This window comes from Cytobacillus sp. GQ23 (genome assembly GCF_059758675.1).
The window spans coordinates 163,614-219,053 of the sequence record NZ_JCAXER010000004.1; the positions used below are offsets into that span (position 1 = coordinate 163,614).

Here is a 55,440-nt window from a genome sequence, read left to right on the forward strand (position 1 = left end):
TCGTGGCCCAAAAGCATGTTCAGACCCATTTAGTCTTCGAGGATGCTCATAATGAAATCTTCCGTGTCAAAGCCGTGTTGTCTACCCCGGACCACGGCATTGACCATTCTCATTGGGTCACTAGCAAAAGACTCGAGGCTCAGTCATCCTTAGCTCACAACCAATTCCGGATGCGTGGTGTATCCAATCAGAATTGGAAGAGTGACTGGGTGTATTCAGAAATTAGAGACCAGGAAAATGACCTGGTGATCTATAACATGCTTCACGATGTGCTGGACTTATTATTAAGTGTTCATGATGATCAGATCGATTATCTAATGGATTACATTGTTAGTGATACCTTTGCACAAATCCTCAAAGAGAAACTCCCAAGCTTTTCGACCAGCCTTGAACCTGAAGAGTTCCAGGCAGCGACCATTGAAGAATTGCTGAGTCTTTTCTTGAATAGACAAGAAGCAAATCCAAATGAAAAAGTGGTCACACAACTGGGAGAGAATTTCTTAGCACTGGCGGATGAACTTAAAAAGGAATTCAGAGAAACCGTCATGGCTTCACCTAAAGAGTTCACAGACATGTACCGGACATACAAGTTATTGGATCGCTACAGCGAGTCACAGAAAGATGCTTTGAATCTGATTATGGAGATCTTCCTGGAAGACCGTTACGAAAAGTTGGCGCAAAAAACAAATATTGAAGTATTGCTGCAGAATGAAGAAGAAATGGGCATTTATCTAAACAGCAGCTATGAATTCGACATTAAAAGCGAGCTCATCAGTGCTCTATGCTCTGCATCGTTGAATGACAGCTTTGTTACAAAGCTTGAGGATGCAGTACAATTAATATCAGAACCAGTTGTTGTTGAGAGCTTAATCTATCAGCAAGATGAGACAGTTGCCAAGTTCCTTCGACTGGCCTTAATGGAAGTGTATGCACCTTTGGTTGCTGCCGATTCAAGGCTTCTGGAACTGGAACATGAACTGTTTGATCAACATGAATCCGCTCCAACCGGAAGCATTGTGGAGTTTACAACCATCGATTACGAGGAAGAAAAACGAAACATGCTGCTGTTTGATGTAGTGGAAACCTTGTTCAAGGGAGATCTTGAACTGAAAAGCGAGTATGAAACTTACCTTCTGGATAGAGTACTCAAACTGGCGATTGATGAAAAGAAATCCCTCTTGATTGACTATCATCTGGAGGAATATATGGGTCTCTTGTTAGATCGAGGAGAGTCATTCCGACTTTCTTATGTGAATCAGTTTAAGAACCCTACTGATACGATATCAATGGGCCTTCTGGAGCTGGCACATGCCGGTCACAGTAAAGAGAGCCCATCCCTTAGAGAATCTTACAGAACGGCCTTCAGTGATGCTTACGTGTTAGCAAGCAAGAAGGTTGGCCAAGCTGCGCATGATTCTGTCCGCATCAGCGCCCTTGAATTACTCTTCCATCAGTATGAGTCATTCAAGAAGAGCGTAAACGAGCGGATGCAAGCGTCTCTGACAGACAGTGCCATAGCTCGCTCTAAGGATAAACAGACTGGCGCTTTTGAAGAATTGGCATCTGTAATGGAAGACCTGGCCAAGTGCGAGAATGTTCTTTCTGACCACCATTTCAAAGAAGAAGCCACCATGGTTCCACATGATATGTACTTCAACTTGTTCAAGCACTTCCTAAGGGATCCTAATAAATATCCAATCTTGGAAAGCTTGAGGCAGGAACTTTCGCATGACCTGGCTGATAAGTACTTCATGGATGGGACAGATCGGGTTCAATATGCTCTTGGAAATATGGGAGAAGGTTGGCCAATAGGAGTCTTCAGACTTGGAGTCAACACATTAAAAGGCGAGGTGTCTAGCTCATGAATCAAGATGCTTTAAACAAGTTATTCGCCATGCTGCCTGAAGGAAAACGCAAGCAGGAATTAATGGCTAAATATGCAAAGCTACAGACAAAATCAGAGAAAAGAGGTGGAGATGGTTTGAACGATACTTTTGAATTTAAACCAACCGGCCATATCAAAATTGAGGCAATCGACGAAACTGGCGATGTTGTAGGTGTCCTTGCTGATCAACCAAACCTGGTTGTCGATGGGGCAGAAGAAATTCTTCTTCGTGCATTCTCCGGAGATCCTAATCGCATTCTGTACAAGAACCGCATTCCAAAGACTGCTACAGGTGTAACTGAAAAGATTTACATCCCTGAAAGCAAGCTACACAACGAAGCGTTAATCAAAGACGGACAGTTGCTGCACGCTCCTAACGTTCTTTGGACAGAAGTAAATGACGCAGACTTTGAAGTAACTTACGGATATGCTCCTGTGACTTTATTTGTAAAAGAAGAACAGTCTCTTGAACCAGGAAAGAAGGCTTTCTCTATTTCAAAGACTGCAGCTGCTGATCGAGTGCCATTAACATCTGAGATTTACTCTACTTTCACAAACATGTTCATTGGCATTGGTGAAGGGAAGAATTACAAAGTGGACTTAACAGATCCACGCTTAAAAGTATCTGAAGGTGTGGAGCGCTCTTCTAGTCGCATTGAGACAGAAACAGAAGGGGATAGCCTTGAGTTTTCTGTTAAAATGAGCAACTTCGTTTTAGAAGTTGAAAAATCAAAGACAGGTGCACAAATCGATGTCCTGATCAATGGTGTTCTAAAAGAAACAATCGATGCATTGGATAGTGAATTGGATACGCCTGAAATTGTGTCCTTTGAGTATGATGAACTCAGCACAGACACAGAAACGACTGTAAAGATTGTTCATTCTGGGGGAGACGAAGGTGTAGCAGCACCTAAAATGTCTATCACAGGTCTTCACTTTGATGCGTTGCATAAGGGCATGAATGGATTGATCAAAGAGTTCAAGAACTATGAAACAGATTTCTTAACTCCTGCGGCATTTAATACAACACCGATGGCGCCATTTACGATTCAACTTCCGAACTTCCCTGTGAAAGAAGGAAGCGTCAAGATCAACTATGAAGGCATTGATTTTACAGAGGCAGCAGAAGAATTAACGGATACTTCTTTTGAAGTAGATTACTTCCGTGGGCTTGTAACATTCAATCGTGCTTTGACCGGTCTGATGGTAACTTACTCTTCTACAGGTGAGATTTACGATTCGGAGCTTGTTTCTTCCATGACAGCTGGCAGTGGATCAGCTTCCATTGTAACACCGACGCCAGTCGTGAATGCTTCTGCGTCCGGAATTGTTGATGGAGTGAACAAGGTCTTTACACTCTCACATAGTGATGTGGACGCTGACACACTTGTTGTAAAGGTAGATGGATCTGCCGTAGAAGTGGAATCATTTGCTGAGGGTGCTCGATCCTTCACTCTTCCTACTGCTCCAACTACTGGACAAGTGGTTTCAGCCGATTACACACGAAATGTAGTTTCTAACGTGAATCGTTCATTCAATAGCTATAAATTGATGTTTGCTGCCCAAGCAGGAGAAATTGAACTGTTCGACCAGGACGGAAACAAGCTGAAGAAGGTATCAGGTCTTGAAGGCTTGGTAGATGGAACATTCTTTGTTGATCCGCAAGATGCAAAGTTGGTTAAGATGTCCCAGAAGAAGGCAGACGGATCATTCATCACTCGAGTGGAAGTTCGTTACAAGTCTGAAGAAAGACCAGGTGTTCCGACTCAATACACTCGTGCGGTTATTGAAAAGCCAAAGACAGTGAATGAATATCCATGGTTTGAACTTGACAAAGGGTCTGTAAAGTTTGTAGCTGAATTCCCAGAAATGAAGCCTGCTCACAATATTACGATCCGTGAAATGGGACTCTTTGATGGACCACGTTCAGACGATAAGATTTCCGGATTCCGCAACTATCCTGTAAAAGCCTTCTCTCTTGTTCGTGTAGGAGAAACACGCAAGGAAGTTAATACAGGCATTCGAATCACTTGGACGATTACACTTCTGAATGCAGATGGCCAATCATTCCAAGGTGGAAGATAAATAAAACGAAGAGGTGAAGATACATGTTGAAAGACATTTCAGCAATGAACCCGAAAGGGCATGTCAAACTAGAGCTTTACAACGATGGAGGGGTTTTCTTCAAGAAGGAGAAAAAGAACCTCGTTGTTCAATCGGCAAATGAAATTGTTGCAAACATGATAGCTGACCCTGCAAAAGTTCTTCGTGTGAACCAGGTAGATAAGGGAGATTCCTCCCTTTCTGCTAATTCACAATTGCTATATGCTTTCCCGCTAAGTGTGCAAGGGGAGCAAAAAGGCAAGCTCGAAGCAGACTGGGGTTTAACAAATGCACAGAAAGAATTTACATTAGAAGAGTTAAAGGGCATTACCAGCCTGGATGAAGTCCTGGTTGATGGAAGTGCGCTAACCATTGATACTGATGTGTTCTTGCTGGATGCTGAGACAGGAAAGATTGCGTTTAATGAAGCACCGACGGCAGCAGTGGAAATTAAGTTCCATAAAATCAAGAACAAGTACATGAAAGTCATTGCCGGTACGGAGAAAGTGGAAGTAAATGGCACGGAGTGGACTCGTTCAGCTGTAGCAAGCAATGATAGCCAAACGTACCAGGTGAACTACCGTACAGGTGAAGTGCTATTCGAGCAGCCGGTTCAAAAAGTAACAGTCGCATATGACTACCATATGCATTATGCATTAGGATTCATGGCACTTGGCGGTAAGCCTTCTGCAGCTCATCCGAACTATCAGCCAGTGGAATTTGGCAACTCCGATAAGCTGTCAACATTCATGAGAAATGAACTGCCTGGATCTCGCATGCCAATTATCTATCCTTCTTCCATTACCAATGGAGCAACAGAAATCGAGCCAGCTATCCCTACGCAGCCAGTCGCAACTGTGCAAAAGACAGCAACCATTGCAATCACGGACAATGGAGATGGCTCTACAAAGAAATTGACGTATGATCTTTCAAATCTTCATGATAGCGGATCTGGTGCAACAGGCCGCACGCTGTATGAACTGGTTTCGGTTAAGAACACGACAACAGGTGCTGAAGTCAAAGAAAGAACCACGACTCCTACAAATACGCTAACTTCTGTAACCATTAAGTTTACCGATAGTGATGTAGAGATTGGGCACACCGTGGACGTGACATATCGCCTGAAGCTTGATAACCGTCATTTAACTTATGTACTTGGACAAGCTCCTGTAGTGAAATTGGTAGCCGTTCGTCACATAGATGCAGTTGACTCTACTAAAGTAAAGGCATATAGCATTGTTGATAATGGTCTGAGACCGAACCAAGGTGACGTATGGATCTCAAATCCTAACACAGGACATATTACTTTTAGCTCTAACCCGACTGGTGGTCCAGAAGTTCACACACCTGGCCAAGTTCAGGTTGAATACATGGTTAACTCTGGTACAGTGGTTAAGTTTGTAGCGGATTTCCCGAAAGGTGTTCCAGCTCCTGTTCTTGAAGACACAAGCAAAGTCGTAACGGCGGTCAGTGGCCAATCATCCATCTCATTGGATTATGCCATTGCTAAAGATGAGACAGGTGCATTCCTGACTCCAGAAGTGAAAATCAACGGAAGTGCTCTTGAAGCAGGGGGCTACCAGATCTCCATTGATGGACGAAGCATCATACCAAACAGCTTGAGTGCCAATCAAGTAGTCGCAGTCAATTACAAATATGAAAAGACTACTCATGACATTTATCAAGTGGCCATGTTCGATGACAAAAAAGGCGGCAAAATGTTCAACATCTCTGGCATCGGCCCTGTTACAAAAGATAAGAACACTGGCATGCGTGTTACTTGGTCTGTCACTTTCTAATAAGGAGGCCAAACTATGGCGACTGACTTTATGAAGCGGATTGCCTTCTTGGACGGACAAGTCCTGCATGACTTTCACTTGAACATCATGCAGAAAAACATTGCTGAAGCCATTAAATTGAAGACGACACGAGAGAGATATGATTTCTATCTCCTTGTGTCGCCTTACAATATGTACTACCACGAATCGTTTGTAGGAAATGAAGACAGAGATCCAGAAAGCACAGCTGCTTTAAATACTCTTCAGTTTTCCATCAGTCAAGGTTCATGGGTCAGCAATTTGATTGAGATCCCTTCTCCAACCGAAGAGATCAACCTGGTGTCAAACTTTGAAGACTATCCGGCTCAAGGAGCACATGTGAATTTTTATTACAGAACGGCAAAGGGAAATGAGTGGATCCCCATTACCCCTGACCAGCCGGTGCTATTGCCGGTACAAAAGAAATATTTCCAAATTAAAGTGGAATGCCTTTACACGGGAACTATCAGGCCTTCTGTGTATGATTACGCATTGATGTGGAAGTAGGAGGGATAATCAATGGCATTTGTTCGACAACATCCTGATTATCCAAAGTTCCGGATGAAGAAAGGTGTTATGCCTGACTTCTCCGGGGCTAATTATTCAGATCAGGAAACGCCCGCTGGCGTAATGGATGGAGCCAACAAGCTATTCAAACTAGCTGAGAAGCCCATCAAAAATAGTGAAGAAGTTTTTAAAGATGGCATGAAGATGGCCAGGGCCTCCACACTTGCTATGCAAGATGGAGATTACTTCATGGATTACCAGACAGGTGAGATCATCTTCTCAGCTCTTCAGGTACCGCAGCCAAAATCCGTCATCCGAGTAAGCTACAAGTTCATGAAGGCGGTGTAGCATGAACGTTATTTATAAAACACTGCCACGGCACACGGAGGAAAACATCCCTTTGGATCAGACTCTTGAAGTCTACTTCATGGTTGATATCAACAAGAATACTTTCACTCCTGATAGTGTCATTTTGTTTAACGTTACCGAACAGATAGTGGAGCCCGTGTCGTTTGATTACAACAGACGAGTGCTTAAAGTAAAGCCTGTTGGTAAATTAGGTCCGGACAATCACTATCAGCTGCAATTAGTTGGGGGTGCCAAAGGTTTAAAGGATATCACAGGCAGAAGCATGGCCCAGACATTCGAGCTGGAGTTCTCGACAAAAGATGTGGAGTCCCTAAAACCTCCAACCATTATAGCTCCTACAGACGTGTCGGTCATCAGAGAGTCTGCTACGTTTCAACTCGAACCGCAAAGCAATGCAGACTATTATGAGATTCAAATCTCTAAGAGCAATACCTTTCATCATTTGCTTTGGCCTACAAACGGGGAAAAAGTCTACGGGACACCAAGTGTCTCTGTGACACCGGACATCCCTTACCAGACAGGCCTCTATTATATGAGGGCAAGATCTGTGAGCTCAAAAGGGGAAGTGAGTGCCTGGTCAGATGCCATTCGTTTCTTCTATGAAGGAGCACCCATTATACGAGTGCCTGAAGAAGAACCAATGCCAGATGAAGTGGAGCCAGAGGAACCGGAAGAAGAGCCTGTAGCCGCTCAAAGCAAAAGGGTGATTTTGCAAACCAAGAGTCATGCAAAAGAAGATCAGTTGACCAGTCTTCAACAGGTGTTCTCAGCCAAGGCAGGAGAGACACTGACCAGTTTGCGAGTCAAAGCTTCTTCGCCAAAGGACAAATCCGTAAACAACAATGTAGCGACCTTCAACAGTGTGCTGGCAAACGGCAACCAGAAGAGGATTGTTATCGAGTTTACAGAAGATATCGATCCGGCAACGGTCAGTAAGCTTTCTGCTTACATTCTATCAGAACGAAACTAAGGGAAAGGATAGGGAGTCATGGCTGAGATTATTACTGCAAAGACGACAGGGGATGTCACACAAGTACAGATCATTAATCAGACAGTGTTCATAAGCAACGAGATCCCAATCCTCTCAGTAGAAGGGGATGGACGGACGTTTACAACCAACTATGAATACGTGAAGAATACCCTGCGTGTATGCCTGAATGGCATGAGGCAAAGACAAGGTATTGATAGCGATTATGAAGAATTGGGGAATAATCGGTTTCGTTTTACCCACTCACTCGATGAAGAGGATGAAGTGATCGTTGATTACATTACGATCCTGCAAGGATAGGGGCAGCCTCCTTGAATTGCACCAAACCATTATCCTATAGGAGTGATTTTTCATGGCAATTTCACGTTTAAATGGCAAACAGATACGTCCTGGCGTCTTAACCAATCAGCATGTCGCTGATGATGCCGGTATCCACGAAAGCAAACTGGATGTCAACTGGGGCTCTCACTATGCTGAGGCACTTGAAACGAAAAAAGTCGTAGACTTCGTTCAAGTAGAAAATAAAGAAGTAGCTGGTCTGACAGAACTGAACCTATCCCAAACGGGTATTTTGGAATCAGATGCACCCGTATCTCAATCCATCGGCACAGAAGAAGGTGTCATCACAGATGCTCCTTACAATAAAGTACCAATGCGTGATGCAGTGACAGGTGATTCATTTGTTGGACCTGAAGGACAAGAAGTTTATGGCCGCATGGTTCATGACGGAGTAGACTTTAAAGTGCTATTCGTTTACGCAGAGGAAGAGACAGAAGTTCCGTTCACAATGCCGGAAGAAGCATTTGTTGACTTCCAGTACATGGAACGTTTCAACCTTCGCACCATCTCTGAGCTATTTGCAGCAAACGAAAAGTTTGTAGCAGGATCTGCTGATATCACTGCCTTCCAAAACATTCACCAGCTGGCTCGTGACATCTATGGTTCAGGATATGTCCTTGGCCGTGATGGAAAAGGCAAACTGGAAGTGTCATTAGCGAAGCAAATCTCTGATGAAGTGCAGGCTCGTTCAGAAGCAGTCGCTAAGATCAAAGAAGATCTTGTATCTCAAGAAGCGGGTAAAGGTGCAAGCTTAGTCGGCATTGAGGATCTGGCTAATATCTTTACAGCTGTTACAGTTGAAGGTGCCTTAAAAGAGTTGCATAACAAGATTGAGTCAGCAGCTAATGGTGGTTCTACTACTCAAGAAGAAGTAGATGCGGCCCGTGTTTCTGAAGTGACTGGCGAACACGCTACTCTTGATGCACGCCTGGAAGCTGACATTGCTGAACTTATCTCTCGTCTGACTACGGAAGCACAGCGTGCAGAAGCAGCAGAACAAGCGAACGCTCAGGCAATTGCGGATGAAGCAGCTCGTGCCGCACTTGCTGAACAGGGGCTTCAAGATGCATTGGATGCAGAAGTGACTCGTGCCTCTCAGGCAGAAGCAACGTTAACGCAAGGCCTTGCAGATGAAGTCGCTCGTGCGGAGGCAGCAGAACTGGCACTGGATGAGCGTGCTAAAGAACTGGAAACGGAAGTAGAAGCTGCCCGTGGAACGGAAGCATCGATTGATGTCCGTTTAGACCGTGCCTTAAACGAAGACGGTACGTTAAAAGCAGGCAAATTAATTCATGAACACTTCCGTGCACGCTTCCAAGCAGCTGGCGGAGAAGCTGAACTATTGCTTTCTCAGTTTACTTCTAAGAAGACATTGCCTACATCCTTCCAGGTAGGTGACGATTCTCTTGAGGTTTACATCAATGGTCAACTTCAAGAAGAGGGATTAAACTACCAAGAAGGCACAAATGGCGACAAGATCACGTTTGATTTAGGGGATGGCACCGTTCTTGAACCTACTGATATCGTTCAAATCAAGTTCCATATTAACAATGCTGAATAAGTGAAAAATGCCCTCCTTCCTTTGCGGGAGGGGGGTCTTTTTGAAAGAAGGTGACAGGATGAACTATATTGGAGAATTTCAAAAGGATTCCACGATTTTGCTCGAATTACTAACTAAAGACGATAAAAACAGTCCAATCCCTACGGATTTCCCTCCCACAGCATTGATCGAGCATTATGACCGAAATGGATTACATGAGGTAGATAATGTTAAACTTGAAACAATGGATGGTGGATCCCGTCATATCAAGGTTTATCCCATTCCTATCGACTTTCAATACGGTGATTATATCATTACGTACAAAGTAGTGATTGATGGAAAAGAGTATACGACACAAGAGAAATTTTATCTTTCTCGAACCGAACAGATAGTTCAAGAAACGAACCAGGTTTCGTATGAGCTTCTTGATCTTATGAAATCTTATACTCCTGCATTGCCTGAAGAGGAAGAAGAAGAGGAAGAGCCTGCCACCAGTGCTGACGGGTATATAATGCCACCTGATTTTTCTATTGCGCTTGCCCGTGACCCAGAAGTCGTGAACAACCGGATTATCTTCACCCTGGCTGACAACATGAAATTCAACCAGACCTATCGAGTTGTCCTGGATAAAGAGATTCGCTCTGTAACCGGGAAACGATTGGGAAGCATGAAGACGATCACGTTCACTTCCGAATACAAGCCTCTTTTATCGACTCCATCAGAAGTTCAGTCGGTTTTAAGAAGTACCTTCAAGTACTTTACGCCGCATGATATTTATGGAGCCATAAGAGATGCCAGCGAAAAGGCCATGGTCCTTTTAGGCAATGTGGCTGATCCAAATAACGCCAGATACCGAGACATCCGGGACAATGACACCAGCTTGTTCCCTGCCCAAAAATTTGTCATGTATGAAACTTCCAGAATGCTGATGAATAATTTAATGGTTCGCATTTTGAATGGAGCGGATGCAGAGGAGATTGAAGCAGGCTCAGGCATGATCAATGAAACCGGCGGCTCTATCACGTTAGGAGACTTCTCCATCACGGATAAAACCAGCTCTTCTACTGGCATTGGCGGATCTGGAAACGGAAACAACGAAGAAGAATCGCCACTCAAGAAACTGCAGGCCATGCTGCAAGCGAATGAAAAGGATCTGAAATTCTGGATGGATTCCATGATGGGCCGAAACCGCAGAGGTTTCGCTTCACCAGTTTCCTCTTCATTTAGAACAGCTGCCGGCACTCCGGAAGGACGTGGATTTGATTAATGATTAACGTCCGAAAGAGGTTAGCTCAGTTTTTTGATCAGTATTCACATGAGATTGTGTATGTCCGGAGAGATGTTCGCTTTCGATGTGAATGTTATAGCGAAAGAAGCGGAGAGCCTTCTGTTGATTGTGCCAAGTGTTTCGGCACAGGCAATGTCGTGCAGATAGAAAAAGTCAGAACCAGAAGGAACATCTCTTCTGTTCCTGAGACGCTTATTGGAGTTAACCAGCTCAGTGCAGCCGGTCGAATATCTCCGAAAGCCTATGTCTATTACCTAGAACATGACATCAAGCCTCAAACCAATGACCTGATCCTTGAAGTAATCTGGGACATTAATGGGGTTCCCCGGTACATCAAAGAAAAACATTTGATCAGTGCGGTGGAACCGAAGTTCGGATACAAGGGTCGAACGGAGTTTTACCAAGTGTATGCCCGCTACGACCAGAAGGGAGCGCATGATGATTCAGCCCTCACCGAGCATTGAGTATCTGCAGCATCCTCACCTTTATGTGGAACGGACAGTCGCCAACGGAAAACGTCTGGTGATGGTGGCCGAAGCCGATAAAGGAGAGCTATATGAGCCCGTATTGATATACAGCAAGGACATGGCCTATGAATTCTTTGGTGGAGGACCCTTAGTGTCTGCCTATGAAGATGCCACAACCTTTCAAGAAGGATTGGAGATCTATCTCATGAGAATAGAGCCATTCCAGTATGAGGTTGCATTTGGTGTTTTAGAAGTATTTGATTTCGATCTTTTGTATTTAGACAATGTGCACTTCGACAAGAACCCTGACATGTTCCAAATGATACTGGACTTCTCCTTGATCAAGCAGGAAAAGGGAAGCTTGGTTCACACGATTACTACCTTATCTCCATCTTTAGGCAAACAAGGCATCCTCTCACTGAAAGGATCCATTGCCAGCCTGACGATTGAAAATGGAGATGAAAGCATCGAGACAGGCAAATACCTGTCAATCGTGCCAGATCAGTTCTTATACAAGAAGGCTGGAGCAGTATATGCCGGCATGCTTTCTGCTATTGGTCCGGAAGTGAGTCCCATAAACAAAACTGTTTCAGACGTGTCTCTAAAAATGGAGTTCGTAAAAGAAGAAATCGAATGGCTTCGGGAAATAGGCATTGTCTGTTTTAAGAATACATTTAAAAAAGGTGTTACATGTACATCTTCCAGCTGTGCGGTCAGTACGCCAGGGAGTGTCCATAAACATATATCGAATTTCAGGATCGCTCAGTCCTTGATCAATCAAGTGTCTCTTGAGCTGCAGCCGTTTGTTGGAAGTACAAATCTATCGTTCCAGGCCATGAATATCGAGGATGTCATAGTAGCCATCTGCGAAGACTTTGTGGGAACCAGAATTAGAAGCTATGATTACACACTTTCGATTAGCGAGCGCCAGGGGTACATTGAGGTCGAGATTGAAATCGTCCCGATCTTCTCAGTCCATAGCATGACCACACACTCTCGAGTGAGGGTGTTCAAGTAAGGTAAGGGGGTGAGCGAATGAACAATGTGCCAACGAATATGACGAATCCTTTTGCCTTCATCAAGAAAGCACAAGAGATGCCTGCTTCACTGAAGCAAGAATATCAAGATTCCAATAACAGTTTGGGCCAAAGTCAAGCCAATGATGGACGAGCACCACTCACGGATGCTTACATTGACAATCGCTTACGTTCAGATAAACCCATTACTTTCTTAGGTTTTGTGGATGACTTCCGAAAGCTCTGGGAAGCAGCCGGGAAAATAGCAAAGATCGTCCGGAATTCCCCTCTGAAAGAAGATGTGGATTTTCCGACCATTACGTATCGGGTCGTACGCAGACAGCTCTCTGAAGGGTTCAAGGACCTGAAGCCTCGCCCCCGGGGCACCATTCGCCATCCGCATATGGAAGGTGAATACATTGAGCTGTATGGCCAGATGTTCGATGTGTGGGTAGAGTTTTGCGTCTACTCCTTGAGTGCAGAAGAAGCAGATGAACTCGTCATGGAGATTGAAGAATTCTTGCAGACCTATGCAGGCTTTTTCAAGAAGAATGGGGTTCAGGAAATCTTGTTCCATGCACAGGGGGAAGATGAGGTGCTAACCGAAGGACGTGTTGGCGCTGCCAAACGAAAGCTGCTTTATACGGTGCGCTTCGAGAAGCTCATCGTGAGATTTCTTAATGAAATCCAACAAATTGCTGTTCAAGCAAACCTTCATTCCTTTGAAGGAGAAAATTAATTAAGGGAGGATTCCTAAATGGCACAATTCGAACAGTATGAAAACCTACCGGGTGTTAAGGTTGATTACCAAGATGGCAATCTCCACACCGGTGCTCAATCCGAGCAAGCAAGTACCCAATCGATTCTAATCATCGGTACTGCACTTGATGGCCCTGTCGGTGAACCGATTTCTGTAAATGCAATTGGTGGACCGAAAGCAGCCGAGAAAATGTTCGGTGGTTTATTAGAGCGTAGGAAAGTCGTAGAAAACGGAGAAGTGAAGACAGTTAAAGTTCCTCACCAAGGTTCTTTAATCCGTGCGATGTGGGAAGCCCTTCGCTCAGGCAACGACGACATTCGCTTGCTTCGTGTAGCCGGCAAGACAGCTAAAACTGAACTTCCTGCGAAAGATCCTAACAGTGAAGTGATGGAGCCGCTTGCGGATGTCTTCGGTAACCAGCTGATCCCTGGTAACGTAGAATTCTCCAAGTCTCTTGGTCTTTCTGCTAACCAGCGCTTAGTAAAGATTGAAAAAGTTGAAGAGTTTGCAGGCACTGATTTAGCATCTGCTCCTGTAAAGACATTCCCTGATAGCACTGGCTACTTGAACGTGGACACTACGGTTGGCTCAGAAACAGTATACTTTGGCAAAGATAAATTCCGTCCAAAGAATACAGTTAAAGTTACGTACAAAGCTTCTACACGTAATTATACAGAAGTTACACGTAATGACGATGGCAGCACAAACGAATCCACTGCAGGGCTGCTTACACAAGATCCTTCCATGACAAACTACTTCTCTTCTGAAGTGGGCAACTGGTCTGATGATCCGATGCATCAAGCAAACGTATATGTGATTGATGGAACGGGCAATGTGAACACGATTCCTTCTGTAAATGCTTCTGGCGAGCGCTTATGGCGTATCGGTAAAGCAGATGCAGCTGTGGTTAATGAGCTAACAGACGTGATTACAGCTAGTGAGTTCAAGCAAGGCGGCATTCGATTCACTTCTGCTTATCAAGCTGAAGTGGGCAAAGGAATTTACCCGGCTCTTTCTGGTGTGACTGTAAAGGCTGATTACTTCTACTACAACGATCTTGAAGTGGTTGGAACAGCTACTCAATTGGTTCCCGGAACAGAAAAGGTGACGTTTCTAAAGTTCATGCCAATCTCTGATTCACTTGAAGTGCATTACGAGTTAAATGGTGTGAAACATTCTCTAGTAGAAGGTACTGACTACACAGTAGTATTCCCTTCAACTCCTTCTGAGAGAGTAGAAGTACGAGTGAAAGCAGGCGTTGGCCCTGTTGGAGCGAAACTATTTGCTCATTACAAGACAGGTGAAAACAGCACACAAGGCGCTTATCTTGAAGTGTCAGCCATTGCTCCAGGACGCATCTATGGCGGCAAAGAAGAAACAGGCGAAACGATTGACGACCTATACGGTGTCAAAGTAGCAGTTGAGTATGAAGTGAATGAAAACGGAACGATTGATATGGAAAACCGTGTAATCCGCTTCATTAAACCAACTGAAAAGCGTGCAACTTCTGCTGATGTGGAACTTCGCTTCCGTACAAAAGAGTTGCGTGGCATCCGTACTCTGCGTGAATTTGCAAACTATGTAAACAGCCTTTCCACTTTAAACAACATCGTGCGTTTAGATGTTCCTTTACATGCGGGTGAAGTGCCGGTTGCTGGATTGCTTGTAACAGATTACACAATCAGCCAGATCAATGGACGTTATGACTACCGCCCAATCAACCTTGGTGAGAAGTATAACGAAAACACGATGTCATTCGGATTATTCATTGATGACAGCAAGCCTGAAGGAAACCCAGAACGTTACCCTTGGTTGGGTACTGATGGATTCTTTAACTCTGCGGATCTTAAAGACATGGCTGCTCTATATGAGACGCTTGGCGGACAGTACAAACTAGTTGAAGGCACACTGGATGAATTCGAATTAGTAGACCAAGGCATTTACTCTAAGCTTGAAAACTATGCAGTAGATATCATTCTATTAGCAGACGTTCATGCTAACACAGCTATCGGCGGCGTTGCAGAAGACGGTTCCATTGTTATCGACGACAGAAAGAACTTTGCGACACAGCTTGCACAACACTGTGCGATGGTTTCTGCAAAGACATCTGAAACAATCGGTGCTATCGGAATTGCTCCAGCTCCACTCGCCGGACTTCGTGAGGTTCAAGAGTACATTGATCTATTAACGAAGGGCGTTGCAGTGAGCGAGGAGAAGGCAGCATTCTATAATGCTCGTGGAATCAACCACAACTTCCAGAACCTGCACTACATGTACAACCTTGCCACTCATGAGCAGATCTTCAACGACGAAGGAGAGCCAATTGACATCGGCCGCTACGTGAGCGTTGTCTTTGGTCCAGAAGTTGGCCTGGCACACGAGAAGCTTGGCAATTATGTAGCAAACGGTGCAAGCATCTATGCTTCCTTGATTTCTCAGTTGAGAGCAGAAGTCTCTACAACGAACAAAGAAGTCTCTGCCATTGGTCTTCGCTATAACCTTTCTGAGGCGCAGCATAACCAGTTGGCTGGAGGAAGATTCGTAACATTCGAGTCTAAGATTGTAGAAGGCGGCAGCCGTGTCATCGTAGTAAAAGACGGTGTGACAGCAGCAGGTCCAAACACAGACTACCAGCGTCTGACAACTGTTCGTATCACACATGCAACGGTTCAATTGATCCGCAGCAAGGCTGACAAGTTCATTGGACTTCCAAACGGCATCGCACAGCGTAACTCTTTGGCAACAGAGATCCAAGCTGGATTAGATAGATTAAAAGAATTAGGGGTTCTCGAAAACTTCAAGTTCTCCATCTTCTCTTCTGCGAAAGACCGTGTACTTGGAAATGCGTTCATCTCGCTTGAACTAGTACCAGCTTACGAGCTTCGCAAGATCTACACAAGTGTAGCTCTAAGAGCAAGCCTGTAAGGATCTCATGAGGGGGACAGGCTCCCCCTTGTGTTTATATAAACCAACTTCAAAGGGAGTGAATATTCACTATGTTCAATAACGAGGAATATACTCGCACGTTTACCAGCTTCTCTGGAGCGGATATCGTGGCTTCATTCAACGGACGTGTAATTGGTGAGCTTCAAGCAATCTCTTACTCTGTTGCTCGTGAAGTAGCGCCTGTTTACACAATGGGTTCTCCTGATGCTCGTTCTTTCTCTCGTGGAAAGCGTGGCATTTCTGGAAGCCTAGTATTTGTCCAGTTTGACCGGGATGCGCTAATGGAAGAAATGCGTAAAGAGTACCAAGGTGCTCCAAAAATGCAGAAATTCCAACAGTGGAGAACGAACGTAGGAGAGCAGTTCGGCAATGCCGGCCTGGAAGATCAGATCTTAAGCGGATTGAAATCTACTTCTGCAAACGGTGCTAACACATACGGCATCAACACATGGAATGAGCAGATGACAAAGCTTGGTTATGGCCAGGCAGGAAACGGACAGTTCGATGCATTCAATGCAGTAGATATGTTTGTTCCTGAATATGCTGACCAGTTAATGCCATTCAACATCACGATTTCCATGGCAAATGAATATGGCCAGCGTGCAGGCATGGAGTTATACGGCATCCAGCTTCTGAATGAAGCATCTGGATTCTCTGTAGATGATGTCATCACGGCGAAGGCTTATACATTCGTTGCTCGTAAGATCAAAGGAATCGAAGCGAAGAACGCTCAGGTTCAGACTGGCGGAGCTTCTGCTAATGTATCAGGCGGCCAGACTTTCGGTGGTTTGACTCTTTAATCAAATAAGAAACAGTGAATAGGGACAGCACATGCGGCTGTCCTTTTTTTAAGATAGGGGGATATTCTGTTGCTACAAAACTATCAAAAAACATATAACTCCTATGCAGGAACAGATATGGTGTGCAGCATCAACGTGCCAGGCAGGGGGCCAGTGGTGTTCGGTGAACTCTCTCAGCTTTCGTATTCTGTATTCAGAGAAAATGTGCCCGTTCGAGCACTCGGGCGAGTGAGCGGGAAAGGCTACACACGAGGCATGAGAACCATTACCGGCATTATGGGATTCACCGTGTTTGATGAGTCCATTGTGTATCGATGCATGCAGGAGATCAAAGAACAAGGCTACCGGATGCTGATGGATGAAATGCCGATCTTTGACGTAACAGTTTCAATGGCAAATGAGTTTGGTGCGCAATCACGCATGATGCTGTATGGAGTGAGTACATACACAGAGGGAATGATCATGAGTGTAGATGACATCATGACACAGAATGTGTATGAGTTTTATGCGTTGGATATTGATCCGATGCATCGAGTCAATGAAGAAAAGCCATTAGGTTACACCACAGGGAGGGGCGTAATTCTATGACAACCAATAAAGGATACTTTCCAAAGGGCTCTGCTCCTTACGGGAAACGGCTTGCTCCCCGTAAAGATAGCTATGCCCGGCCCGCAGACAACCGGGTGGAATATCAGATCTTCAGCTCGGACTATTTTTCCGGTGCAGATGTAAAAATCTATTTTGGGGACATTTGGGTGGATGAAATTACGAATCTTGCTTTTCAGCTGCAGGAGAACGTCATGCCGATATATGGCTACAATTCATATACCTATGATACCGTTGCCAGGGGGAGACGCCAGGTAAATGGCATGTTTACCCTGAACTTCACCACTGTCGGCTATTTAAATGAAATTCTGGCAAATGCCAATGCCATCTTCTATGCCCTTGAGCAGGGAGAGAAGAAAGGGTTAGTGAAGCCTTCTTATTATGAGAATATGAAACTGGGAGACATCCTTGCAAAGCTCGGCAAGCGATCCTTTGATCAGATAGCAGACGAGTATGAGCAGGCCATTTGGGGAACGAAGCCAGACACCAATGAAGCGTACCTCGGCTATGCAGATCGCCCATACTTTAGACAGGATGAGTTAGGGTTTGATATACGCATTCAATATGGGGCTGTCTCCGAAGCGACCGGTTATGTGAACGGACGATTCTATCAATCTGCCAAGGAGGAACCTCCTAACATGACCGTTGATGTCCTAAATGGGGTGCAGTTAACAGGGATGTCTAAATCCATGGGTACCGACCAGGCAGGGGCGCCTATTCTTGAACAGTACTCTTTCATCGCCAGAGACTTCAATGGTGTGGGTATGGCTCAGATGGCCCGGATGAAAAAAGGGGAGCAAGGAAGTTCAGGGGACATCGAGACCGTTTACCGACGGATGCAATATGGCGTGATCAAGTAATTAGTCCTTTCACTGTCAAGAAAAAAGGATTATAATAAAGATATTGTAATGCATTACGCAGGGAGGAAAGAAAATGAGCACAAAACAAGCGAAGATGGCTTCCAGTCACGATCCAATCCTTGAAGCCTTCGAAGAAACCAAAGGGGAACAGCTGGATCTATTAGATCTTGCAGAGGAAAAACAGGTGGAGCCAAAGAGAAGTTCAAGAAAAACACAAGCGAAGAAAAAAGAAGTTCAAGAAGAAGTTCAAAAGAGATCCGCCATTTTTACAGGAGTAGATGGTGTTGAGTATACAGAAGACGAGTGGCATTCACCAGTGGTTCCGAATGGTCCGACTCGTATGGAAGTAGAAGAATGGAAAGAGCGTCACGGCAATGTTTACTTCACCCCATATGACAATGAAGTGTATATTTGGAGAGCACTGCGCCGACCAGAATACAGAGAAATCATTCGTGACACTACTCTCAACGCCCTTGATCGGGAAGAGCTGTTCACAGAAAAATGTGTGCTGTATCCACGAAACTTTAACTTAGAGATCATTAAAAAGAGCCGTGCGGGCGTGGCCAGCTTATTATCTGAAATGATTATGGAGAAGTCTGGATTCGTCGCACAGTCTGCTCCAATCAAACTGTAAGCAGGACATTCGTTCTGCTTCATTTTTTATGGAGGAGTCAAAATGATCGATATCAATCAGATAATAGAATGGAAGCAGGCGTACGGTGATATCTATCAGATGGAGATCCTCGAACAGCATTTCATCTTCCGTCCGCTTGGGCGAGAGGAATACAAGGAAATCATCCTGATGGATCTGGATTTGGGAGAGTTTCAGGAGACGATTTGCTTTTCAGCTATGATTTATCCGAATGATTATGATTACACCAAAGGCATTGCCGGTGTGGCCGAAATCTTATCGGATGGCATCCTGGATGCATCCGGACTTCACTTAGGACAGGCAAAAGAGCTGTTGGATTCCTATAGGGAAGAAATGTACAACTATGACTATCAGGTAGATGTTATGATCCATGAAGCATTTCCGGAGTATACCCTTGAGCAGATTGCCACCTGGCCTATTAGAAAAACGATGTTCTACCTGTCAAGAGCAGAGTGGATCCTACAGAACTTAAAAGGAGTTCCGATCCAATTGATTGATGAAACCATTCAGCAGGATCATCAGCAAATAGAGCAGCAGCAGTTCGTCCCTCAAGATCAGATGCCGCCAGAATTTGCTGAACAGATTCCGACTCCTCCTCAAATGGCAGGCAACGAACAACTGGCAGGGGATTTTATGGGAGGAGCTCCTTCTGCTAAAAAGCAGCCACCTGAAGGCGGAATTCAGTCAGAGGAAGAGCTTCTTGCGATGCTTGCCGGAACAGGAAAGGCTGTATCCAAACCTTCAACGGATATGAGCGACATCAAACCGGAACTGAATTGGTTCAGTTATATGGATGAACTCAAAGGAGAATTTGACTAAGGAGGTAGACACTCATGGAAGAAGTGAGATTGGAAGACTATGAAGGCAGGGAAAGACGGACCACTCGATTCTTCCATGACGAGCAGGAACGATCTGAAATGCCGCTTCTTGCAAAGGTTGGAATCGGCATCGCCGTAACAGCAGGCGTCCTGTCAGCTGCCCATCGAACCGGTGCCATGCGTAAGATCGCACAGTTTCTGGATAACGAAGCCAAAGCAAGTGTCCAGGCTGCCCGAGAAGTATGGGACACACAAGGGAATCTTTTCAGAGGAACTGATAAGCTGACTCCCAAAAGAATGAAGGCCATGAAGGATAGCTTCATGAAGAAGCGAGGGGAGATCAAACAGAACCTAGCCTATGCGCCAAAGGATATCCTGAATTCCCGTAAATTCCGTATGGCGGAGGAACTGAACAAAAGAAGGCACTTTCTAGGAGAGATGAAAAGCCAGACGGAGTATACAAGTGGGATTCCTTATACAACGGTAGAAGGTTTTCGACATACAGCCATCTTCGATGACATCCGGAAGAACTCCGGCATGTCCAGAAGTGCAGTGGACGAATTAGAGAAAGCCGTCAACCGTGGTTACGAAGGGCGACGCCTTGGCATCTTGGATTACGGAACAGATGAACAGCTGAAGCTGATGCTGAAGAAACATGGCAAAGGCATTGATACAAGTAAGGCATTAGATGTCTTGACGAAAGCCCGGGAAAAATACAGAGGCAAGGATTTCGTCCCTAATCATCCAGAAGTCATGAAAGTGGTCGAAGGGATGACGAAGAAGTTTGAAGATGCGACTGCTCTTCATATGCAGAATGCCACGAGAAAAAACAACAAGTTCAAATCCTTTGTGATCGGCCATGAGCAGGCCACCGTCCAGGACATCTTGGATATGCATAAAGCTGGAAAAATACAAATCAACAAAGACCTGGAAGCAGAGATCAATGACGTGATGAAGCGGAACAAGAGCTTTGCAGAAGCGGTGTTTGATGAAGACCTGTATCTGGTCAAGCGTAACGGTGAGATTAATGGTCTTATGGATTACAAAGTGTTTAAAGACATGAAACGTTCACAGGCAGACTGGTGGGCCAATACCATACCAGGTGGTCTTATGCGTCTTCGGGATATCCTTGAAGTAAAGCGGGCCAGGGAAGAAGCCAGTATTCGGATCTTCCAAAGGGGAACCACCTTGTCAGCCCTGAACGCTCACCGGGGATTTGAAGCAACAGAAGCATTGAATGAAGAAGTCGTGTTCATGTACGGCAAATTCGTGAAACTGCATGACCCGGATGCTCTGAATGACAGCAAGACAGCCCTGAAAATCCTGAATGAAAATCGGGATATGTATTTGACCACTTCTCAGTTTGGTACGCTTCCAAAGATGCATCGCCATATATCTGGCCTAATGACGGATAACGATAAGAAGAGGAACCTCTTCTCAGAGCTTGCTGATGTCGGGAACCAGGACAAGGATTCTGTGTTTAATCAGTTCTTCAGTATCTTCACGAAGTTCGGCAGCAAGGAATGGGAACGGAATCGGGTCAAGAATGCCATACGAAATGGCTTTGAGTCTCCGGAAGACATGTTTGAAATGAACACCTATTTCAAACTCAACACGCAAGGCTTTTCTCCACGGGTGCTTAATAATATGAAGGATCTGCTTCCACGATCCGTTAATGATTTCCCGCTGCAGGAGTTTATCCGAAAAGACGGATTCAGCTTTTCACGGGATGAGGATATGCTGGAGCTGTTCAAAAAGATCGGAGAAACAGAGAGCAAAAGAAAAGGGGCCACACAGCACTCCACACTGGTATCTCTCTTCAAGCAGTTTGAGCGGGATCCAAACCGGGTGTTGGATCGACGGACACCAATCGGGGAAAGTAACCCGATCATTGGCCATCACACCCGCATTCAGACAGGGATGGATGAAATTAAGCAGCAGACCAGTCTGTACCTCGTCAATGAGATGCTCCTGAAAAGACCAGGGGCCTTCCAGAACATGAGCTATCAGCAGCTGGCAAATAGTTTCAGGCACGAACTGAAAGGCATGCATGCGGACGGGAAGATCTGGAGAGAGGATTTAGAGCAGGCAGAAAGCTTGCTGAATTACAGTATCTTTAATTCCATGGCCTTCAATATGAGGAATAACACGGATGCGGCTGTCACCAACACAGGAAATCTATTCAGACTCGATAAGGACTTTCAGGAAGCTATGCGAACCATGGCTCGAAAGACCAATCCGATGTGGGAACGACACTCGAGCATCAAGCCAGTTAACCAGGTGAATGATGACTACATTGCGATCAATGAAGCTAACCTGGGCGGTGTCTTTAACAAAATCTTCGGCATGGATTCCAAGATGACCGACCGTGTGGATGGGCTGAAGGATCTTGGAAAGCAACTGAGTCCACGCACCGGAAGAGACAATTTAGAAGATGTCACGACTGCCACCCTGTTTGGGAATTACTTCCCGATGTACCGCCTGCAGGACGCATTGGGGAATGCCGGTTTAGGGTTCTCAGATGCTTCCATGGGCAATGCCTATCAGATGTTTAATGCCCTTATGTTTAAACGATTCCTGCCTCTTGTTGGAGGAGTGGAAGCTGTTAAGTATGCAGACTACAAAATGGATCAATGGACAGGAGAAGGGCTGGACGAAAGATGGGAGAATTACAAGGCTAACGCCCGTCTGGGTGATGCGCTGTCTCGAACACAGTATGACATTTATCAAGCCAGAAGAGAGCGGATGCTGCACCCGGGAATCGAGCACTGGGCTGATATGCCAGGCGTTCATATTCCTGGTCTTGGCCCAATCAGCGCAGGAGATATTCTGAATAACACGTTAGGTCCCGTTCTGATGGGTGGAAAAGTGACCCTCCGGGAAGATGACCTGATGACCTATGATGAGACATTGGATGACCTGTACTACGGGGAAGAAGAAGTCCGGAAATCACGCTGGTGGCTGATGGGTTCGAAGTCCGCATATCGTGGAGGACGAATCACAGAGTTTGCGCCAAACAGTTTCCGGAAGGCTCACAGTGACTGGGAATATTCAGGCACAGGCGCTACGGGCGAAGAGTACTGGGGCAATCACTTGCTGCCAACCTTGGAGAACCCGCTTGGGGGACTATCCTTTGCGCTCGGATTAAAAGACCCTTACTGGTATGAGCGCAAACATTATTATGACCGGCCATACATGCTAACAGGAGAACTCTTCAACCCTAACACTATGGCATTTGGTGATATCGGAAATGCTACGATTGGCCGTCTGATTAAGCCGGTAGAAGAGATGCATCCGGAATACTGGGGAGATCCCATTCTGATTTATGAAGACGAAACCAGTCAGCTGGGGCAGCGACCAGATGGACCAGTTCGAACAGAGGTATCTCCTGCGGGAAGAGTAACACACGAAGTGTATGCATCCCCCGAAGAGTATGGAGCGACATACACAGGCGGCACCATGCAGCTGAGTGATGAAGCGCAGGCTGATTTTGAATATCAGAAAGAAGCCTTTAAAAACGATAATTCCCTGGCTTACTATATCAGTCATGAGCATGATGCCGAAGGCAACTTGACGGGAGCCATGTTTGTGCAGGATGCTCAAACGAATGAATCCATCTATGTGCCAGCCAATGTTGCGAAGGAAGATATTCCAAAAGAAAAACTCTTTCAGATGGCCAGGACGGATGCTCCTCAAGGGACCTATGTGAAGGCTGTTGCCTCCGCTTCTGAAGCACCGAGCTATCAGGCTCAAGTCAGCACACAGCCAAGAGCCATGTTTGATGAGGACTTTGCGTACCGGCAGGATATCCAATACCGAAAGATGATGAATATCCAGGATCCCCGAACCGGTGAATGGAGACTTCAGGAAGGAATGGAAAACTGGACAGAACCTCTGGGTGTGTATAAATGGATCATGGGCGATGAAGTATTAGGTCACGATCCGTATACAGGTAGTACCGTTATCCAGCGGGCTGATGCAGCGACAAATTTATCTAATCGATTCTGGGATGCTGAACTGGGCTCCCTTGGCGGACAGATCTCCGAGATTGGCCGTCGTTTCCTCCGAAGGGATGACGGGAAGCTGGACCAGTACAATCCGATCCGGAACACGATGCCTGAATGGCTGCCGGGAGATGATTACTTCATCAACTTTCAAATTGGAGATCCTTACAGCAAACTGCCAAATGGAGAATACCGTTTGCCAGGTGCTGCCTATGAATCTCTGAATGAACTTCATCCGGATGAGACTGGGAGATACGGGGCTTTTGATAAGTTCAAGATCCTAGCGGATGTGGCACCGTTCTCTGATGAATATAACTTCTGGAGCCAGTATCTCTTGGACACGTTACCTGAGGGAAGTGATATGAGGAAAGAAGCCACACAGATTCGAAAGCAAGTGTCAGCCCGAAGGACCAAATATGAGTTCACACCTTATCGGTTCAAAGGCAACGACATTGTAACGGAAGAAGTGACCGTCAAGAAGTTCCTGGATGATTACACCTTCCTGACAGAAGAACTCGGAGACACACCTGTCCGATTGGCAGGGATGCAGTACCGGAAGAAGGCAGAAGGTGTCCTGCAGCAATACTTCCAGGTAGGCGATAAAGTCAAGATTGGCGTAGCGGAAGAAGAAGACAAACGCATCTCACAAGACACGTATGGAACCATGAGGGCTGTCATTTTTAACGAACTCGGCAACATCAACAAGATGATTATCGAGAAGGGAGAAATGGTAGAAGCTCAAAATGATTTCTCTGCAGCCGGTGTACATGCCCGGTTCACTCCGCAGGAAATCAGAAAAGGCGCTAAGTGGGAAGGATGGGCTCATATGAGTTCTCCTCTGAATACGAAGTTCCTGCAAGTGCGAACAGCCTTGGAAGAATACGAGAGAGATCACGTATACGGAAAGGATTGGGCAACCTGGGAGAATTTTATGATGAGTGACTATGTGATACCCACACTGCAAGGATTAGGGCGCTTTGATAATCCTCTCTGGTCTGGAGTTGCCGGTGGAACCACAGGACTCGTGTTAGGCCGATTCTTCTTGCAGGGAGGAAAGACCACCAAGATTGCTGCTTATGCGGGTGCTCTGTTTGGGCTTGGATCCAACATGTTCTTTAAACGGTATGAACAAAAGCATGGAGAAGCCTGGATTCCAGAAGCACGACGAACGGAGAATGAGCTGAATGAATACTTCGACATCCTGAAGTATCTGAAATACGAAGGCCTCTATCAGGCGGCCCGGGAAGAGATTGCCCATCAGACAGGCTATGACGTGGAAGATTTTGCTCAATTGATTGAGGAAAACAAAGCACTAACGAAAGAAAGAAAAGGCGAACTTGAGGCAGAAAAGAAGCAGCTGTTCATCGATCAGCCAGAAGGATGGGAAGAGCGAAGATCTGCCATCAATGCAGAGCTCGAGAAGATCTCCCAGGATAAAGGGGAGCTGTACCTGCCAGAATCCTTCCTGCAGGCCTTGAGCTATAAGGAAGAACGAGACACCACCCTGTATGCCATCGATCCATATGGGGACCGGATGGAACTCATGAAGGCATTCCCTTACAAGGATAAATGGTTCGTGCAGGATTTCATCAATGCAACCGATGAAGAAAAGGAGAAAATCCTTAAGCTTGTGCCGGAGAACCAAAGGAGAATCTACAAGGCCCTATGGGGAATGGGTCTGGAAGATCAAAAGCCGCTTGAGTATTATATGCAGAAATATGACATTCCAGATTGGAATTGGGAGGGCTGGCGTCCTGAGTACAGCCTGGAAGATATCAAAGTCAAAGCCGTTCAGGAAGCAGGCCTCGACATGAGCAGCTTTAACTTCTGGGATGATGACATTGCTGCTTCCCAATATGTTCCGGATCTGCAGGAGGGAGACGGAGGAGGCAATGAATTCTATCAGGAAAGGCCGCCTTCGAATTTCAAAGGGTTTAATGCTTTGAAACAGAACCTCATAAACATCCTGCAGGGGCAGGGGCTTAGGAATGTGAATGTAGTCGTAACACCGAATGTTGGATCTGAAAGTCAGGTGAACTTCACCTATACTGAAGACCGGCAGGATGAAATAGAAGAACACCTCCGTCAATACGGAAGCAGATATGTGTAAGGAGTGAGAGGATGAGCCACAACCTAAACAACGCACCCGAAGATATTCGGGTGAATGTTGTTTTACCGAAACCAAAGGACTTTAAAGTGCTGGCGATGTCAAATCCCTTATTCGTGGATAATGACACAGACAAGAAATACGAAGAACGAATCAGTCCTCACCTGAAGCGAATCAACAAACAGGAAATGGTCCTCTCCCGTGATAAAGGATCACTTCTGTCCGAATATGAAAAACTGATGGCCGCTCGAGAGGTAGTGACGCATAATGGGCAACGGGTCCTGAATCTTTTTCATAACACCAGCAATCGACGTGCGCAGGAATCACTTGACCTGTTCCAGGAATTCTCCAAAACCAAGTCACACTATGTCTTTGACATTGAGACGTTTGGAGATTCCCAGGACAGAAAGAACCCATACGGCATCTCTGAAATATCTCTTAATAAATATAATGCAGCAGGCGGACTCGTAAGCGAAGGCTATAACGGAGTCATCAGACAGGATGAAGATGTCATAAAGGCCCTGGAAGCCAGAATCAATGAGCTCGCAGCCGATAAGTACAAATACAACGGACTGCAGGAGTGGGAAAAACGTTCTCTTGTGGACTTGATGCGCTTTGCTACTTACAAGGAAGACAGCGACAAGAATGCTTTCTCGATGGATGGAGAAATGAAGCACCATTCCATCATTGATTCCGTCTTTGATGATAAGGACCGGGTAGACCACGGGAAGGTCATCCGGGAGATGGATATGTATCTGAAGTACATGCGCTCTGGACTGGAGACAATTGCATCTAAAGGGGATAGCCCTAAAGAAGCGATGGAGAAAGTCGCCAAGATCATGGCGGACAATCAGGATGATTTCTTTCTCTCTTACAACGGAAATTCCTTTGACATGCCAGTCCTGAAGGCCTATGCGGAAAAGCTTGGTGTGAAATGGCCAGAAAAAGTGAAACATCTGGACTGGCTGAGTCTGATAAAATCCACTCATTTGGATTCCGATGTGTTAAAACGAATGGTGAATCCGGAATACGCAGGAACCCAGTACGGCAAAGACAAACAGGCGGCTTGGGTGAGAGATGTGCTTGGCATCGAGGACCAGGGCTTCCACAACGCCAAGATTGATGTCGATAACCTGGCGAAGGTCGTGGCTGCCACTCGAGATCCTCTGGCAACATCCATTGAAAATGCGAAGGTGCCACTGCGGGAAGGGTTTAATTATCATCCAACCCATATGACTTGGAATGCTGACAGTGAGCTTCGAACAGGCCAGACTCTTTTCACAACAGGAGGCATCCAGGCCTATGCGGATGGAGAAGAATCTTTTAGCATGCGTCTGAATGAAGACGGGAAATGGGTGCCAGTGTCTAATGGGTTTAACAAAACGGTTATCAATTCCAAAACCTTTTATCAGTTTGCCGGGCATGAAGTGCTTGAAGACGGGAAGCAAGTGTTTCGTTTTTATGATCCTGAGACCAAGGAAATCTCCAACATCATCCGAAAAGGGGAACACGCCTTTCAGGAGTTGACTGACTTTGTGCAAAGCCGCTTCTATAACTGGGAAAATGTTGATCCGCAGCTGAAAAGGGAGATCAGCCATGCAGCTGAAACCGACCGAGCCCGAAGACGTTATGACCGTTTCTTCGGATTGGATGGCGGCGGCAAAGGGTTGACCGTTTTTGACGGGAAACTCTCTGAAAAAGGAACGATGGGATTCTCGGGATTGAAACGGATGCTTGAGAATCTGGACGTTATGGAGATGCATCTAAACAGCCATGGAGCTGAATACCGAAAGAGAGTGGAAGAGCTTCGTGCAAGCGGCATGTCAGCGGCCCAGGCTAAAGCAGAAGCCCGGTTGATTCGTTCACACGAGCTGATTGGCCAGATGAATTTCAATAGTCTATGGGACGACAAACAAAAGAAATATGTATTCAACACAGCTGAGAAAGATCAATTCTTTAAGATGTTCAATCGTTTGTTTGATGAACGTGATCATTGGAAGAAAGCTGTGGCCAGCATTGATGAAGCGTTCAAAGAGGATATTGATCAGGCGCTCGCCAAAGGGGATGACAGTGAAGTCAGGAATGCCCTAAAGCTGGTCAACCAAAAGAGAGATCAGGCGCTTATGCGTTATTACCAGCAAGTGACAGACTTTGCCGGAACTCCTACACAGCCAGTGGATTTAAAAGAGTTTGAGAGCCACCGGATTCCTTATTTTGATCCAGAAGCCAAAGACACGAGAACCCTTAACTTTGAGTCTCCATCCTCTGCTCAGAGAAGTCTCTATGGGTATGCCAAGCGAGGTGTGGGAGACGGTCCAAACCGAAATGAAGTAATGAGAGAAAAATTGGGCCACCTGCTTGGAAACCTCCGCTCACAGTCCATTGTAAACGATGAGCAATATAAGCAATACATGAGTGTTCTGGCTAACACAGACAGCGTATATAATGCTTCTGGAGAAATTGCTTTAGATATGAGAAACAAAAGCGGCGGTAAGTACGAAACTTCACGGACTGCACCGGCCATGCACTTTAATGATAAGATTCAATCCGTCACACCGGCCATCAACGAGAGCTTTATTGAGAAGGCTATAGAAGACACAAAGAATGCTCAGTTTCTATTTCAGATGGAGGCGGTCAAGGGAAGCAGGCTTGAAATCAGTGAGGGATTAAGGAAGAAACTAGATGTTCTGGATCAGCAGCGTTTCTCGAGGCTGAATCCTCAAAACTTTGCGGCCTTAGAAGAACTCCTTACCAGCATGAAGAAAAATGGGTACAACAAACAATTCACCTTGGCTATGGATCAGGGATCCAGCGGGGTCATGAAGGTGTTTGCTTACAATCCGAAAGACAGCATCAGTGTCAACAACCAGCTGCAAAGAGGCGTCACCCCTACTCAGGCATTGGAGATCAATATGCCTCTTATCAATGAAGCAGGCACACATGCAGTAGGAGGCATGGTGTTAAATGCTCACAGCGTAGCGGTTTATGATGAAGGAAAGGTCAAGATGATTTCCAGTGCCCAGCAGATCGCCAGAGGCTATGCAGCCAACATGAAAAAAATCATGAAAGCGGTCAACGATGGAGATTACGATCAGGCGAATGCACTGGCCAGAAGGACTCTCCGCAATGAAGTCGAGAGAATGTCCGGCATCCAGAGGAATATGGAAGGCGGAGAAAACGACACCTACAAATGGGCCAATAACGCATCAGATGATCGTAAGCAGGCTCATGTCAAAATGGCCAATGCCATGATTGAAGATATGTTCTACAGCGAAAAAGGATACGATGGCATCAAACTCACAATGGATGATTTCTATGACTGGGATGAAGTCGGCTATACCGATGCCTCAACCGGCAAGCCTAAACTTCGAAGAGGTGTGACACTTGAAGATGTAAAGGGAGATACCAGCTACAAGATTCTCATGAAAATGCCGAAATGGGCTGAAGACAAGCTTGGTGAAAAGTTCTACACATCTGGCCTGAAAGCTGAACAGGTGGCAAAAGGAACCATGTCCATGGAAGATGCCAGGCAGATCAGACCGTATGGTTCATTCTACAATCACGGCCGTGACAACCTGGTGCAATATGAAAATGCCTTCTTATTGAATCCGGATGTCCAGGAAGGAATCAACAGGACTGAAGGTGTCAGCCGCTCTTCCTTGATCGCAACACCAAGGCAGATTGAAGAAGAAGCCATCCGTGCCAATCAGACGAGCTTTAATATGAAGACGGCGTACATGACGCAAGATGAGCTTCGGGCGAATGTGAATGGAATGATGGAGACAGAGGATGGCAAGAAACTTCTTGGTGAGCTCGGTTTCTTGGATGAAGAAGGGAAGCTTTACCATGAGAAGCTGCCACGCTTGTATGAACAGCAGGGCATCATCGCTCAAGATGTAGCGGACATGCTTGAAGTCGATAATGAAAAGCGTTTCGCTAAGGGCCTGCAGTTTAAAGTAGCAGATGGCCTGCAGCTGGGTCAGACAATACAGCCAGGCACGACGCTTGGATGGAAGACACATGACAACGGAACCAAAGAAGAGATTGTCTATCAAGGCAATAAAGAGGCCCGAATCATTCAGGGAGTAACCGGCACAGATGACCTAGTGGTTCAGTGGAAATCCGATCCATTCAAGATCATGCTAGATGGAGAGAAGATGACCGATTCACCAGTGGACAGACGGTTCATCGAAGCCTTGACTGGACGAAGTGACATTGCCGCTATCATCAATCCGGATGTAGCGAAGCACCAGGACTTTGGGATGCTGATGTCAGGGGAAGCCCGCTACATGGCAGAAGAAGTTGGAAAATTGACCGGGGCATTGCAGAAGCAGGCCATTGACATCATTGAGTCAGGCGGCATTGGATTAAAGTGGGATGCAAAGAGGAATGGGTTCATCGACAACAGCTTTGGCATGAAGATTGAACGGGATGCCTTTAAAAACATATTTGATGCTTTGAAAGAGAAAGGCATTGAGATGAATCCCGTCACTGATAAAGGAGTGCGTTTCGGAGTATTGGAAGCCCATCTCTCCAAAGTTTCCAATTACAGCCGAGTGGTGGATCACACCGGAAAAGCGGTTCTGGGATTCAAGAGTGATGGATCTAAGATCTATGGAAAAGAAGGCGGGGTCCAATGGGGACATCGTGAAATGGGCGTTCTGAAAAGCTATGGCCGAACAGAAGGTGTCAGCATGGATAAGACCTATGAACATGTGTATCAGACCATGCTTGATAAGTCCAAACGTCTTGATGAAGCCATTGGTGTGAAAGAGTCCCTTCGCTATATAGCAGAAGACGTCGGTGTCAATGTAATGGGGCTTGACGCAACGGACTTTAAGAATCTTCCGGAAATGCACCGCAACCTTCTTATGGAAAATGGAGAAGTGATTGGCGGCTCTTATAAGGGAACCATCTTTGACCAGGATGCGGTTCACCAAATGGTTCAGGGCATGGAAGAACGTCACGGGGCAAATGCAAAAGGCATCATGAATCAGCATGGTTTCTGGCTGAACCTTCCTTCCGTGGAGCGAACGGATAAAAAAGAAGGCAAGATTACCGTACAATCTGGACGTAACACGAGGAAGGAAATCGACCGGATCTTTATCCCGTTCACCAAGATGGATGACACGAACGGAGATGTCCACCTGCGGGATTTGCAGCGACACATCGGAAACATCTATGAAAAAGCCGCAGCTGTGACGAATGCAACGAACATCGATGAAGCAAGAGCCGCTCATTCGGATCTGCAGCGGGCAGCGAACCAGTATGTGAAGCAGTCCTTTAAGGAATTGACATCCTCTAAGGGGATGATGCTGGGAGAAGTATTTAAGACCAGTATGGACACGTCTGCCTCCGGCTTATTTAAACTGATGGATTTTGATACTTCTCAGAAATTCATGGATCGATATGGAGCTGGACAATATACGGTCATCTCTGAAGATATGGCCCAAAAGATGGGTGTCTTCGACAAGTTGAAGAATGGGGAGGAACTGTACACAGCCAATGTGCGTTATCCTACCTTCCATGACGGGGCCATGCAGTTCACGAAACTGAAGATGGCCGACTGGGTGAAAGAAGGAGAGATTCACACCACGTCTTTCTCTTCCATGCTTCAGAATGCCGACTCTGATGGTGACTATTCACACATTGTTGTCGTGGATGATAAAGGTGTTCAGGAAGAATGGAAGCAGGCCCATGATGCTACCGAGAGAAAGTTCCAGGACAGATGGGACGCTCACAGGGCGAAAGAGGATCCTACCTTGCCTGGGTATGAAAACAAGAAAGGCGTAAGCATTCATGAGACTGTTCCAAAGACATCTAAATTTATCCCAAGCAACACCGGAAACAGTGATGAAGAGATGGCAGCCAAGATTGGTAAGATGACCATCGGTCGAGCGTCCAACTTGAACCTCTTCATCCGGCAAGTGGCAGACAAGCACTTCGATGGAACGGTCCGTGACCAGATGCTGGAGTTCGGCCGTGGCCTCGAGCAGAAGTTGATTGATGCGAAGCACGGAGCAAAGCCTGCTGGTCTTGAAATGATTGATGCCATCTATGCAGGGGACTGGAACCGTGCGAAGGATATTGATAACAATTACTTTGACAGCAAGTTCCAGAAAGAGTTCCACATGAATACGGTGGCTCAAGAAATGCCGAATGCGATTAAAGCCATGAGAGAAGGGCTTCGCACACAAGGCTTTAAGTTCGGAACGAGCACGGGAATCAATACAAACTTTGGCATTGATAACCTCATGGCTGTTCTTCACGGCACTGCTGACCCATCTGAGTTTGGAGGCGACAACAAGGCTCTTGCCATGATGCAACGTTACCTTCGAGACTCAGGGATGGACATCCCTGAAGGCGGCACACCGGAGGTGACAACTCCTTATGAACGTCATACGACTCCTTCCATGATAGAAAGAGCAGATACCAGAGGATGGATGAACAAAGCAAAATCATTTGCCAGTGACTCCATCGGCGGCGGAGTCTCCGACTTAAAAGGCAAAGTGGGTGAACTCTGGGACAGTCTGAAAGGCATGAGTGGAAAAAAGAAGGCGATTGCGCTTGGAAGTCTTGCCGTAGGTGGCATCGCAGGGTACAATATTCTTAGTACAGATAAACCTGAAATGCATTACATGAATGAACCTGAACTTCCTTCAGGTCAAGAACAGGCGAATCCAAGAAGACATCCGCAGCCGGCACTTCAGATGCCGTCTGAGTATTCCACCACTCACAATGCCAGCGTCAGTATTTCAGCGACTGGCAAAAGAGCAGGGCAGGAACAGATGTCAGCTGCTGTCACGCAAGGGATGCAGGATACCGGAATGAACGCCGGCCCTACACGAGTCTCCGTGACAACTCGAGATAACACCCAGCAATTGAATCGTCAATGGTACCGGGATAAGGTAAGAGAGAATATATAGGAGGTGAGCTCATGCCAACTGCGTTTAATCAGCGCACCCCATACGGGGGACTGCTTGAGCATCACTTGCGCATAGGGGACATGGAGTTTTATGTGCCCCCTACTGCGATTAGTGTGCATCGACAGATGAAGAACCAGCGTGCGCAGATCCTTCGTGCACGCAACAGCATGACGAAAGAATCTGGCTACTTTGATAGAGTAATAGATATTACTCTATTTTTTCCTGATAGGGATTCTATTAATACAGAGCTCCGGCCGCTACTGGCTCAGGCCAAGAAGTGCCCATTCCTTCCGATTGAGAACAGCTATCTGAATAACATTCACAAGGTGGATGCCATCACGGTGGCGGGTGTGACCGTCCAGACTACACCAGGATTTCCGAATACCCTGCAGGCACAGCTTCAGCTGTATGCCTTCGAACCATATGCCTATATGGCGGACACAGAGGAAAGAACCTTTGATGAGATGTTTGATTGGGATCTATTCAGATGGTATTACAGACGAAACCTGGACCCAGACACCGGAGAGAATTTTCACACTTACTATGAACCTCTTTGGGAAGACTTGGACAGCAGCTTTAAGTTTCGTATAGTCGATGAGTTGCAGCTTCAAGAGATTGAGAACTGGAAGAAAGCAAAACGTTCCTTGATCAAGAAATACATTGAAGAGAAACGGGATAACTTCTGGGGCAATGAGAAACGAGAAGAGAAGTTTAATGAGGAGTACATGCAGCTGTATGGAAAGGCCATTTCAGAATATGATCTTCATTATGAGGATTGGGATATTCCTGGACTGACCTTGACGGATATGTCTGTCAGCTTTGAAAACTCATTGACCTCTGTTCAGATCCAGCATGATGAGTCGCCAACCCATCAATACATGGGGTCTCAGGATACCATTCTGATGGCCCGGTTCACCACCAATAATGATGAGTGCATCGCAAGCTTGGAGTCCCTAGTGCGCAGATCCACTCACTTGATCCGGCAGTATCATAAAGAAGTGGCCAATGGCTTTCTGGAATTTGACCATCAGCTTTCACGCCTGTTTGGCATCCGGAATGTTACCATAGAAGATATGCAGGTCAACACAGTGGAAGGGCAGCCAGGTGTGCATGATGTCACGCTGACGATGATTGCCTACAATCGGATGGAAAAGAAACTGAACGAAGTGGAATGGATGTCCAAGTCCGCTGAATGGAATATCGATCAGTATGAGGATCAAGGATTTTGGAGTTTGCTAACGTCCCTGAACCCGATGGAATGGGGAGACGATCAGGACGAACGAAGCATTCAGGGTGTATTTAAATCAACACCGATCTATCGATGGGGCAAATTCATGGCAGACCGTCCAGCGTTCGAGCGAATGCTGGGAGGCATGAAGCTTCATGGAGCTGGTTTAAACCGAGTGCCGAATGGAGATTTGCTTTCAGAAGATGCCATTAAGCAGATTATTTACGAGGATGCGATGAAAGCGATCCTCCAGGCATCAGAAGTATATCCAGATCTTGAACTGCCATTGTACGAAGAGTGCAAGGAAGCTGGCTTTAATGTTGAAAACACCAACGGTGGCATCTTTGTGGATCCGGACTTCTTCATCAAATACAATGCCGGCACACTGTTCTGGGAAGATCTTTTGAAGAGCATGCAGAATCAGCATGACATCATCCTGCGAGATGGCACAGGCGGGCAGGCCAGTGTGAACGGAAACAGTGTCACGAGTGTGAATGACATCACCAAGAAACAGCAGGAAAAAGCCCGTAAGGAATATGAAGCAGCAGCTGAAAGGAATGGCGGGGACACCACGGAGATTGATTCAAAGCTCGTAGACAAAGAGGACCTAACGCCTGTAGAGATGGAAGCATTGATCCGAGAGAAGGCCCAGGTGTTCAAGATTAATCAAAATCTGCCCGTGGCCTTTGCTCGCTCGATGGATGAAGAGCTGAAGCAATTCTATTCGAAGGGTGTCAATGCCAAGCAAGGCAAGGTCGTCAATCATGCTACTAGCTCACCTGTCATGATGAATCAGCATTTTTCCTTCTTCAAGAACTCAGATGACAGCATTGATGGAGAATACATTGGCGTCATGAAAGTCCGCAAGCATTATGGATCCAATGTGAACCTGCTTGGAAAGAACATTGAATACAATATCGAGACCGGTGTCCGTAAGATGAGTGAGCTTTATAAAGAGCTTGATGGCATCTTCTCGGTGAAGACCAGCCAAGGAAAGCTTCAGTATTCAGAAAAGAATGTATACGAAACCTTTGGCCTCAACAAAAACATTGCCTTTGATAAAGAGAAGGCACGATTTGTTGGTGTGGTCATGCTGTATCTGGGATTTGATAAAGAGTACATGGCTCTAATCAAAGACAACAAACAGCCGCCGAAGAAGCTGGCAAGCCTTGTTCGTGAGATCCTGGCAGAGACTAAGAACCACAAACAATGGAGCAAGGAAGACATCAGCAAGAAAACCAAGAACCTTCCTATAAAAGACTTCAAGACAGCGGCTGCCTCGAGATCGCAAAAGAAAGCAGCTCAAGCGGCGGCAGCAGATGACTTCAACAATGTAGAGAAGGGCATGCTCCATGACATGATCCGCTATGACAAGCGTGGCCGCCTGGTGAGAGCCTTCCCAACCTTCTTCTTGTCATTCATTGATGAAGGGCAATACATCGGGAATGCCAAGCTGTCGGATCAGTTCTTCAATTACAAAGCGGTCATGGACATCATGTACACGAACAGCCGGAAGGAAGCATCAAGTACATTAGTGTTGGAAATGGCCAATGTGTATGGAACACTGGACGATGCAGAGAAAGCTATGGACTTGACACACACCTCATACAGTGAGGTATTCCAGACAGCCTCTCTACCAGGGAAAGTCGCACAAAATGCCGAGCGCTCACGGCAAAGAAATCCGAACTATTACAAGAGCATCATGCTTCGGACAGGCACCCGCATTCATTTTCGGATGGGATATGGATCCAACCCAATGGAGATGCCGACCATCATGAACGGGACGATCACCTCCATCCAAAACAATGGGGAGTCGATTACAGTCGTAGCCCAGGATGACGGCATTGAATTGACTAACAAAATCAGAGCGGATGTCAACGAGACAACGGATGGCGGCTTCTGGACCAATAAGCAAGAGCCAACTGAGATTGTGGACGAGCTGCTTACGGACTCTCAAGGATTCTTCAAGAACCTATGGGCCGGCCTTTCGAATAAGGAGTTCAACAATCACAGTTTGGGGATCATGCACTTTGGACACCAGCAAGCCCCGCAGGGAGTAGGGGAGATTAAGAGTTTCTTCGGTGGCTTCCTTGGCACGGAACTGGTCAGCCCCTCACAAAGCTTCCTTCATAATATTGGAGGTGCCGTTGCCGGGAATCTTTCCAAGATCTTCGGAGGTGGATTCCTGTTTGCCAAGGATGCAAGAACCATTGGCGAAATCAATATGAACGTCTACCAGACAACCGGGCTCACGAATGAAGAGCAGGATCAATGGTGGAACCGAATCAAGGATGCCTTCGGAATCGGCAAAGCGGATGAGCCTGGCATCAACATCAGCCTCTATGATAAAACGCCATGGGACGTACTGAACATTTGCGCTTCCATCGGGGATGATCATGTGGTAGCTGTCCATCCGTTTGGATTCCGTAACACCATCTTCTCAGGAAAGACTTACTTCCCGCTTCATTATGATTACATCGTGCAAGATGAGAAGATCATGGGAACAGCGGTCAAACCATTTAGGCAATATCATGTCTATGATAGTGTGAGCTCCATTATCGACAATACCATCACAACGACGGAAGAAAACATGAGAACGGTGGCGGTTGGGGTTTACATGAACGAAGGGGAAATGGATACCACGTCTCCGGTGTACGTGGATACGAATATCTGGCCAGAGAAGCAGCGAGTGGTGAATGTCGATACGACATTGAATGCGCAGGGCATCCGCCTCCTCGAGAATCCGGTCGCTAACTTGCCAGGCATCAACCTCGTCACGAATATGCTGAACAAGCCATTCAAGTGGTATTACGATGAAGGAGTGGCCATTAAGATGACAGCCCGGGCACTAAGCGATTATGTCCGTGATATGTATGATGGCTACTTAACCGTTATGGGAGATCCTTCTGTAAAACCGTATGACCAGATGTGGATCAATGATACACACAACTCGATATCCGGACCTGCCGACGTAAAAGAAGTCACGCAGATCATGAACCATCAGATGGGCTACATCACGATGATCAAGCCGGATGCGGTTGTGGTTAACAGTGATAAGAAATCCATCACAGCCGGAATGGCAGCCATGCATATGGCCGGGACCGCTCTTAGTGTATGGGGCCTCCGCAAGCTTCTGAACACGACAAAGTATGCCGGCAATGCACCGATCCTGAATGCCTTGTGGTCTGTTACAGCTAATAGTGCGAGCCGCTTTAAGCAGCGTTTTGATACAAGTAAGCTGAATCCGAAGAACCTGAGAGACCGGCTGACTGGGAAGAAGCCAAAGAATGCAGCTGCTGTGAACCAGCGTTCGGCACTCAGGAAGAGCATCGGAGTTAAGGCATCCGACTCAGCCAGGTGGGCAAAGAATGGCATGCTGAATCAGCTGCAAAAGGTGACAGGTACAGCAACCAGCGGTGCTCTTGATGTCCTGCTCAAAACAGCCAATAAGTTTGGCCTCGATGCAAACGACTTCGCCAAGCTGAGGGCAAAAGGAAGCGCCTTGATGGCAATGGGTCAGCGGAACTTATCAAAAGTATTAAAAGGGGTCAAGACAGCTGGCAAGGCTTTATGGGGCGGCCTGCATCTAGCGGCAGGCCCTATTGGATGGATTGCGGCAGCCGTGGAGGCACTTGCTTTTCATCTCATCACCTCCACGGTCGGAGAGTTTATTGAAAGATGGCTCTTCCAGCGCCAGGCCTGCCTGATCTCTCCTTTGACCAAGAGCGGCCTGGAATTCACCGCAGGCATCAATGGCCATAAGGGATCGGTCGTAGGAGACTCCCCGGACTTCTGGCAGAAGACATTGACAGAGGGATTCGGTGGAGTGATCATGGGCTTCCTCGGCGTGGATGCTTGGCAATTCAGCCAGGCAGGACGAGAGGGAGGTGCCAACGCCAAAGCGGGTTCAGACACGAACGGCATCACCAGGGGTCTGCTGGAGCAATTCCGGAAACCGGTGCCAACGATTGAAAACCTGGAAGACCTCTATGAAGAAGACCGAAAAGCAGCCCTGAAGCAAACGAACAAACGCCTAGAGCTCCTGGCTTCTCGGGAAACGAAAGCGGTCCACGAGGATGAGCAAAACACCTGGGAGGATTGGAAGAACAAGATCGGTGATTGGTTCGGAAACCTGTGGGATAAAATCAAAGGACTCTTCAGCAGCAGCAGCGGCAGTGGTGTGTGCACACCAAAAGGAGATGTTCCACTTCAAGGAAAAGCGAAAAACCTGTCGAGCTACTTCAAAGTACTGGGTCCGAAACTGGAAGCGGAAGCCAAAGCGCAGGGACTTGGACCGTACGTGGAGATCATCAAAGCCAAGGTCATGCAGGAGTCGGGCGGAAACTATGTCCGGTATCCGGATGTCATGCAGGCTTCAGAATCCCTTGGCAAGCCGATTGGCTCCATCAAGAATGTGGATGAATCCATCCGTCAGGGAATCAAGTACTTTGGTGAGATCATGAAGAAGTGTAACGGGGATATCAAGATGGCTCTCCAATCATACAACTACGGCAAAGGTTTCATTGACTACTGTATGAAGCGGGGAGGCAAGTACACGAAAGATCTGGCCTATAGCTTCGCAGAAGAGCAGGTCAGGAAGATGGGCCGCAAGATTTCCCGGATACCGCCAGGATACGGAGATTCCAGTTACGTCTCTCATGTGCTTCGCTACTATGACGGCAATCTGCCAGATGTCGAGTGTGAAGAAGGATCAGGCGGGGTGACAGGCGGAGCCAGCAGCTGTCCTTCTGTAACAGGCAGTGCAGGCAAGGCGAAATACCGCACCTCAACTGGCAAGGAACTGACGGATTTAAAGAACGTTCCCAATGCGCCATTTGGCATAATCATTGTAGGCGGCACCAGCAAGGTTCGTCCGGGCACAGCCGAAGCATTAGTGGCAGCCCTGAAGACCTATGGCAAGAAAGTCAATGTCACCAGCGGCTGGCGACCAGGGGATCCGAACTGGCACGGCACCGGATGGGCTGTGGATTTAGACACACCCAACACCATGAGGATGATTGGCGGCAAGATGCGATTCCCGAATGGATCTGATAAAGAGAATGCCCGCAAGCTCACAGAAGCCTGCATCCAGGCTGGGTTCCGTGGCCTCTATTTCGGAGATTGGGATATCGTTCAGGAGATGAATAAGAAATATGGATCTGGCACCGTCACGTATGACCCGGGCGGACACTGGAATCATTTGCACTGTTCTTATCCTGTCTGTAAAAAGAAATAAGGGGATGATGAAATGGGGCATGTTGAAAGCAGCCACTTTAGACAGAACCTCCACAACCAAGGTGCCGAGAGAGCTTCCGAGCGAAGCTCTTTTGGCCACATTGGCAAAGTAGCCTTCTATCACGGAAACACTACGTTCTGTGAGTGTGGGGCAACAGACACGGAGGGAAATATACGGCACCCAGAAGGAGCTAAAACCAAGCTTCCTCCTGAAGAGAGGCACACCGTGGATGTGGATGTTCTTCTCGGAAACAAGATGCAGCGCCTGTATTCCGTACCATGCTTTGTGTATTCGCAGGGGCTGATTGATAAAGGCTTTAAGAAAAATGACAGGGTGTTTATCCAATACGTCAATGGCGATCCGAAAATGCCGGTGGCAACCGCCTTCTACCGGGAGCCTGGCCAGTTGGATTTATTCTTTAACAATATGAAGTATCGGGTGGCAGAGTTCTTTGATGACCTGCTTCCGGGGTAAGGAGGATCGCAATGAGCTGGAAAGATGACTTATATGCCTATGAGCTGAATGAAGCACAGGACCTGGATGAAATCGCAGAGTCTTCCACAGAAGCAAAAAACGATGACATGGGTGTCGTGAATCCCATTAGCGGTGCAGGAATCCTTGCCCGGGAGAATGGGGTGCTGGAGGGATTTGCAGACTACGGACTCGGCTTCCGGTTCAGCAGGGACAGTCAAAGCCTCATGGTCTTTGCTCCGAGTGTTCATATCTTTTCCTCTGACATTCAGAAGCATGATCGAGTAGTAAAGAACACCTACCTCCGAGACGAATACGGGGATATTGAAAACCTGCTGTCAGAAGTGAATCTGACTCAGACAGAAAGGGATGATCAAGGTGAGGAACTATAACGAACAGGATATCCGATTTTATCATGAAGACACGGAAGGCGACTTTGCTGTCGATGAATCAGGAGACTTTGCGTTAACCAGTGAATATGAATCGGCCAGGCAGGATATGGCGAACCGAATCAGAACGCAGACAACCGACTGGCGCAGCCATCCAAGAATCGGGGGAGACTTGGAGCTGCTTGAGGGGGAAGCCAACACCCGGGAAACCGGGCAGAAAGGGGAGGCTCAGCTTTATGAAACCCTTACCTATGACGGCCGCTTTGATCTGAGTGACGTGGAAGTCCGGGCAGTGCCGACCAGCATTGAGACCATTGAATTCTTCTCTGTGTTAAATACAGACCGAAACGGACCGGTTGTTATCCGGCAGCCGCTTGACTTATAGGAGGTGACAAGATGTTTTTAAAAAGAAGTACGCAGGAAATCCTGACAGACGCAGCTGTATCAATTGCCCAGAACACACCAATTACGAACTTCCATGCAGGGAGCATCGCCCGCTCCATCGTTGAAGCCATTGCGCCAGAGATTGGAACAGGCGGACCAGATCCTGAGAGAATGTCTCTGTATCAATTTGCACAGGACGTGCTTGATCAAGGCTATCTCAGCAAAGCCACTGACGTGCACCTGGATCTCATCGGTGGATTGTTCAGTCACACTAGAAGAGTCGAACAAGTACGTAAGGAAGACGGTTCCCTGGTAGAAGAACCGATCAGTGATGATTTGTACCGGTATGAGCTGACTCAGATTGTTCCTTCCGCTGCAACAGCCAACTATGCAGCACTGCGCCTGGCGCTGCTCACCATCAATGGGGTGCGGGATATCATCGGCAAGGAGTACAGCCACGGAACCGGAAGCTTCTCTTTCCTACTCGTGCCAATGTATGGATTCAACACAGAGGATTTGATCCATCAGGCAGAAGAAGCCATTGCCAGTGTCAAAGCGTACGGGGTGCGTCCGAATGTGATGCTGCCGGTCGAAGTGCCGATGGATCTCACCATCAAACTGGTTTACCACGAAAGCACCAGTGACACGCAGAAGGGACATATCCGCTTTGAAGTGCAGAATAAACTAGCCACTCACTTTGGTAACTTTGAAATGGGGCAGGGTCTCATCTACAATGATCTTGTTCAAGAGACCATGAATGCTCATGAGAAGATTGTGGATTTTGAGATATTGAAATTTTACTTGAACAATGAGCCGGTACTGTTAACAAATCACGGAATATTAGAGGATGAGAGACTCATACCACAGCATATTGAAGTCCTTTGATGAAATTCAGACACGACTTGAAATGCATTACATGGTATGATGAAGAAAGATGAACTGAGCGGAAAACAGGAGATGGGGTCATATTGAACCAAAGGAGGAATTGATATGGCCGTAAACCGCATACGTGTCAGTCAGATCAAAGCACAAAGCCCGGATTTAAATCACTTTGGCGAGCAGCTAAACGGGCAAGGAAAACCTTTCTATCAGCTTTCCCAAGCGACTGAAGGGCAGACTCGATTCACCCTGTCAGCTCCTTACTCTGCTGGCACTGGGGAATTAATGGTTTTCTTGAACGGACAGAAAGTCACCCCGACATCAGATCCATCTAAAGAAGATGGTGTATTTCACGAGGTAGATTCCACCACCATTGAGTTTGTGGAGCCTTTGTATGCAGATGAAGTCGTGGAATTCATGATGGAAGGAAAAGGCCAAGGGATCGCCATGGTAGTGGATCACTTCCACATCTACCGGGAGAAGCCAGATGGCCCTATCGATGGGATTAACCGTGTGTTTTATCTGGAGCGGACACCCAAGCAAGATTCAGAACTTGTCTTTCGAAACGGCATGCTCTTGAATATGGGACTGGAAGAAGACTATAGCATTGAAGGCAGGAAGATTATCTTTAATGATGCTCCGCCGAGGGAGTCAAAAATACTCGTAAACTATGACGTTTCGTACGTCTAAGATAAGGGGGAATCGATATGGCCAGTAATCCTACTAAGATTTTATTATATGACTTGGATCCGGAGCTTGGAAAATTAATGGACAACCTGAAACGATTTCAGGGAACCTATGAAACCATCTATGACCGTCTAATGGATCTGACACCGGATACGTTCAGCGAAGATACGCAAAAGGTGGTTGATGACTTGATCGCCGGCTTCCAGGACGGAGGCGTGCTCACGATCCAGCGCATTGCTAATCTGAAGAAAACGCTGGAGGAGAAGGATGCCGAACTAGAAGCATTAATTGCAGAGCTGGATGCCAAACTCCAGGCAAACAGCTTCGGGGCAGAAAGTACAAACGAACACTTTACCTATGATCCGACGTACGGCAATGTGACCAAACATGAGATCACAGGAGATCGAAACACGACGATTGAATACAATTATTCAGACCTGGCTGCAGGAAAATTAAACACGTCTGTGCAAACATTCATAAATGCAGAAGGCGCAACGGTCACGATCACCAAGACCTACACTTATGATGCCAATGAAAACATCACAGACATTGCAACGGTAACAGTGATCACGCCAGCACCGGAGCCAGTCGCATAAGGAGGGAAAACCATGGATATCATTTCTTACGGCAAAGCAGGCAAGGCCCTGCGTGATGTAAAGAAATTAGATGAACAAGTGGTGGCCCCTTTAGCCGAGTCTCGCTTCCCTACCGTGGATGCGAGGCTTGATTGGCTGGAAGGGCAGGCCGAGAAGATTAAAGTGGAAAACAGCTTTCTGGTGGATCTCTCCAAAGGAGCGTTTAACAATACCGAGCTGGTGGATGGGAAGATTAAATTAAAATATTTACGTACCATTGATAATTCAGTTGAACTTACTACCAGTGATGTACAGTATTGGCCTAATGCCACTAGTAAAACTACCACATCAAACACTACTTATCGCTTTACTTTTCAGTCTCCGGAACCATTGACCGAAAACACTTCCGTTTCTATATATGTCCTTACATTTAGCGGATCCACTGCACCAATCAGTAGTGCCACTGCCAATGGACAGGCAATCCCAATATACGGTGGGAAAGTGCCAAATGTGAAAGGATTATATTCCTTTCCTGTAACTGTATCCATAGGAAGTGTAAGCGGATATGGAGGATACAGGTTACAAGTATCAGCATCTTTAAACGTAGCATCCATTCAAGTAGTAAAACATTATCTTGCTTCAGGAAGTTATGAAACTCCTATGTTCGATTTAGGAGAAGGCTACCATGAGACGAAGTTACTTGAAATAGTCAAGCAAATCAAAACGGGAACAACTAATTGTGTCATGGAAATATCCACTTCCAATGATGGAGTCACCTTCACTCCTTACACGGTGTTCGACCCTGCCTCCGTGGCACAAGGAAGATACGTGAAGATACGTGCAACCTTGACATCACAGCCTCTTCAGGCCGAAGTGAACAGCTATCAGTTTGATCAGGAAGCCGAAAACAAAGTCACGCTGAATACCTTCACAGAAGCAGCAGGCGACCTAAAGCTCAAGAAGAACTACAGCTATGCACTCGAAGACGTATCCGTGGAAGCAGAGGGCAAGATTATTCAGACAAGAATACCAGCAAGTCAGTTCAAGAACATACAATCACTACAAGTGAATTAACCAGAGGAGAGATGAGAAGATGAATAATAAAGAGATGATTCTCGGAATTGCCGAGTGGAACAAAGTGACAGGATTAAACATTGAAATCAAAAAAGATAACGTGTCTGTAATAAATATCACTTCCACCCGATGTGATTTCTCACTTGAGCAAGATATTGAACTTATAAAATCTTTGGATGCCTTATATCAGCCAGTTTGCTGGTATGTGGATCGTGCTTATGGGGAGTATCAAATTGAGCAGATGCGAAAAGAATCAAGCTTACAATGTAAAGTGTTTGCTTACTCTAAGGCAGATAAATCCGAAATGGTGCAGAAAATCACGAACAAAGAACTTCCTGAACTCAACTGGTGGCCAGATGAAGTGAATCCAGATGAAGTCTGTACGAGAACCTTTACCTCTTTTTCAGGAGTTGACCTCACGGTCTCTTTTGATGAAAAAGTAATAGGAGAATTATTCGGTCTTACATGGGAAGAAGACTTCTTTGCCCACGATGAATATGGCATCACAGGAACTGCAACCTTTGCTGTCTTTGAACGAGAGATCCCTGTCCACGAGTTCGCAAAAGAAAAGAAAGAGTTCAACATCAGCATGGTTTATTTAGACGAATACGGTAACAGAATGTTCTACCGCATCTATAACTGCTTGCTAACCAAACGTGCAGGAAGCCACAGTGTGGATGATATCGTCGTGAATGAGAAATATTTCTTCAAAGCCAAAAAAATCGAGAAGCTGACAGGCGAGGAAGCCAAAGAGCAAGGAGTCTTTTATTAAGAAAGGACAGGTGATTTTTTATGAACACGGCAAAAGAGGCCTTTAAAAAAGGTGCCAAAGCTGTCACCACAATCAATGGAAAGATAGCACCATGGACCCCTTTTGGAATGGAGTCCAACCCAAGAGAGTTTATCAAGAGATGCAAAGAAGAAGGCATTGATCTAAGAGGCAGAAAGATAGAGAAAGAGGTGAAGTAACATGCCTACACCGGCAACTACTGGGCAATTGAGAACAAAAGTAAGTGAGATGGAGATAGGGGATTATATTACAGGTCGTTATTATGCAGCAACAGGGGCGGTTGGAAATTTCAAAAGTATAGGTCCTATGCCACTGATAGGTGGTGTTCCTATGGGAGAAATACCGGTCACAGGTTCAGCATCTCAAGATGGTATCTTCTATTTTGTAAAAGCGGCAAAAGGATTGCTAGTATCAGATCGTGTAATACAGCATTCAATCAAATGGGATACTCTAAATTCAGGAAAAGCAATACAGGGATTGCCTTTTGACAACGGCAACATCATCCCTACCATGACCAGCAATACCTCTCCTAGTGGGGTGGCGAGTTCTTCAAACGAAAGCGATAAAGCCCATACTCTATTCGATAGGAGTATGTCTACAGGATGGAGCGTTCATATTGGCTCTCAGCCTTTACCTGGGTGGATTCAATATGAATTTCCTAATCCTATGGCAATAAGGAAGTATTCTTTAAGTCCAAGAGGAACATACACTACTAGAACACCAAGGGTATGGACTTTTGAAGCATGGGATGAAGCCAATTCGAAATGGGATATTTTAGACACACAATCAAATTTCACTGCTTGGCAAAGTAACACTAAAATGTATTTTTCATTATCGAATACTAAACCATACAAAAAATACAGAGTAAATATATCTGCAAACAATGGGGATTCAATGTATTTAGAAATTGGTGAACTCGAAATGTTTGAAACAGCAGGCACTATCCGCTCCCTTACAGGTGGAGTCGCTTATGCAGATGCGAATGGGAATAAGGTGACTGCGGATGCTGGCTTTGGCGGGTGGCCGACCAACAATGAATGGGATCGGTATATTGTTAATTTCCCTCAAGATAAAATCCAGCCAGGGAAGACATTGGATGATGTATTTCATTGGAGTGTTACTTATACTCTTGCACAAGACACACCGTCAACATCTTTAAACACCAACCGTGCAACCCGTGGCTACAATTCTCTCAGCAGGTTTGGTTGGGATGCCAGCAGTAACACAAATGCTAAAGTCGGTTTCCGCCCGGTCTTTGCATATAAAGAATAAAATCACTTAGAAAGAAGTGGTGACAGATGAAAGAAACTTGGACTTACTCTCGCCCCCACCGGGCGGGGGAAGGTATTCAGAAATTGAGGAGGTGTAATGGATGGCAACAGTAGGACAGCAGCTAACTGCACCTGAAGCAGGGTGGAAAAGATATGATGATACACATCCTGCTATTAAGTATGGAGACTCATACAGTAACACCAACAGCACCTCCTCAACGGGAGGAAGCTATGTTCAAAATAATAATTTATCAGCCAAGTTTAGATTTATAGGAAAGAATCTAAGAATTATCGCAATCATGAGTAGCTCAAGAACTAATCCTATATCAATCACTATTGACGGAGTGACAGAAACGTTTTCTGAGTACAGCGAAACGGTTATCTCTCAAGCATTAGTATATGAAAAAGCTAACTTGAATGACGGTGAACACTTTGTTGAAATATTAGGTGGAGGAACTGCTACTAGTTTAGACGCCATTGACATAGATTCCACCGGGCGATTGCTCCACCTGGACGAAATCTTGTCACCCGATGAGCTCTCTATTGGAAAGCGCATTCGGTGTCATTATCAAGCAACCGCTAACGCCGTAGGCACTTTCAGTGGATTAGGAGAAGAGACTTCTGACTTTATCCCGCCCGGCAGCTCCAATGTGCCGAATGGAGACTTCTATTGGATTGCTTGTAAGGATGAAAATGATAAGGTAATTTTATTGGCTGATAGAAATATTCAGTCTAATATAAGCTACGACACTATAAACAGTGAAGGCATGACTTCAACAGGAAGAGAAATTAACTTCTAAATAAAAAAGAAGTGCGAGTCTTATTTCTCGTACTTCTTTAGCAAGTCTGCTATGGATTCATCTAATAATTTTGACATCGGGATACGTGTTTCTTTCGCTAGTACTTGCAATCTTTCTAGCAGGTCCTTGTCTATAGCACTTCCGATTCGCTTTCTGTTTTTTAAATCGCTCATTTTATCACCTCACGGTTATTATATAGTGAATCAATACTGATTGCAACTGATATCAGTTAATAGTATAATATAATCATGAGGTGATCATGATGATGTTAACGAAAACAGTAAAAGTGAAATTAGTTGCAAGGAATATAGGGCATTTTGAAAAGTTGGGATACAAGATACCCAGAGTAAAGGATTCCCAATACAGAATGGTTGTCCCCAAAAATACTGAAATAGAAGTGAAAGTAGATCACTTAAATCAAGGGAGTAATTTCTTGGTTGAAGTAAAATGAGATTATTGCGATAATCTGCTGACAATGAAATATAAAGAGTGGCTAAAACATAGAAATAATAGTTCCATTAAGAAAGATTCCTGTGTTAAATGCAGAAAATATAAAACTATGGAATCCAATGTTCTTAAGTATGGTGTGACATCTGTAGCTAAGCTTGATTTGTTGAGAGAAAAGGCTTCAAAATCACAGAGGTTATCTGTAAACAAAGTTAGATCTTTATTTTCCGACAGAGGATATATAACGCTCTTTAAAGATGAAGATTACAAAAACAACAGAAGCAAATTGAAATACAGATGTCCTAAGCATTTAGATCAAATCCAAACTATAGATTACCATTCTTTAAGCAAAGGTTCCGGATGCAGACAATGCGGATATGAAATAAGCGCTTCTAAAACTAGAACGAATCAAAAACAGGTGTTCAATGATCTGATGAAGGAACAGTTGTTTCCTCTTCGCAATGAAATATATAAGAGCAATCAAACACCTATTTTATACGTGTGCCCTAAACATAGTGAATATACACAAACAATAAGGTACTCTAATTTTAAAAATGGTGATCGTTGCAGGTATTGCGGCATTGAAGCAAAGAGCGGATCAAACTCATATAATTGGAAGGGTGGCATAACACCTATCCAATTATATCTAAGAGGTAAAATATTATCATGGAAAGCTGATAGTATTAAAGCTTGTGGGAGCAAATGTGTAATTACTCAAAAAAAGTTTGATGATGTTCATCATCTATATTCTTTTCATCTAATTGTAAGCGAGGCATTTCAAAAGTTAGATTTTGAAATTAAAGAAAAAGTAGAAGATTTCACACAGGAGGAATTGAATGCTTTAAGTAAAACATGCTTAGAATTGCATTACAAGTACCCACTTGGCGTGTGTGTTAGTAATGATATCCATATCCTATTTCATACTGTGTATGGCTATGGAAATAATACGCCTGATCAGTTTGAAGAATTTAAAGTTCGATACAATTCTGGTGAATTTAAACAGAGTGAGGATAAGACAGAAGATACGAATTATGTAATGGATATCTTAGAATGGTTTGAAACACTACCATTAATTGAAAGCAGGTGATTTAATTGGCAGACTACAAATTTACAGTAAGAATGCCTACAGGCTCCGTCTCAAGTTCTGATATAGATTCAGAGTGGCAAGAGCTTCTGGTCAATAATCCCGCAGGGAATGATACAGACGTTTGGAATTGGAAGGGGATTGCATCTTGGACTTCCACAACGCCTTCTGGTTCATCAGCGAATCGTGTTATCCGTGGCAATGCAGCTGCTAATACTTGGTCAAGTGTAGTGTCTAGTACAATTAATACAACTACTGGCTTCCGTCCCGTCCTAGAAATAGAATCCCTGGTGCCCCCTTTCATTCTTCTGAATAAATCCCTTGTCTTGTCCGGCGGGTCCTACCAGAAGTGGCAGCCAGCCGAAACACAAGAAGGCGATATGGTGAAAGACCTTACGTATTCAGAAGAAGGAACTCTATTAAGATATAACTTACACAAAGCATTAACTAACGTGGAGGTGGAGTAAGATGGCAGAACCAAACACTGGAGGGCAGCTCCGCACGAAAATTGAAGATATGCAGGTAGGGGATTATATAACATGTATGGCAAACAACACAGATAGCACTAGTCCTCAAAATATATATAATCTTGGTATTGATGTTTCTACACGCACAGAAATACCATATGGAGGCTTTGCAGTAGGAAGTGGTTCTCTAGGTTATTTTTATTTTATAAAATCAGACACAGGACTATTGATTGCAGATAGAGTGATTCTTAATAGTGTTTCATGGAACGTTCTTAATCAAAAGGATTTGATGCAAGGAAAACTAGCATTGTTACAGGCAAAGGGAATCATCCGCTCCCTTGGTGGGGGGAACTCCTATGCAACAGCAGATGGAAAATCTTCTACAACCGACACGGGCAATGGAGCCTGGCCTGAAAATGAATGGGATACCTACATTGTAAAGAACGATTATGGAACGGGGGCAGGCAGAGATGATGTATGGCATTGGGCTAATATGTACACATGGACACAGGATACAAACTTAAATGGCGATGCATATAGATCTACCAGAGGATATCACTCCTCTTTTAACATAGCTGCGATTGGTGCCAATAATGCAGTCAATTATATCGGCTTCCGTCCAGTCTTCGAATACCAGGAGGTGACTCCATAATGGCCATTCAAACAAGATTAGAAGATATGGTGATAGGGGATAAGATCATATGTGATGTTAAGGTTAATTCAACAGCAACAGGTTTTGAGTTTCTTAATTTAGGAACGTCCACTCGAAATGGCAATGAAGCTACAAAGCAGTTCGTTGGAAACTATTTGGTCGGCACCTACTTTATATATGTTGCAAATGACTTTAAAGGCAGAAAGATTCTTGTGGCAAGTACAAATACTCACCACTCCGTTTCATGGGATACTTTAAACAGTGCTGGCATAGCAACCCAGGGAGGTGTGGAAATCACCTCCCTTGGCCTAGACCCCGCCCTGTGGAAGACCAACATCCGCCTGCTGACAGGGGGAACGTCCTCCACGACGACCGCTAACTCTGAATGGGATAAGTATATTGTGAATGGGACTTATCCAAATCAATCATCTGTATGGAACCATGATTCCTCTGCAAACAAATCATGGTCTAGTTCAACTTTTGGAGCTGTCGCATCATCTAATAGGTCTGTAAGGTGGGCAGCAAGTGTAAGTTATGAATCTTCAAGTTTTGTTAGCACCACTGTGGGCTTCCGTCCCGTCCTAGTAGCGGAATCCCTCACACAGCCTATCACGAATAAGTATCTGGTGCAGGATGGCACAGAGGTGAAAGCGTATGATGGAACTTCCTGGGTGTCTGCGGGCACAGCTCCTGCCACTAAATCCATGTTTGACTCTCATGGAATGGATGGCTTATCTCTTCTGAATAAAGACACTGTGAGTCTTTTATCTTCCGGCCAGCCTGAGCTCCTTTGCTGGACCGACCAGGCAGACCCAACAAGGCATGTCACGATGAACGTGGGTGAGCATTGGGCGCATGTGTCTGACACGCTGCCATCCGTGGACACCTTCCTGAGTGAAGGGATGGAGGACTTGCGAACAGTTCCAGAGAGTGGATGGAATGCATTACAAGATGACTTTGACATCGTGACGTATACAAATCTTGTAGAAGGCAGCCAGTCGGTTCAGGTGAATGCGACACCACTTGGCCAGCTCGTGTATGCAGAAACCGACTTCTCCAATGTAAGTGACCTGAAGATCACAGCGGTGCAGAGTGATGTGAATGTGTTAAGGCTCCTTGCTTCCGGAGACCTGGGCACAACGTGGAAAGCATTCAACGGCAGCTGGCAGACAGTGGATCCGGCTAACGTGAAAGCAGAAGGCATGACACTGGATGCATTCAATGCCCTCACGAATGAGGAGTGGGATGCCCTGGGCGGCCAGATCCGATTGGCGTATTATTTAGAAAATGAGGCAACCGTAGACGCAGTAGAAGTCACCAAGGATGCTGTGGCAACTGAGACACCTACACTCGACAGCATCAAGATCTCTTATGATGACTTAACCCTAGAAGGCAGATTAAAAGACTTAGAGATCATCAATGCCATCAACATGGGCAAGCTGCAGTTCAAGGCCAATGCTCTCATGAACTCGACGAAGTATCAGCTGCATGACCTAGTGGTGGATACCTTTGAGGATGACAGCATGATTCCTTTAGAGGGCGGCACGCCAATCGTGAAGTCGGTTTCCTATGAATCGTCATCCTCTTTCGGTGAAGGATTCATCAGCAAGGCCATCATTCAAAAAGATAAAAAAATCATTTCACTGGAGGTGAAGTAAGATGTCCTTATCTTATCATTCTATGTTCATAGGGGAAGATGGAACCGTTAAAGGGGTTGGGTATAACACCTATGGACAACTCGGACTTGGGCATAAGACAAACCCGCAAACCGATATCCAAACCATTCCCATTTCTGGAGTAAAGCAAATTTCTTGTGGATACAACCACACCCTCTTCCTTATGGAAGATGGCTCTGTCAAAGGCACGGGGTATAACACCAATGGACAACTCGGACTTGGGCATCAAACAGACCAATCCAGCATCCAAAACGTTCCCATTTCTGGAGTAAAGCAAATTTCTTGTGGCTACTATCACACCCTCTTCCTCCTAGAAGACGGAACAGTCAAAGGGGTTGGAAGTAACGGTTATGGACAAATCGGACTTGGGAATACAACAAACCCGCAAACCACTATCCAAACCGTTCCCATTTCTGGAGTAAAGCAAATTTCTTGTGGAGCCTACCACACCCTCTTCCTTATGGAAGATGGCTCTGTCAAAGGCACGGGGTATAACACCAATGGACAACTCGGACTTGGGCATCAAACAGACCAATCCAGCATCCAAAACGTTCCCATTTCTGGAGTAAAGCAAATTTCTTGTGGCTACTCTCACACCCTCTTCCTCCTAGAAGACGGAACAGTCAAAGGGGTTGGAAGTAACGGTTATGGACAAATCGGACTTGGGAATACAACAAACCCGCAAACCACTATCCAAAACGTTCCCATTTCTGGAGTAAAGCAAATTTCTTGTGGCTACTATCACACCCTCTTTCTCATGGAAGATGGAACCGTTAAAGGGGTTGGGTATAACACCTATGGACAACTCGGACTTGGCCATCAAACAAACCAAACCGATATCCAAACCATTCCTATTTCTGGAGTAAAGCAAATTTCTTGTGGTAATGGCCACACCTTATTCCTCCTGGAAGACGGAACAGTCAAAGGGGTTGGCCGCAACACCAATGGACAACTCGGACTTGGGCATAAAACAAACCAATCCACCATCCAAACCATTCCTCTAAATGGAGTGAGCATGCTGTGGGATGTGTACGATGATGGGGTCGTCCTGCGAATAGCCTCCTTGGTCTATCACGAAGGCAAGTATAAAAAATGGGACGGAGAAGGCTGGGTCGTGCTGGATGAGGAGCCCTCCACAGAGGAAGCGTTCCTGGAACAAGGCATGCCTGCTTTGACTCTAATTCCTTCAGAGGCGTGGAATGAACTGGGTTCCTTTGAGATATACACGTACCGGAATCAAGACAAATCCATGAAAGCAGAACTCACCCAGGTGGGCAGCATCTACCGCTCCGAGAAGAAGGACTATGCTGGACAAGGAAAAATTGTCACCGATGCGGAGATCCTGCCAGCCGGAAGGAAGCTGATCTTCATCGAAGCAGAACATGAAAATTGTCTCTTTGACTACTCCCTCGATGGTGGTCAGACATGGTATACTTGTAATGTCAGAGAAGTGATAGACATTACAAAAAAGGAAGGCAATGAGTTTATGATTCGAGTGACCCTTCCGGATGCAGCAGCAAACATCAAAGCACTATCTTATGCGTGGGCTTAGTCCCACGCTTTATCTAAAGGAGTGATCGGTATATGGAAGCCATCGTTATGATGACAAGAGGAATCGAACGGACTGTGCTCAAGAAAGAAAAGGAGCTGCTGGTAATCGACTCATTTGACCATTTGAAGAATATGAAGAATGATTCACATGGGCCAAGAGTCAAACAGTTCCTGATCCCTAAAGACATTACCAGCGAAGAAGAAGAGCTTTTTGAGGGTCCATACAGAAGTGAGTGTCTTGCGAATATGAAAAGAATACCGGTTGTGTATTATTAAGAAAAGGGAGTGAGCATATGATAAGCAAAGAGAAAGGCTGCTTAACAGGGTATAACGGCTGCGATATCTATCTAATGAGCAATGAAAAGGAAGTTGGATATGTTCAGGCGATAACATGGATTCAAGAGAACTATCTTAAAGGAGAACTCATACTTGCAAAGGTTGAAGAGTTTGAAGAGCCATTAAGTATTCTAGTGGATATGAATACAGAAACAAGTCCACGTAAGTTTCTGATAAGTGGCGTTCAGATTTTCTTTAATGAAGAGAATAATACAGGCGTAACCTTGTCTTACAGAGCAGATGAAATGAAAGAAATCCTTTAACACAAGGAGTGATTAATATGGACATCCTTTCGATGGGCAAAGCCATGAAGGCAAAGAAAGCCATGAAGGAATTGAAAGACCGTTTGGGTGAAGGCGTTCAAGACATTCATCCAAATGTGAAGACACGTCTGGAAGAACTGGAAAAGAAAGATCCTGGCGCCATCTTGAACAAGAGAGTCTCTGCTCTTGAAGCTAACACAGCCGTTAACCTGAATAAGCACAATCTGAAAGTGAAAGCCATCACGCAGCATGATAAGTTCAAGATGAATGAGCTTGTTTATGATGACCTGGCGGATGCCAGTGGGATTGATGCTACAAAGTCAAGAGGGCATGCTCATGATCCGCAGGGGAAGAAGTTTCAAGTCGCTGCAGGGCAGGCCAATGCAGAAGTAGTAACGGTAGCTGAACCTGTCACTGCCAATCAGTTTGCCATCTCCTTTGTCGGGAATGGAGCAAACTATGATAAAGTGAGCGTTCCTTTGAATGGCGGAGTGTTTAATAACACGGAGCTGGTGGATGGGAAGATACAGTTGAAAGTGGTAGGCAACATTAATAATGGGACTCAACTAGCTACTCCTAAAATGGCCAGCAATACAGCACCAAGCGGAAAGGTATCGGCAAGTAGTTATCTAAACACTAACTATCAACCTTTTATGGCGTTCAACCAAGTAAGCAGTCCCCTTGCAGATAATACTTGGATGTCAGCGAGCGGGCAATTAAAAGGATGGCTAGAATATGAATTCTCGACACCTAAAATTATTAAGCAATATAACATTATGCTTCCGTTTCAAAATCCCTCTATTGCTCCAAAAAGCTGGACATTTGAAGCAAGCAATGATGGTGTGACATGGACAATTTTAGATAACCAAGTCAATGTTACGAATTGGGACGGGTCAGTAAATCCGAACTTCATTAGTTTTCCTTTAACCAATCAGGGGGCTTTTCTCAAATATCGAATTAACATCTCACAAAATAATGGAAGTACCTATTATGTGGCAATTGGGGAGTTAGAGCTAATCGAAGATAAGGCAAGTAGTATCTATTCTCCATCGGGCTCCTATGAATCTCCTGTCATGGACTTAGGTGATAACTTTAAAGAGTTATATAAAGTAGAGGAAGCGTTCACGGTCCCAGAAGGTACAGGGAAGAAAGTGTTAGTTGCCTCTTCAAGAGATGGTCTTACTTTTTCTGAATACCTTCCACTGAACAGTGACGGCACCATCGCCACGCCGAGCGGAAGATACGTGAAGATACGTGTAGAACTGACAGCAGGCAGCAGCACAAAGGAAACCCTGGTGCATGACTTCACAGCAGAAGAGCGCAGTGCCTTTCAAGAGAATGAACATGTGGTGTTTGATGCAGCGGCGAAGTTAAAAATAAACTACGAGTATTCGATGGAGCTAGATACAAAGTTTGTTCAAGTCGGCACCTTATTTAAGAAGACGATTAATAAAAGCTTATTTAAGAGTATTGAAGAAATTGAGGTGAAAAACTAATGGGATTTAATTCTCATTCTATATTTCAGCTAGAAGACGGCTCTGTTAGAGGTGCGGGGTATAACCAATTCGGGAATCTCGGACTTGGGCATACGAATCATCCTATCACTACTATCACAGATATCCCAATATCTGGCGTGAAGTCTATTGCTTGTGGAAGCCACTACACTCTTTTTCTTATGGAAGATGGAACCGTCAAAGGCGTGGGGCATAACAGTAACGGGAATTTCGGACTTGGGCATACGAATCATCCTGTCACTACTATCACAGATATCCCAATAACTGGCGTGAAGTCTATTGCTTGTGGAAACCAACACACCATCTTCCTTATGGAAGACGGCTCTGTCAAAGGCGTGGGGCATAACAGCAGCGGACAACTCGGACTTGGGCATAGGAATTATCCTATCACTACTATCACAGATATCCCAATATCTGGCGTGAAGTCTATTGCTTGTGGATACAACCACACCCTTTTTCTTATGGAAGACGGATCTGTCAAAGGCACGGGGTATAACAGCCAAGGAAATCTCGGACTTGGGCATACGAATAACCCTATCACTACTATCACAGATATCCCAATAACTGGTGTGAAGTCTATTTCTTGTGGATACAACCACACCCTCTTCCTTATGGAAGATGGCTCTGTCAAAGGCACGGGGTATAACAGCCAAGGAAATCTCGGACTTGGGCATACGAATCATCCTGTCACTACTATCACAGATATCCCAATATCTGGCGTGAAGTCTATTGCTTGTGGATACAACCACACCCTTTTTCTTATGGAAGACGGATCTGTCAAAGGCACGGGGTATAACAGCCAAGGAAATCTCGGACTTGGGCATACGAATAACCCTATCACTACTATCACAGATATCCCAATAACTGG

General features: G+C 45.6%; 43 protein-coding genes (1 of these 43 cut by a window edge). 42 read left to right on the plus strand and 1 reads right to left on the minus strand.

Features of this window, described 5'->3' with window-relative positions; all coding sequences use genetic code 11:
• The 32 genes from AC6CHU_RS05280 to AC6CHU_RS05435 all read left to right on the plus strand — a co-directional run.
• On the plus strand, nt 1-1,865 hold the 3' portion of the coding sequence (locus AC6CHU_RS05280; protein WP_498120566.1) for a hypothetical protein. Its footprint begins 181 nt before the window's first position; only the last 1,865 of its 2,046 coding nucleotides appear in the window; its start codon lies off the left edge, out of view; it ends in the stop codon at nt 1,863-1,865.
• Entirely contained in the window at nt 1,862-3,970 is a 2,109-nt protein-coding gene (locus AC6CHU_RS05285) for a hypothetical protein (RefSeq protein WP_498120568.1), read from the plus strand. The genes AC6CHU_RS05280 and AC6CHU_RS05285 overlap by 4 nt, the downstream gene beginning before the upstream one ends.
• Before the next feature lie 23 nt (nt 3,971-3,993).
• Complete coding sequence (locus tag AC6CHU_RS05290; RefSeq protein ID WP_498120570.1) at nt 3,994-5,787, plus strand: hypothetical protein; 1,794 nt, start codon at nt 3,994-3,996, stop codon at nt 5,785-5,787.
• Between the two features lie 15 nt (nt 5,788-5,802).
• The gene (locus AC6CHU_RS05295) at nt 5,803-6,312 is read left to right on the plus strand and encodes a hypothetical protein (protein ID WP_498120572.1); all 510 of its coding nucleotides are present in this window, start codon (nt 5,803-5,805) and stop codon (nt 6,310-6,312) included.
• A gap of 12 nt (nt 6,313-6,324) precedes the next feature.
• Entirely contained in the window at nt 6,325-6,660 is a 336-nt protein-coding gene (locus tag AC6CHU_RS05300) for a DUF8818 domain-containing protein (RefSeq protein WP_498120574.1), read from the plus strand.
• A 1-nt stretch (nt 6,661) separates the two neighbouring features.
• Nucleotides 6,662-7,651 (plus strand): Ig-like domain-containing domain, encoded by a 990-nt coding sequence (locus tag AC6CHU_RS05305; protein WP_498120576.1) that lies wholly within the window; start codon nt 6,662-6,664, stop codon nt 7,649-7,651.
• An 18-nt stretch (nt 7,652-7,669) separates the two neighbouring features.
• Nucleotides 7,670-7,969, plus strand: a complete 300-nt coding sequence (locus AC6CHU_RS05310) for a hypothetical protein (protein ID WP_498120578.1) — start codon at nt 7,670-7,672, stop codon at nt 7,967-7,969.
• A gap of 52 nt (nt 7,970-8,021) precedes the next feature.
• Complete coding sequence (locus AC6CHU_RS05315; protein WP_498120580.1) at nt 8,022-9,569, plus strand: hypothetical protein; 1,548 nt, start codon at nt 8,022-8,024, stop codon at nt 9,567-9,569.
• 58 nt (nt 9,570-9,627) lie between these two features.
• Nucleotides 9,628-10,815: an Ig-like domain-containing domain gene (locus tag AC6CHU_RS05320; protein WP_498120584.1), complete on the plus strand. Its 1,188-nt coding sequence runs from the start codon at nt 9,628-9,630 to the stop codon at nt 10,813-10,815.
• Nucleotides 10,815-11,300, plus strand: coding sequence for a hypothetical protein (locus AC6CHU_RS05325; protein WP_498120586.1), 486 nt, complete (start codon nt 10,815-10,817; stop codon nt 11,298-11,300). The genes AC6CHU_RS05320 and AC6CHU_RS05325 overlap by 1 nt, the downstream gene beginning before the upstream one ends.
• Nucleotides 11,272-12,321 (plus strand): hypothetical protein, encoded by a 1,050-nt coding sequence (locus AC6CHU_RS05330; protein WP_498120588.1) that lies wholly within the window; start codon nt 11,272-11,274, stop codon nt 12,319-12,321. Before AC6CHU_RS05325 ends, AC6CHU_RS05330 begins: the two co-directional genes overlap by 29 nt.
• Nucleotides 12,322-12,338: 17 nt before the next feature.
• Nucleotides 12,339-13,058 carry a hypothetical protein gene (locus tag AC6CHU_RS05335; protein ID WP_498120591.1) on the plus strand — a complete coding sequence of 240 codons (720 nt, stop codon included), beginning with the start codon at nt 12,339-12,341 and terminating at the stop codon, nt 13,056-13,058.
• 18 nt (nt 13,059-13,076) lie between these two features.
• Complete coding sequence (locus tag AC6CHU_RS05340) at nt 13,077-16,004, plus strand: hypothetical protein (protein ID WP_498120593.1); 2,928 nt, start codon at nt 13,077-13,079, stop codon at nt 16,002-16,004.
• A gap of 71 nt (nt 16,005-16,075) precedes the next feature.
• Nucleotides 16,076-16,825, plus strand: coding sequence for a hypothetical protein (locus AC6CHU_RS05345; RefSeq protein ID WP_498120595.1), 750 nt, complete (start codon nt 16,076-16,078; stop codon nt 16,823-16,825).
• A 69-nt stretch (nt 16,826-16,894) separates the two neighbouring features.
• Complete coding sequence (locus AC6CHU_RS05350; RefSeq protein WP_498120597.1) at nt 16,895-17,413, plus strand: virion structural protein; 519 nt, start codon at nt 16,895-16,897, stop codon at nt 17,411-17,413.
• Nucleotides 17,410-18,291, plus strand: coding sequence for a hypothetical protein (locus tag AC6CHU_RS05355; RefSeq protein WP_498120599.1), 882 nt, complete (start codon nt 17,410-17,412; stop codon nt 18,289-18,291). Before AC6CHU_RS05350 ends, AC6CHU_RS05355 begins: the two co-directional genes overlap by 4 nt.
• Before the next feature lie 73 nt (nt 18,292-18,364).
• Nucleotides 18,365-18,925: a hypothetical protein gene (locus tag AC6CHU_RS05360; protein ID WP_498120601.1), complete on the plus strand. Its 561-nt coding sequence runs from the start codon at nt 18,365-18,367 to the stop codon at nt 18,923-18,925.
• 42 nt (nt 18,926-18,967) lie between these two features.
• Nucleotides 18,968-19,762, plus strand: a complete 795-nt coding sequence (locus AC6CHU_RS05365; protein ID WP_498120603.1) for a hypothetical protein — start codon at nt 18,968-18,970, stop codon at nt 19,760-19,762.
• 14 nt (nt 19,763-19,776) lie between these two features.
• Nucleotides 19,777-25,875, plus strand: a complete 6,099-nt coding sequence (locus tag AC6CHU_RS05370; protein WP_498120605.1) for a hypothetical protein — start codon at nt 19,777-19,779, stop codon at nt 25,873-25,875.
• 11 nt (nt 25,876-25,886) lie between these two features.
• Nucleotides 25,887-32,798, plus strand: a complete 6,912-nt coding sequence (locus AC6CHU_RS05375; RefSeq protein WP_498120607.1) for a hypothetical protein — start codon at nt 25,887-25,889, stop codon at nt 32,796-32,798.
• Nucleotides 32,799-32,809: 11 nt separating this feature from the next.
• The gene (locus AC6CHU_RS05380; RefSeq protein WP_498120609.1) at nt 32,810-39,262 is read left to right on the plus strand and encodes a lysozyme family protein; all 6,453 of its coding nucleotides are present in this window, start codon (nt 32,810-32,812) and stop codon (nt 39,260-39,262) included.
• A gap of 12 nt (nt 39,263-39,274) precedes the next feature.
• Nucleotides 39,275-39,736, plus strand: coding sequence for a hypothetical protein (locus AC6CHU_RS05385; RefSeq protein ID WP_498120611.1), 462 nt, complete (start codon nt 39,275-39,277; stop codon nt 39,734-39,736).
• An 11-nt stretch (nt 39,737-39,747) separates the two neighbouring features.
• Nucleotides 39,748-40,125 carry a hypothetical protein gene (locus AC6CHU_RS05390; protein WP_498120613.1) on the plus strand — a complete coding sequence of 126 codons (378 nt, stop codon included), beginning with the start codon at nt 39,748-39,750 and terminating at the stop codon, nt 40,123-40,125.
• On the plus strand, nt 40,103-40,507 hold the full coding sequence (locus AC6CHU_RS05395) for a hypothetical protein (RefSeq protein WP_498120615.1): 405 nt from the start codon (nt 40,103-40,105) through the stop codon (nt 40,505-40,507). The genes AC6CHU_RS05390 and AC6CHU_RS05395 overlap by 23 nt, the downstream gene beginning before the upstream one ends.
• Before the next feature lie 11 nt (nt 40,508-40,518).
• The gene (locus AC6CHU_RS05400; protein WP_498120617.1) at nt 40,519-41,391 is read left to right on the plus strand and encodes a baseplate J/gp47 family protein; all 873 of its coding nucleotides are present in this window, start codon (nt 40,519-40,521) and stop codon (nt 41,389-41,391) included.
• Nucleotides 41,392-41,496: 105 nt separating this feature from the next.
• Complete coding sequence (locus tag AC6CHU_RS05405; protein ID WP_498120619.1) at nt 41,497-42,075, plus strand: hypothetical protein; 579 nt, start codon at nt 41,497-41,499, stop codon at nt 42,073-42,075.
• A 17-nt stretch (nt 42,076-42,092) separates the two neighbouring features.
• Nucleotides 42,093-42,668 (plus strand): hypothetical protein, encoded by a 576-nt coding sequence (locus tag AC6CHU_RS05410; protein ID WP_498120621.1) that lies wholly within the window; start codon nt 42,093-42,095, stop codon nt 42,666-42,668.
• A 12-nt stretch (nt 42,669-42,680) separates the two neighbouring features.
• Entirely contained in the window at nt 42,681-43,721 is a 1,041-nt protein-coding gene (locus tag AC6CHU_RS05415; protein WP_498120623.1) for a hypothetical protein, read from the plus strand.
• A gap of 19 nt (nt 43,722-43,740) precedes the next feature.
• Nucleotides 43,741-44,493, plus strand: a complete 753-nt coding sequence (locus AC6CHU_RS05420) for a hypothetical protein (RefSeq protein ID WP_498120625.1) — start codon at nt 43,741-43,743, stop codon at nt 44,491-44,493.
• 20 nt (nt 44,494-44,513) lie between these two features.
• Nucleotides 44,514-44,690 carry a hypothetical protein gene (locus tag AC6CHU_RS05425; RefSeq protein ID WP_498120627.1) on the plus strand — a complete coding sequence of 59 codons (177 nt, stop codon included), beginning with the start codon at nt 44,514-44,516 and terminating at the stop codon, nt 44,688-44,690.
• Between the two features lies 1 nt (nt 44,691).
• Nucleotides 44,692-45,783, plus strand: coding sequence for a hypothetical protein (locus AC6CHU_RS05430; protein WP_498120629.1), 1,092 nt, complete (start codon nt 44,692-44,694; stop codon nt 45,781-45,783).
• Between the two features lie 100 nt (nt 45,784-45,883).
• On the plus strand, nt 45,884-46,582 hold the full coding sequence (locus tag AC6CHU_RS05435; protein WP_498120631.1) for a hypothetical protein: 699 nt from the start codon (nt 45,884-45,886) through the stop codon (nt 46,580-46,582).
• Nucleotides 46,583-46,602: 20 nt separating this feature from the next.
• On the opposite strand, the gene AC6CHU_RS05440 is transcribed toward AC6CHU_RS05435, so the two are convergent.
• Nucleotides 46,603-46,755: a ribbon-helix-helix domain-containing protein gene (locus AC6CHU_RS05440; RefSeq protein WP_498120633.1), complete on the minus strand. Its 153-nt coding sequence runs from the start codon at nt 46,753-46,755 to the stop codon at nt 46,603-46,605.
• A 92-nt stretch (nt 46,756-46,847) separates the two neighbouring features.
• On the opposite strand from AC6CHU_RS05440, the gene AC6CHU_RS05445 reads away from it, so the two are divergent.
• From AC6CHU_RS05445 to AC6CHU_RS05490, 10 genes are all read left to right on the plus strand, one after another.
• Entirely contained in the window at nt 46,848-47,033 is a 186-nt protein-coding gene (locus AC6CHU_RS05445) for a hypothetical protein (RefSeq protein ID WP_498120635.1), read from the plus strand.
• 24 nt (nt 47,034-47,057) lie between these two features.
• The gene (locus tag AC6CHU_RS05450; RefSeq protein WP_498120637.1) at nt 47,058-48,116 is read left to right on the plus strand and encodes a hypothetical protein; all 1,059 of its coding nucleotides are present in this window, start codon (nt 47,058-47,060) and stop codon (nt 48,114-48,116) included.
• Nucleotides 48,117-48,121: 5 nt separating this feature from the next.
• Entirely contained in the window at nt 48,122-48,580 is a 459-nt protein-coding gene (locus tag AC6CHU_RS05455; RefSeq protein WP_498120639.1) for a hypothetical protein, read from the plus strand.
• A 1-nt stretch (nt 48,581) separates the two neighbouring features.
• Complete coding sequence (locus AC6CHU_RS05460; RefSeq protein ID WP_498120641.1) at nt 48,582-49,232, plus strand: hypothetical protein; 651 nt, start codon at nt 48,582-48,584, stop codon at nt 49,230-49,232.
• A complete protein-coding gene (locus AC6CHU_RS05465; RefSeq protein WP_498120643.1) occupies nt 49,232-50,890 on the plus strand; it encodes a hypothetical protein in 1,659 nt (552 codons plus the stop codon). The genes AC6CHU_RS05460 and AC6CHU_RS05465 overlap by 1 nt, the downstream gene beginning before the upstream one ends.
• A gap of 1 nt (nt 50,891) precedes the next feature.
• Entirely contained in the window at nt 50,892-52,460 is a 1,569-nt protein-coding gene (locus AC6CHU_RS05470) for an RCC1 domain-containing protein (protein ID WP_498120645.1), read from the plus strand.
• 32 nt (nt 52,461-52,492) lie between these two features.
• Nucleotides 52,493-52,735, plus strand: coding sequence for a hypothetical protein (locus AC6CHU_RS05475; protein ID WP_498120647.1), 243 nt, complete (start codon nt 52,493-52,495; stop codon nt 52,733-52,735).
• Between the two features lie 17 nt (nt 52,736-52,752).
• Nucleotides 52,753-53,058 (plus strand): hypothetical protein, encoded by a 306-nt coding sequence (locus AC6CHU_RS05480; RefSeq protein ID WP_498120649.1) that lies wholly within the window; start codon nt 52,753-52,755, stop codon nt 53,056-53,058.
• Nucleotides 53,059-53,075: 17 nt separating this feature from the next.
• On the plus strand, nt 53,076-54,554 hold the full coding sequence (locus tag AC6CHU_RS05485; protein ID WP_498120651.1) for a discoidin domain-containing protein: 1,479 nt from the start codon (nt 53,076-53,078) through the stop codon (nt 54,552-54,554).
• Nucleotides 54,554-55,440, plus strand: an 887-nt coding sequence (locus tag AC6CHU_RS05490; RefSeq protein ID WP_498120653.1) for an RCC1 domain-containing protein, incomplete at its 3' end; no start/stop codon positions are given. The genes AC6CHU_RS05485 and AC6CHU_RS05490, both read left to right, overlap by 1 nt.

Excerpts from the sequence above, each read along its gene's own strand:
- AC6CHU_RS05405 (WP_498120619.1), top strand. The coding sequence starts at position 41,497 with ATGGCCGTAAACCGCATACGTGTCAGTCAGATCAAAGCACAAAGCCCG.
- AC6CHU_RS05335 (WP_498120591.1), top strand. The coding sequence starts at position 12,339 with ATGAACAATGTGCCAACGAATATGACGAATCCTTTTGCCTTCATCAAG.
- AC6CHU_RS05360 (WP_498120601.1), top strand. The coding sequence starts at position 18,365 with ATGAGCACAAAACAAGCGAAGATGGCTTCCAGTCACGATCCAATCCTT.
- AC6CHU_RS05385 (WP_498120611.1), top strand. The coding sequence starts at position 39,275 with ATGGGGCATGTTGAAAGCAGCCACTTTAGACAGAACCTCCACAACCAA.
- AC6CHU_RS05370 (WP_498120605.1), top strand. The coding sequence starts at position 19,777 with ATGGAAGAAGTGAGATTGGAAGACTATGAAGGCAGGGAAAGACGGACC.
- AC6CHU_RS05325 (WP_498120586.1), top strand. The coding sequence starts at position 10,815 with ATGATTAACGTCCGAAAGAGGTTAGCTCAGTTTTTTGATCAGTATTCA.
- AC6CHU_RS05305 (WP_498120576.1), top strand. The coding sequence starts at position 6,662 with ATGAACGTTATTTATAAAACACTGCCACGGCACACGGAGGAAAACATC.
- AC6CHU_RS05425 (WP_498120627.1), top strand. The coding sequence starts at position 44,514 with ATGAACACGGCAAAAGAGGCCTTTAAAAAAGGTGCCAAAGCTGTCACC.
- AC6CHU_RS05420 (WP_498120625.1), top strand. The coding sequence starts at position 43,741 with ATGAATAATAAAGAGATGATTCTCGGAATTGCCGAGTGGAACAAAGTG.
- AC6CHU_RS05330 (WP_498120588.1), top strand. The coding sequence starts at position 11,272 with ATGATGATTCAGCCCTCACCGAGCATTGAGTATCTGCAGCATCCTCAC.
- AC6CHU_RS05435 (WP_498120631.1), top strand. The coding sequence starts at position 45,884 with ATGGCAACAGTAGGACAGCAGCTAACTGCACCTGAAGCAGGGTGGAAA.
- AC6CHU_RS05300 (WP_498120574.1), top strand. The coding sequence starts at position 6,325 with ATGGCATTTGTTCGACAACATCCTGATTATCCAAAGTTCCGGATGAAG.
- AC6CHU_RS05485 (WP_498120651.1), top strand. The coding sequence starts at position 53,076 with ATGGACATCCTTTCGATGGGCAAAGCCATGAAGGCAAAGAAAGCCATG.
- AC6CHU_RS05320 (WP_498120584.1), top strand. The coding sequence starts at position 9,628 with ATGAACTATATTGGAGAATTTCAAAAGGATTCCACGATTTTGCTCGAA.
- AC6CHU_RS05345 (WP_498120595.1), top strand. The coding sequence starts at position 16,076 with ATGTTCAATAACGAGGAATATACTCGCACGTTTACCAGCTTCTCTGGA.
- AC6CHU_RS05355 (WP_498120599.1), top strand. The coding sequence starts at position 17,410 with ATGACAACCAATAAAGGATACTTTCCAAAGGGCTCTGCTCCTTACGGG.
- AC6CHU_RS05285 (WP_498120568.1), top strand. The coding sequence starts at position 1,862 with ATGAATCAAGATGCTTTAAACAAGTTATTCGCCATGCTGCCTGAAGGA.
- AC6CHU_RS05475 (WP_498120647.1), top strand. The coding sequence starts at position 52,493 with ATGGAAGCCATCGTTATGATGACAAGAGGAATCGAACGGACTGTGCTC.
- AC6CHU_RS05460 (WP_498120641.1), top strand. The coding sequence starts at position 48,582 with ATGGCAGAACCAAACACTGGAGGGCAGCTCCGCACGAAAATTGAAGAT.
- AC6CHU_RS05290 (WP_498120570.1), top strand. The coding sequence starts at position 3,994 with ATGTTGAAAGACATTTCAGCAATGAACCCGAAAGGGCATGTCAAACTA.
- AC6CHU_RS05375 (WP_498120607.1), top strand. The coding sequence starts at position 25,887 with ATGAGCCACAACCTAAACAACGCACCCGAAGATATTCGGGTGAATGTT.
- AC6CHU_RS05380 (WP_498120609.1), top strand. The coding sequence starts at position 32,810 with ATGCCAACTGCGTTTAATCAGCGCACCCCATACGGGGGACTGCTTGAG.
- AC6CHU_RS05295 (WP_498120572.1), top strand. The coding sequence starts at position 5,803 with ATGGCGACTGACTTTATGAAGCGGATTGCCTTCTTGGACGGACAAGTC.
- AC6CHU_RS05310 (WP_498120578.1), top strand. The coding sequence starts at position 7,670 with ATGGCTGAGATTATTACTGCAAAGACGACAGGGGATGTCACACAAGTA.
- AC6CHU_RS05465 (WP_498120643.1), top strand. The coding sequence starts at position 49,232 with ATGGCCATTCAAACAAGATTAGAAGATATGGTGATAGGGGATAAGATC.
- AC6CHU_RS05315 (WP_498120580.1), top strand. The coding sequence starts at position 8,022 with ATGGCAATTTCACGTTTAAATGGCAAACAGATACGTCCTGGCGTCTTA.
- AC6CHU_RS05340 (WP_498120593.1), top strand. The coding sequence starts at position 13,077 with ATGGCACAATTCGAACAGTATGAAAACCTACCGGGTGTTAAGGTTGAT.
- AC6CHU_RS05410 (WP_498120621.1), top strand. The coding sequence starts at position 42,093 with ATGGCCAGTAATCCTACTAAGATTTTATTATATGACTTGGATCCGGAG.
- AC6CHU_RS05440 (WP_498120633.1), bottom strand. The coding sequence starts at position 46,755 with ATGAGCGATTTAAAAAACAGAAAGCGAATCGGAAGTGCTATAGACAAG.
- AC6CHU_RS05430 (WP_498120629.1), top strand. The coding sequence starts at position 44,692 with ATGCCTACACCGGCAACTACTGGGCAATTGAGAACAAAAGTAAGTGAG.
- AC6CHU_RS05445 (WP_498120635.1), top strand. The coding sequence starts at position 46,848 with ATGTTAACGAAAACAGTAAAAGTGAAATTAGTTGCAAGGAATATAGGG.
- AC6CHU_RS05450 (WP_498120637.1), top strand. The coding sequence starts at position 47,058 with ATGAAATATAAAGAGTGGCTAAAACATAGAAATAATAGTTCCATTAAG.
- AC6CHU_RS05480 (WP_498120649.1), top strand. The coding sequence starts at position 52,753 with ATGATAAGCAAAGAGAAAGGCTGCTTAACAGGGTATAACGGCTGCGAT.
- AC6CHU_RS05365 (WP_498120603.1), top strand. The coding sequence starts at position 18,968 with ATGATCGATATCAATCAGATAATAGAATGGAAGCAGGCGTACGGTGAT.
- AC6CHU_RS05390 (WP_498120613.1), top strand. The coding sequence starts at position 39,748 with ATGAGCTGGAAAGATGACTTATATGCCTATGAGCTGAATGAAGCACAG.
- AC6CHU_RS05415 (WP_498120623.1), top strand. The coding sequence starts at position 42,681 with ATGGATATCATTTCTTACGGCAAAGCAGGCAAGGCCCTGCGTGATGTA.
- AC6CHU_RS05400 (WP_498120617.1), top strand. The coding sequence starts at position 40,519 with ATGTTTTTAAAAAGAAGTACGCAGGAAATCCTGACAGACGCAGCTGTA.
- AC6CHU_RS05395 (WP_498120615.1), top strand. The coding sequence starts at position 40,103 with ATGATCAAGGTGAGGAACTATAACGAACAGGATATCCGATTTTATCAT.
- AC6CHU_RS05470 (WP_498120645.1), top strand. The coding sequence starts at position 50,892 with ATGTCCTTATCTTATCATTCTATGTTCATAGGGGAAGATGGAACCGTT.